The sequence below is a fragment of the Mycobacterium sp. 1245111.1 genome (genome assembly GCF_001673405.1).
Lineage (GTDB): Bacteria > Actinomycetota > Actinomycetes > Mycobacteriales > Mycobacteriaceae > Mycobacterium.
This window is the reverse complement of sequence record NZ_LZLV01000057.1, coordinates 1-49075: the sequence shown is the minus strand read 5'-3', so window position 1 is coordinate 49075 and position 49075 is coordinate 1. Positions and strand designations below refer to the sequence as shown.

Below are 49075 nucleotides of genomic sequence, written 5' to 3'. Positions count from 1 at the left end.
GCGTCGACCAGGTGCAGGTAGGCGCGTGCCCGCATCGCGTGCGGGGCGCCGGCACTGTGATTGGGCTCGAGGTGCACGCTGGGTATCTGGAACGCCGGCATCTTATGCGTGGGCAGCGCGTCCGCGTAGGCGCCGAGCTGCATGACCGTCTCTAGGCTCGGCGCGCCATGTCCGCTCGGTGTTGATAGGTGGCCGGTGTCGGTGAGGCATACCTGGAGCACTCGCTGATACTCCATCGCCAGCACGGCGGCGATCGCTTCGAGGACGGGCCGATCCGGTAGCCGACGAACTCCGTGGCTGCGCCATTCCTGAAGGGTGTGAGGCGCGATCGCGAGCCGCCGAGCAACGTCGGTATCGCTGAGGCCCCACCGGGCCGCGAAGCCGTCGATGAGACCCATCAGGCGCGGGTTGGGCACTGGCGCCGCATCCTCCATAACTGTCCATGGTCGACGTGACTGCAGGTGGCCGTCAATCACGCCACGCGTTTCCCGCGCCTCAAGTCTGTCGGTACGTCAAAGCCATTGCGGTGTATGCCCATTTCGCGTCGGCGTCTGCGTTTTATCCGGCGATACGGGCTGGCGCGGTCAACCGAGCGAGACGGGCCGGCCTAGCGCGGCCAGGAGCTCACCCACGCGCCCCGACAGCTGCGCAGCCTCCGTGCTACCGGCGCTGGCGAAATCGTCTGGGTCGGCCGCGCGCTCGTACTGACGGTGCCAGTGCGCGAGCTCGTCGAGAATCCGCGCGACATCGGGCCGGTCAGACAGCGGCCTCACGCCCGAAGTGTCAGGAGGCACCGCGCACCTCCGAGAAGTGGTCGCGGCCCGAGCGTTCAACGGCGCGGTCCCAGTCGACGCCGACGGCGTCGCAGAGATGGCGCAGGTCACCGAGCAGATCGGAAACACTTGATTGAAGGTCCTCGTTGACCGTCGCGTCGTTGAGGTAAGCGCCGTAAGCCATAAGCGCCTGAGCGCCCCGCGCCGCACGAATATCGTTGTCCCGCTGAATGTCCTGCGATGTCACGCCACACGACAGCGATTTTGTTGTCGTATGCGTGAAATGGCCGGCGAGGTCGCGGATGGACCTCGCTGCGATCCACGGAGCGGGATACGCACCCATGCTGGCCTCCTTGTCGTTTGCCGCACGCTACGTCGCACAGGCGGCCAAGCCGTGGATCTGGTGATGTGTCTGAGCGATTTCTGGCGCCGTGTGTGCGTGTCGGGAAAAAGATGCGGCGACACGGCCGACCTTCGTGCCGACCACTGCGCGTGCCGGGCACGATGCGCGTGACGACCCTCCGCAGGGTCCGCCGCGCTGCCGACAACCAGGAGAAATGAGATGGGCCACGAGCCGGCTTCCCACAGCGCGGACCTCCGTCTGGAAAACGACCTCGCCGCCGTCTTACGGGCCAGCTTCAATGGATCGCTGCGTGCAGAGCCGAACGGGTCCGAATGGATTGACGCCAAGAGCATTTCAGTCCAAGTACCGCAATTGTCGTTCCTGCTGGCGGAGGCCGCGCGCCCTGAAATCGAGACCGACGAGGAATTCGACGAGCTGCCGATCTTCACGGTCTTACGCGATGCGGTCGGCGTGGTCTGCGAACTGCAGGACACGTCCAACGATGAGGACGGCTCCAGCAAGGATTGGTTCGCGGTTGGCGACGGCCAGCCGACCACAGTCGAGTTGCCGGCCCTGCTCCTCTACGCGCCCGTCTCAACTCAGGAACAGGGGTATGAGGATTGATGGAACCGACGGATCACGAGTGGTATCGCGACGCATTGACGACGGCGTATCGGGCGCTGGACGGTGATTCGAATGACGCCGAGCACGACGCCCTGGTTGGCCTCGTTGAGGTTGCCGAGGATGCGTTGAAATCGGCGGGTGTCGCGCTGCCGAGTCGCTAGTGCGCTGGGTTCGCCACAGCGAGCACATTGCCCACTGTGGGAAAGTGGGTTATCGTGGTTGGGGTGAGCGAGCTTGCATTCGTCGAAACCGACAGCCGGAGCCGCGCGGTACTTCCCGGCCGCCCCAACCAGCGCTTCGTTATGCGTGAGAACCCCGACGGCAGCGTCCTGCTACAGCCAGCGGTCGTGGTCACCAACGCCCAGCTCGAATTCGACAGCGATCCCGAGCTTCGCGAGCTGCTGGCGCGCGCCACGGCCTCGCCGACGGTGCGGCGCGCACGTACCCGGCGGACGTGAGCGTGGAAGGCGACTATTCCCAGGTCGCCGACGCGCAGCTCGACGAACTGGAAGCGGGCCCGGATGTGGACCTGTACAACAGTGTCCTGGATACCGTCGAACTCATCTTCCGCATGCCTGGCCAAGCCCAGTCGCTGTCCACGGCGATCACCACTCCTGGCGGAATCCGCATGCGGCTTCCGGTGATCGGGCATCCTCCCTACAAAGTGTTCTGGTCGACGGACGGACCCCGGATCGAGGCGATCTTCCCGCATCCGTAGTCAGCCAATAAGGAGGACGGCACATGCTCTGCTACACAACTGAAGTCGAAGCTCGCGACGCTGGCGAACTCGTCTACCGCTCCCACGACGGATTGCAGGCGTGGTGCTTGTGCCCGGACTGCACAATCACGCACTCCGGGAGACGGAAGCGACGCACCCGACACGATCGCTGGGCACTCGCTCACTGCGACAGCCGCATCCGAGCAGACTTGGCTCGTAGCACCGACGCCGCAGACTCCGAAACGTGAAGAGCCACCGCGTTTTATCCTCCAACAACGACGTCTCCACGCCGTGATGGCTCCGCGCCCCGCCGAAGATGGGGCGGCCGGCGACGCCGCCGAGTTGCAGCGCCTCCAGCACGAGATCCGCGCCGCCATCAAAGAGCGCTCCGACATCGAGCAACGGCTGGCCAACCCGGATGCCCTCCGCGCGGCGACAGCCCGTGCACACCGAGACCGTGACGCGGTCACCAACCCACTGCTCGACGAGGCCCGCGGCAAGGTCTCCGCGGACATCGCGGCCCTCAACGAAGCGTGGCGGCACGTCGACACCGTCACCCGCAGTATCGACCGCCTCAACGACCTGATCGAGCACGCACCCGCGCACATCCGTCGGCACCGAGACGCGATCGCCGAGTCGTTGCCCAATGTTCGTCAGGCCCGCGCCAAAATCGCCGAACGGTTACGGGCGGCTGGGCTGGAAAGCCTGCTGCCCGAGGAGGCGGGCGATGGCGCGCGGTAAGTACAAGACCCGCAAACAGAATCGCGACGCCACCCAGCTCGCCGAGGACCTGGCGGCGGCCCGGGCGCAGCTGGCCGCCGAGCAGGCCCGGCTGTCGGCGATGCGCGAACGTGCCGCCGCCGCTGCCGCGCTGCGCGCCGAGCTCGCTGACGCGGTCGCGGCGCGTGATGCGGTCTGCGCGCCGCAGTTGGAGCGGATCGCCGCTGACCGAGACGTGATCAGGGCGTCGACCCGGCAGCTGGATGAGGCGGTTCGTGAGCTTCGCCGGCATTCGCAGAAGATCACCGACTGGGGCTGGGAGACGTTCGGCCCGGAATCGTTCTACGCCCTCTTGAGTGGGAACCGGGCGACCTTGACCGAGGGTGTGGTGTCGACGCGGCTGGACACTGCTGCGGCCGAACTCATTCAGCGGGCCAGGGGCCTGCGCACCACAGCCTCCGTGGATTTCACGGCGGCGCAGAAGATGGCGCTCGCGACGGCGACAGCGGCCGCGACCGGGGTGGCGCTGCCTGATGGCGTGAGCGACGTCGACGGCCCTGCGTGGGACGCGTATGTCGATGAGGTGCAGAAGGATTCGGCTGCGGTCATCGCGTTCAAGTCGCCGCCGCCCTGGCTGGATATCGGGGCAGATGATGCGCACCCGGTAAGCCAAGCGTTGGGGGCGAACCCGCGGGGTGCGGCAGTGACCGTCGACGCGGCCGCCCCGGTGCCCACAGCGGTTGAGTTGTCGACCGGATCCGCCGCCCTGCGCGACGCCGCGACCGCCGCCGGGGCCGCCGCGGTAGCGGACGCGCTCATCGAGGGTTTGCAGGACAACGTCACCCGGGCGTGCGACTCGCACATCCCAGCCATGGTGGCCAGCGGATCGGCGTACCCGGCGCCGGCCGACGCGGCGGCGCTGCAAGCCTGGTACGCGGTGTCCGCTCTCGGTGCGTGGGGCCGCGTGCGCACCGAAACGAACGGCCGGATCGCGGTGGCCGCCGCGGCCGCCGTCCCGTTTTGGCTGCCGCCCGGCCACACGATCGCCTACCTGGACTCCGAACCGCTCACCGGGGAAGACATCGACGACATGCGGCTGCCGTTCGCTCAGGTGCTGGTGACCTTCGCCGAACCGGCGCGCCTGCCGGCCACCGCACGCGAAGCGCTCGCAGATGATCCGCGGCTGCGCTGGATCGACCATCTCGTCGGGACGGGCAAGAAACTGCCCGACGTCAAAGACATGGTGATCGCCGGCACGGACAGCCTGCAGTCGCCGACGATGTCGCTGTGGGACGCCATCGGTGGCCGCGGCGCTCACGTGGAGGCAGTCTTGCTGCTGGCCGACGCGCACGGGCACCTCGACGACCTGTTCGCCTGGTGCGTGGCGATCCCCTCCTACGTAGCCAGAGGCACGTTGGGCCGCTGGGTCATTCCCGCGTCGCGTAGTGCGACCGGGTATGCGAATCTGGTGGCCAACGCGGCGGCCGCGGCCGCGTGGGCCGACTGGCATCGCCCCGGCCACGGCAGTGCCGCCGCAGACGAGGCAACCAGTCCCGAGGTAGGGGAGCCGACCCGGCAGCAGCGGCCTGAAGACACCGTGCACGTCCTCAACGTGACCGCCACCACCTCGGCAGACGACCAACCCACAGCCACAGGTGAACCGACCGGTCGCACGACCGCGCCGCACCGCCGACGCGGCCACTGGCGTCGCCAACACTTCGGGCCAGGCCGCGCTCAGATCCGCCGCGTCCGGATCGCGCCCGTGATGGTCAACGCGGGCCGTCTCGGCGCAGATCGGCCCCAGATCTATCGCCTGCCGGCGCCCACGACGTGAGGCGCGTCTCAACCAGCGCCCGATGAGTTCGGTTGCGGGACAGTCGATGTCAATTGCGCCCGCTCGGGTTAGTCGCCGAGCGCCGTGACGCCGTCCTGGCCAAGATCTGAACGGTCAAGATAAATCCCACGCCGCCGAAAGGAGGTCGGAGTGCCCCGCAGAGCCTGGGCGCGCGCCGACGGTAATGGCGACACCCACCACGGCGTCGTCAGGAATCGATCAGGGCCCTCAGCCCACTCCGGCGCGGCCACGCCGACACGTGAGGCGAGATGCTCGGCGATCGCGGCCAGCAGGGCGTCGAAGCGTGCGGACCCAGTCGAAGGTGGTTCGCACCCGGCGAGGGCCATCGCGGCGGCGCCGGCTTCGTCAGCGCCTCGGCAGAACTCGAAAAACAACCGCAGCCGCACCTTGTCTGTCGGTGCGGCCGCGATGAGATCTGCTGCCTGGGTGAGTGTTAACGAACCCACCGGCGGTAGAACGTCGAAACCAGCCTCGCGCGGATTCAGCGCCCCGGCCCCGTCGGCGTCTCGATCCTGCGGCCCCGGATTCACAGCCTTCAACGTAAGCGCCAAAATGATGCACAGCACCCCGATAACTGCAGGCAGGCGAGGAGTGAGTCGTGGTTGACGAGCCGACCGCCGGCGACACCACGCCTGGGCTGCGGACAGGGCAGCTGTTCGGGCACTACCGGCTGCGTCGCCTGCTGGGCCGCGGCGGGTTCGGCGAGGTCTATGAAGCCGACGACACCACCATGGACCGAGCCGTCGCCCTCAAGCTGCTCGCGGCCCCGTACTCGCAGAACGACGTCTTCCGGCAACGGCTCTTCCGAGAGGCGCGCAACGCGGGAAAGCTGCACGACCCGCACGTAGTGCCGATCCACCACTGCGGGGAGATCGACGGCCAGCTCTACATCGACATGCGGCTCATCAAGGGCACCGATCTGCAGAAAGTGCTCACCCGGCGCGCGCCGCTGAGCCCCGTTCGCGCAGTGGCGATCGTGCGCCAGATCGCCGCCGCGCTCGACGCCGCCCACAGCGCCGGTATGGTCCACCGCGACATCAAGCCGGCCAACATTCTGCTCGCCGATGACGACTTCGCGTGCCTGGTCGATTTCGGGCTGGCGAACGCGGCCACCGACGCCAATCTGACGAGCACCGGCACCACGATCGGCACCTTCGCCTACATGGCGCCGGAACGATTCAGCAACACCGACGTCGATCTCCGCGCCGACATCTACGCGCTGGCCTGCGTCCTCTACGAATGCCTGACCGGGGCCCCTCCCTACCCGACTGGTGATCTGCCCGCGCTGATCAACGCGCACCTGACCGCGCCGATCCCGCGCCCAAGCCAGCGCCGCCCGGAGATCCCCGCCGCATTCGACGATGTCATCGCCGTCGGCCTCGCGAAAGACCCGAAGAACCGTTTCGAGCACGCCAGCGACCTCGCCAGCGTGGCCCGCCACGCGTTGCGGCCGTCCGGGCAGCGCCAGGCCGACATCATCGCGGCCACCACGCAGGCAGCTCGCCAACCCACACGGCAAGCCGCCGCCGCGCCGGTCGCGTCGCCGGCGGAAACTCCGGCCGCCCGCCGGCCCCGGCGCATCGCACTGGCGGTCTCGATGGCGGCGATCGCTCTGGTTGGCGTGGTCGTCGCTGCGGTGGTCATCCTGTGGCCATCACCGCCGACGACCCCGCCCGCCCGGAACGCCCCGCCGTCGCAGAGCGAACTGCCGTTCGTCGGCCTCAATAGTCCCGAGGGGGTGGCGGTGGATTCCGACGGCGACGTGTACGTCGTCGACGACGTCGGCACCGACAGCCGCGTGTACGAGCTGCCGACGGGATCGACCACCCCGATCACGCTGCCCATCACGGGCGTGAAGTATCCCCGCGCATTGGCGGTGGATGCGAGCCACAACGTCTACGTCGCCAACGCCTACGAAAACGCCCGGATCGTCAAACTGCCGGCCGGCTCAAACACCCCAGTGGTGTTGCCGTTCCGAGGCCTGTTTCAACCGCACGGGCTGGCGGTCGACTCATCGGGCACCGTCTACGTCACCGACACAACCGGACCTCCCGGAGTCACCAGCCGCAACGTCGTGATGAAACTGCCGGCGGGATCGAACACCCCGGTCGATGTGCCGTTCGCCGGCCTGACCGGACCCTGGGGAGTGGCGGTGGATACCACCGGCAACGTCTACGCCCTCGACCAAAGCGGCGCCACCAACCAGGCCGTGCAGAAGCTGCCAAATGGGTGGCGCACCTCGTTCACCCTGCCGTTCACCGGACTCAACGGCCCCGACGGCATCGCGGTCGACGGCGCCGACAACGTCTACGTCGCCGACACATGGGGATACGTCACCACTCTCAACGCCCCCCGCCCGAACACCCGCAACCGGGTGCTCAAACTGAGCACCGGCACCGACTCCGCAGTCGAGCTGCCATTCACCGGACTCGACCGCCCCAGCGGCATCGCCGTGGACAACACCGGCAACGTGTACGTCACCGACAGCGTCACCGACGCCAACAACCAACGACACGGCCGGGTGCTCAAACTTGCCGCTGGGTGACACGCAGAGGGGTGTCGGTCCTTGCCGGTTACCGTCCCGGCGGCTTTCGGCCGACCGAGAGCCGCGTCACCGCCGCCGCCCCTAGATGTTGGCGATGATCCGTTCGAAGAACAGTTCTTGCGCGCCGAAGTGCTTCTGACGGCCGAAGTAGCGCTGCACGACGCTTTCGATGTCGCGTTCGTTCGTATAGCCGAGCAGGCGGCACAACAGTGCGGCGTCTTTGAGGTCCCCATCGGATTGTCGCGACGTCATTGCCTTCATGGCGAGCACATACTCAGGCGAGGCGATCGAGATGGTGAGCGCTGGGCCGATCTTGACCCCGTGAGGATGGTCGTCGTCGCGAGGAGGCATCATTTGCGCGACGCCGTCGCTAAGCCAGCGCGGCCCAACATGCTGCGCGGCCGCGACCGACTGCGCGGCCGCGAGGATCACGTCGCGCGGCTCGAAGGTGCCATCAATGTCTTCGGTGACTCGAGTTGCGTTGTACGCCAACGCCATTGCTGCTCCGCCCACCACGAAGATCGTTCCGCCCACTCCGCGGCGCTGCAACTCCAGGTCGAGCTCGACCAGGAGCTCGTTGATCCGGGCCGCGTCGAATTGCCCCTCAGTCATCAGACCCCCTCAAGATTTCCTGATGCCAGGATCACATTGCGATCTTGTAATTCAATGGGTGTGCGCAGGTAGTCGAGCCAGCGCCACCGGCCCGCGCCGAGCGGGTCAAACAGCTCCTCGGAGTAGCGGATCGGATCATCACACCAGGCCAGGATGTCTGGGTCGCTGACGTTATCTAGCCCGGTCATCATCGCGACACCGGCGATCAGCGCGTCCCACCCGCGGCGGCCTGTGGCGGGCGCGGGTGCGTGGAAGGCGTCGATGTCAGCGGGGGCCACCAGGGTGGCGGCATCAAGCACGGACTCGCGCACCAACCTGACCGCGAACGACGCGTCAGTTTCTGCTGCGATGAGGGCGGAGAGGCGACCGTAGGTGGTGAGGCGATCTCGCAAGATCATGGAGCTGGTGGGGGAGAGCTTTCGCGCTAATTTGATCGCCTGCCCCGCCAGCGCCGGCACAGCGGTAGGGCTGCGGCGTTGCCAACGCGATAGATCGGCCTCTGGCAGTCCAGTTACCCAGGCCAACTCGTCGATCGTCAGCTGGGCGCTCATCATGCAAACATCTCACGAAAGACGCGAAATGCGTCGCCGCAACCAGCAACGACGCCGGAAAAATCGCGACCGTGCTGGCCGCGAATCCGGATACCAAAACGCCACCGCCACGTCGCGGCGACTTCCCTACTCCTGCCTGTAGAGAGCCTGCCCGAACACCAAAGCGCCCAACTCGGACACGCACCAGTCCTTCGGCATCCGGGTGCGGCGCCAACGCCCCGAACCGAGCTCGCCGTCGTAGTTCCTGCGGGATAATTAACGCAGGCGAAACAGGCCCTCTGAGCAGGTTCGTAAGCGTGAAAGTGCCCTACTAGTAGGTCATTTCGCGAAGATGCGCCCCGCCAGCAAACAGCGTATTCAGCCTCCACGCTGCGCGGGCCGGTCCATACTGACCGTATGTCGCTCATTGGTGACGACCCCGATTTGTGGCCCTACGCATTCGGGATGGACGACACCCCAAAGTGGGCAATGCCGTGGGTGAAACCGGGGGCGCTGGCCCAGCGGGTGCTTGCGGTTCTGCCGGCTCCGTTGCGCGCATGCGCGACCGGTTTCACGTTCGACGCCGAAGAGTTCTACGCGACGTGCTACGACGAGGATGAACCTCCTCGCCGGCTCAGCCCCGCGGAGAAATCCATTCGCGGACTCGGGGAGCGGATGGAATGGCGGATCGAGCGGGTCTGGGCACTGGACGACGAGTCCACCTCAGAAGAAATCGCCGCATATGAGAAAGGTTTCACGACTGTCGCTGGGTGCGGTATCAACCCGCGCTGTCTTGATGACTACAGCGTGCGCGCGTGGGAGGTACTCGCGACGATCGGGTATGACGACGATGATCCAGACTGGGAGCTCGGCGCTGACGCCGAATCCCTCGAAGTCCACAGCGCTGCCCTCGAGTGGGCCCAAGCCGGTGTTGTTGTACTTCAGCAGAGCCTTCCGTGGCCGTTCGTGGACGTCTTGCCGTACAGCATTAACGACAACCGGCCTGCGCATCGGGTGCTGTACGCCTACGCCTCGTTACTGGCAATGAAGTCGATGCGTCAAGCGAAGCCGTGGTTTCGGGCAATGCTCTACATGAATCCAAACGACAATCTCGGCATCTCTTATGCGGTCTGAAGTTTCGCTAGACAGCGCTATCCCGACGAGCTGCGGTTCGCACCGGTCGGTGCGGGATAGGTCTCGGTGAGCTGGTCGACGTGCCAGCGTTCGCGTTGTCCAGTCAGCTGGGCGCCGGGTAGTTCAGAACCGTCGGTTCCCCAGTCGACGTATACGAGGTTCGGATCGGTGTCCGAGGTTGCGACGACGCGCCCGTATTGTCTTGCACGCCAATAGTTGTCGCGCCAGGGCGGATCGAGTTGCAGGGCTACAGAGTCGTGAAGTTTCGCCGCGGCCATGGTCATGCGACCTGTTCGGCTTCGATGCTGACGCGCTGCCATCCTTCGCGGCGGGACAGACCGAAGGCGATCTCGCCGATGGTGACGACATCGCCGATGCTGAGGCTGCGGTTACTGCGCTGGCGGTAGTCGATCGCCCATGGCGTGGTCGGGGTGGGCATGTTGAGTTGGTCAAAAACCAGAGCTAGAGCCTGTTTTGGGATGCCGCCGGTGAGTTGTGCGACCAGTTGAGTGTCGAGGTCGAAGGTGGCTGCTCTCGCGAGTGGGTCGCCTTCGGTGTAGCCGACGAAGAAATGGTCGCCGTCGCCCTGGTTGAGGTACACGGTGGTCTGGACTGTGGTGCTCACGATGGTGGTCTGGTGGGGTAGCTATGCGGTCCGCTCGACCGTTGGCATCGCTGCGTAGTGCTGACCAGGCAGGGGTAGTGATTCAGAACTGCCGCTGTGGGTTTCGGCGTAGTCGCGTGCCTCGTGCGCTTCTTCATCGGTGAATGCGCGGGTCTTCGCGGGATGGCCAGGAACGCGCACCAAAATCGTCAACTCGCTGATGGAATCGACGAGAGGCTGGCGGGGTTTGGCGTGAATGGTGTTGCTTACTTTGGCTTTAGCGGTCATGCGCAGAGCCTCAGTTCGTGGTCGAGGATCGCGACGAGGTCGCGGCACGCGCCGATGAGGCTGCTGTGGGAGCCTTGCTGTTCGGCGCGCTGGATTTCGTGGCCGAGGCGTTCGCGCTGGACGCGCAATTCGATGGTGATCGCGGGCCCGGGTAGTGGGCAGTCGGCCAGTAGGCAGTTGTCGACGAGGGTGGCCATGGCGGTGGCTTCCTGGAGCATCGCTGAGTCGAAACCGTCTCGCTCCCAGCGTTGTGCGATGGTGACGACGTTGTCGCGCACGGTTTGGATTGCGTCCCGATCGGTCATGGGCCTACCTGCCGAATCCGGTTGTACCGCAGGGTGTCACAGTGGTTGGTCATGGATGGGTACTTCTTCTGGGGCGCCGAGTGCGGTGACGCTGGGCGGCAGGACCGCGTTGCGGTGCCCGCGGGCTAGTTGCCGGCCGATGAGCCGCCACAGGCGCGCGCCGTGGTCGTATACCGCCGGCGCCAGGTACCAGGTCCAGCCGGTCGGGGTTCCGAGGAATCCGTCGCGCCGCATTTCAGTTGTGCTGTGGCCGGTGTCGGTGTCGATTGTGGTGTGGGGAGTTGCCCACTCGACTGAGACGAGGGCGTAGGTCTCGTCGGGGGAGTGTGCGCCTGGTCGGATGTCGTAGTCGGTCATCAGCGGCTCGGCAGGCGCGCCGGGTTCTGGGTGTCGCGGGAAGCCGTGGACGTAGCCCACCAGGACGATTGGTGGCCCAGCGGTTGGAATGGCCTCGACGTAGCCCTCCATGGTTTTCCTCTCGTAGCTTGGCCTCGTGCCGGCGGCGGTGGCGCGGCGGTCTGGTGCAGCAGTCGGCGTCAGGCTAAGCACGCTGCGCGGGTCGGCTGAATCTCCGACACGATTGGCGGACCTGTATTTGTGCTGTGGGAGTGACATTCCGGGAATGTGGGCGTCTCCGTTTTGAAAACGGTGGGCGACACGCGGCCGGTCGCGCATGGCGCTGCCAGCTGGCGGCACGATGGGCGACTGTTGGCATGTCGAAGGGTCTGTGTTCACGATGATGGTTGCTGCCGCCGGGTGTGTGAAGTATCGGTGCCGGATCCAGTCGACGAGGGTCCGCGGCTGGCAGCCGTGCGTGTTCGCCGCAGACGTGGTGGTGGTCGGCCGGGGCCTGGCCGCCGCCGGATTGGAGAAGTGACCGATGGCTGGATCAGGTACCCGTTTGCGGCTCAGCGCGGATCGCCGCACCATGCAGCTCCGTGGCGGTGACGGCCGGGTCGTCGTCATGCACTCGCAGCGCCCGGGCGGCTTCACCGACGCCGACGTCGATGCCACGCTGCGGGCCCGCCGGAACACGGTCGCCGGCCAAACCAATCGGACCCTGCGGGCCACCGTCGCCGGTCGCGACATCTGGTTGCACATCAACACCGGGCCACCCACGTGGTGGCGGCCGCGCATCATCACCGGCTGGACGGACTGGAAGCGCGAACTAGGGCTGGGATGGTTACGTGGCCTCGTCGTCGTCGCGATCGAACCCGCCTAGACCGCTCCTGGCGAAAAGTGCGTATCGTGAACGCGTTCCCGCTCCAGCGTGGCAGCAATGGCAGCGGCAATCGTGATCACGGGCGCCGTCTTCATTCGCCGGCACTGGAGGGCACGATGAGCGCGGCCGCCTCGCTGGTAACCCACCCCGAGCGCGACAGCGCGGGAACGATCGTGGATCAACCAGACACACCGGCATGGACCCCCGACGAACTGACGGGCGTGCCACCCGCTGCCGGCATGGTGAAAGTCCGGTGGAGCGACAGCGCTGACCCTGCCGCCCTGTTCTGGGAGTACTCCCACGAACTCTGTCCGGCACACGCGAACGACACGATGAAACGCAGTTAGCCACAACGCATTAGGGAGTGATGTCATGGGTATCCGCATCGAATACAGCATCCTCGACGGAGACGACACCACCGAAGAGTGGCGCGAGATCGGCCACGGCACTTCAGGCACTCAACGAAGCACCGAGGACGCCCTCGCCGCCCTCACCACCGATATCCGCAACAGTGCAGTGACACGCAAACACTTCGCCGCCGCTGAATAGCGCACGCTTCCAGACGATTCAGGACAACCAGCGCGCAAACGACCCGCACCACGATGGAGAAAGCGATGCCCGCCAGCAGAGTCGAATACGACCTGAAAATTCAGCGCCACCAGGTCCTCAAAGCCGCGGAAGAACACGGCTGGAGCCGCCGGGCCGCACCGAACTTCGACTACTTCGACCGCGTCGCCGCCGACCAATCGGTGACCGAAGTGCAGGTGTTCTAGTTCGACAACGGCAACGTCAACAGCGCCCGCATCATCGACCACACCAACAACACCAGCGTGCCCGCTGTGCGGCCGACTCTGCTGCCGACAGTGCTGAATTGGCTCACCGCCGGCGGATAAACCCATGGGCGAACAGCTTGACCTGAACCTGTGGCCGCGCCAACACGATCTGCCGCCGCGCTGGGACGGACTACCCGTCGAATGGGAGCCGTGGACACCGGGCACCGCGACGTTCATCTGCCCGCCACCCCGCAAACCGCTCACCTGCCACCGCTGCGGCGACCCCCGCCCACCACAGATCAGTATGGGCCGGATCTGGACCGACCCCGACACCGCGCCACCCGCGATCGGGATCGCCCGACTCCACAATGACCGCCACGTCGTCGCCGTCATCAGCGCGCACCGCTGCCCGAACTGCTCACACGACACCGTCCTGCAAGGCGATCAAGCCTGGGATCTCGACGACACCGACTACACCGACGAGGGCTCATGGAACAACGTGGCCACATGATGGCCGCCAAGCATCGGGGACCGCGGTTGGTCGGCGGCGGTGTTCATGCCGCTTGCCGGGCGGCTTTTCTCGGCGGCGCCGCGGTCGTGGAGATCGTGCCCGTTTAGTTGCGGCGGTCCCGGTGCCGGCCGCTCGGTGTTCGTAAAGTCCAAGCAATGAGGCTCGTGGGGCAGGAGAAATGATGGCGCGCTTCGCCGAAGCGATCAAGCGGCTGGAAGTAACCAGAGACGACCATCAGTCCAAGGCCCGTTTTCATCAAGAGCGAGCCGAGGAGTACCAGCGGGCTATCGACAAGCTCAGCCACGCTGAAGAACACCCGAATACACCGGAGGGCTAGGCCCGGCGCGCCGCGCTGGGACTCCTGTACGCCAGGCGTAGCAGTGGGCGTTGCGGCTGGTCGCCGAAAATAGTGCCCTAATTGTTGCGGCGGTCCCCGGCGCGACCGGGCTGTGTTCGTAAGGTCCGGGCTATGTCGAAGTTGAACCCGACGCGCGAGCAGGCGGCGATCGTCGCCGCAGCCCGGTCCGGGTCGAACCTGGTGATCCAGGCGGGCGCGGGCACCGGTAAGACCAGCACGCTGAAAATGGTGGCGCACGCCCTGGGCCGGCGCCCGACGCTGTACGTCGCGTACAACAAAGCGATCGCCCAAGAGGCCGGACGCGGATTCCCGCCGCATGTCAACTGCCGCACCGCCCACTCACTGGCATTCGGCGCCGTGGGCCGTCGCTTCGCGCACCGATTGAACGGCCCCCGTGAGCTTCCCGCTCGTCGCGCCGAAATCCTGGGAACGGGTTTCCTGGACCTCGGCCATCGGATCACGATCACCCCGGTACAGCTGGCGCGGATCGCGGTGGAGACCGTCACCCGCTTCTGCTACTCCGCCGACGATGACATCACCGCCGCGCACGTTCCACACCAGAACGGCGTACTCGGTGCGGCCCACGACGTGTTGGCCCACGCTGTCGTTCCCTACGCCCTGCGCGCCTGGGCGGACTTCAACGACCCCGACGGACTGCTGAAGTTTCAGCACGACCACTACCTCAAAATGTGGGCGCTGACCCGGCCGACGCTGGCCGCCGACGTCATCATGCTTGATGAAGCGCAAGACTCCAACCCTGTTGTCGCACAACTTGTTCTGCGCCAAAACAGCGCGCAGCAGATCGTCGTCGGCGACTCAAATCAATCTCTGTACGGATGGCGCGGCGCGGTAGACGCCCTAGGGTCATGGCCCGCCGATGCCCGCCTGTATCTGTCGCAGTCCTGGCGGTTCGGCCCAGCGATCGCTGACGAGGCCAATAAGTGGCTCGCCCAACTGGACACGCCGATGCGACTGCACGGCAGCCCCGTAATCCGTTCGCACATCGGTCCTTTAGATGATCCTCGCGCGGTGTTGTGCCGCACGAACGCCGAAGCCGTGACCCGCGTGATGGCTTTGCTCGCCGCCGGCCACAAGGTGGCCTTGGCCGGCGGTGGCGGCGAGATCCGCCGACTCGCCCAGGCAGCGACCGAGCTGAAGAACGGCGGCCGTACCAGCCATCCAGAACTATTCGTGTTCCCAACCTGGGCCGCGTTGCAGGAATACGTCGAAAGCGACGCCGCCGGTCGCGATCTCAAACCGTTCGTCGACCTGATCGACACCCACGGCGCCGACACCATTATCGACGCGATCGACGCGCTCGCCAGCGAGGACTACTGCCAGGTCCTGGTGAGCACATCACATCGAGCAAAGGGTCGGGAATTCGGAACAGTCTGCATTGCAAACGATTTCACCGAGCCGAGCGGACGCAGCGAGATACCGAAAGTCGATGCGATGCTGGCCTACGTCGCCGTGACCCGCGCCCGCAAACACCTCGACCGCGACGGCCTGGCCTGGATCGACAAGTACACCCCACGGCCCGCGGCACCACGCCCGATCGCCAGTTGACGGCCGCCGCTTATGCAATGGACACCACAGAAGGCGCGCAATACAGTCGCGCCGCCATCGCGCGGCGCCGACGCTGAAAAGATCGCTCCACGTGCGTGACGAGGCGGTCGATCTCGATACGCTAACAGCGGTCGTACCGCCGGCCGACGCTGGCCGGGCGGACACGTGCAGCTGCGGGACTCGGCGCACTCTCCTACGGCACTACCTCGTGACGCCGTGCGCGGGCCGCGCGCTAGCCAAGCTGAAGGCCGCGCATCCAGACGAATACGACCGCTATCTAACCGAGCTGCGGGCGGAGGCGATCACAGCGGCTGAGGCGGCCTGGACTCGTCATTGCGCCGGCGATCACAGCTAGAGGAATGACCAATTAACCGTCATCGCGCAGGCCAGGAGCTGCGGACCACCTACCGGGTTCAGGGCGTCGACGACGTTGACGAGTTCCGCGCGCTGTGCGCCCTCCTTGGTCGCCGCCCTCATCAGTTGGTCGCCGAGCTCGTGACCGCCCAATTGACTCAGATGTTCGCCGACGATCCGAGCCTTGCTGACGATGTCGCCCAGTTGGTCGCGGTCACGCGAAACCATCAGCGCGACCGTGAAATCCGCGACCTCAATGCCACGTGGGAAGCCAGCCGAGCATGAGACGCCACGACCACTTGGATACCGATCCGATGCGCGGCAATGGTGTCGTGGACCCCGACAAAGCCATACGGCGCCGGGGCTGCACGGCCCGGGAAACATGAGAATGGTTGGCAGACAGTGTTTATGGACTTTGACGACATCGACCTCAGCGATCCCGCGGCTGTGTATGTGCAAATCACTGAGCGGCGCGCGGTGATCGACCGCCTCGAGGGGGAGGCCGCCGCTCTGGAGCATGCGTACGGTGCGGCCACGGCGCGGCGGCGCGGCGAATGACCGTCGATTGTCGCGACCGCGCCGGCGGCCAGCTCGGCCCGGTGTGTGTTGTGCCGGGCTGCCCTCACAGCGCGCCGCAGGGGAAACCATGCGCCTGCTGCGCCGAGGCATTCGGACCCATGCTGCGCGAAACCACCCGAACTGCAGTCGATGTCGCGGCGGACCCGTCGCCCTTGTCCGCCGCAGCGGAGGCTCTCGCGGCGATCTGTATGCCCCGCAAACCGGTAGAAGCGACGACCGGTGAGAGGCGCCAAAGTCAACTCTGTTGGCTTTGCCAAAGTCGCCGTACCTGCACTAAGCAAGTGAACGGCTGGGAATGTGACGAAAATCTGAAAGTATTGTGATGACAGTGGATTCGTGCTCGCGGCTGTCAGGCACCGATAAGATCGGGAGAATCAAATGAAGCAGGAATCCTGTGCCTTCACCCACCCCGAATACGGGCCGTGCGTGTTCGGCAAGGGCCACCGTTTGAACTATCACGCAGTTGACATCTCCGACGAACCCGAGGACCACGGGACCTACATCCTGCGGCGCGCTCGGTTCAAGCATTTCGATCTAGCCGGCCGCGAAGTTGAACTCGACGAGCACGGGCAGATCGCCCGCTGATCGCCGGTACGAGCTCGATTCACACTGTTTCTGGGACTGAGACGTCGCGGCTGTCGACGTCGCCGCGGAGTCCCTTAAACGATGGGTGGCGCAGCGTGCGTCGGAATTCGCGGTACTCGACGTCTCCGACTAACTCTGGTTTGACCCAGCGTGCATTCGCCGCGGCGTCGGCGGCGAGCCCGATGAACGGAGAGGTTCTGCGCTGCATTGGTTCTAAGGCGTGCAGTAAGTGGCGTCGTTGCGCGGTGTTGAGGCCGGCGCTGACGGATCCGCAGAACTGTAGTTGACCCTCGTTGGTGTAGGCGCCGAGCAGGAGTGCTCCGACGGTGTGGCGGTTGGGGCCGCTGCCGGGTAGCCAGCCGCCGATGATGAATTCGCTGCGCTTGCGCAGAGGTGTCTTGATCCAATCCGGCGATCGCGCACCGGGTGTGTAGATCGACGTGAGGCGTTTGGTCACGATGCCTTCGAGGCCGTGTTCCGCGACCGCGGCGAGCACGGCCGCGGGGTCGGCTCCGGGCCAGCTGCCGGGAACTTGGATAATGGGGCCGGCGTTGCCAGCGAGGTCGCATAGTCGTGCCCGGCGGGCCTCGTAGGGCTCGGTGGTGACATCGACGTTGTTGACACGCAGAATGTCAAAGACCCAGAACTGCACGGGAATTCGGAGCAGCAGTGCGGCGCCGGGCCGACGGTTTTGCGGCCAGCGTTGCTGCAGTCGGCCGAAGTTGGGAATGCCGTGATCGTCGGTCGCGACGATTTCGCCGTCCAGGATGAGGTTGCGCCCGGGCAGTGTTGGTAGGGCCGCTGCTATTTCGGGGAAGGTGCGGGTGATCTCAGCGCCGTTGCGGCTCAATAAGGTCGCTCCGCGGTCGTCGAATACGGCGATCCCGCGTTGACCGTCGTATTTGGCTTCGACCGCGAAGTCGGCGAACCTTGCCGGCGGCTGTCCCAGGGTGGCCAGCATCGGCAGCGGGTAAGAATTCATGACCACCGCCGAGTGTAATCCGGGCGTGGTGGCCGCGGGCGGGGATCAGGTCGCGGCAGGCTCAGATCAGGGCACTGAAAAAGAGATACCCGGTTGCGGGGCCGGGGTTGTCGATGGGTGCTGCGAAGGTGCAGCGGTCAGAGATCGCGAAGCCTGACGGTGAGTGATTAGTCGTGGATCCAACTTCGTCGAGGAAACCACCGGCGGCCCAACATTTCTTCCCGTCGAGAACGATCTGAGTCACCGGCCCCGCCAGTAGCATGCTCACGTAGCATTCGCCGTTGGTCGCCTTGACGAGCAGGGGGTGCGATGCGCTGGCGTCACCGCGGATTGAGGCCCAGCAGGATCGCATTTCATCCTCGAGCACGACGACGCGCAGCGCGTCGTCAAGTGGTGGCGGTGAACCCTGTTGCGTCGCTACGGGTGTGGCCATGGTGTTCTCCTCTAAAGTGCTGCCGATGCTCGGGTGTGGTCTCAGGCGGTTGCCAACTGGGGGAGGCTGCCGCGGGCCCGCGTGATGAGACGCAGGATCGCTTCACTGATCAGATGTGGCCGCTCGAGCTCGAGCATGTGCCCGGCGCGCGGGACGCGGACAAGCTCGGCGTTGGGCAGCTGGGCGGCCAGGTCGAGGGAATGCTGCAGCGGGGTCACGGGGTCGGCTTCGCCGCATGCAACCAGCGCCGGCAGGTGGGCGAATTTAGCGATGGCGCTCATCTGGTTGTGGTGGCGGAACTCCGCGAGTAGCGCTGCGACGGTGAGGATGGGTGTTTCGCTGACCATCTGGCAGCAAACCTGATTGGCGCGAATTACGGGTGAGGCGGCGACGGGAATGCCGAGCGCCGGTGCGACGGCCCGGCGCACAGCGGCCCAGGTATGGCTGGTGATCCATGGGGCGTGTCGCGCCGCGTAGTGCAGCAGTGGAACAGCTGGGGTGTTGAGGGCGCGGCCGATGCCGCACCTGGCGAGTTGGCCTGCGGCAGTGGAGATCAGGCCGACGCCGGCGATGGCCGCAAGTGACTCGGGGTGTTGTGCGGCGAAGGTCATGATCGCCATTCCCCCCATGGAATGGCCAACGAGGACGACCCGCCGGCTTCTGGCGACGGCGGTGATCACAGAGTTCAAGTCGTCTCCGAGCTGGGCAAGGGTGTAGGTGCCCGGGTCGGCAGGGGTGTGGGACTGGCCGTGGCCGCGTTGGTCGTAGAACACCAGTCTGGCGGTGTCACCCAGCTCACCGCTGAGGTGATGGCACTGTGGCAGCCAGGCATCCATGGTGAGGCAGAAGCCGTGGGAGAAAATCACCGTTACGTCTGCATCCAGCGGGCCCACCTGACGGACCGCGAGTTGCGTTCCGTCCGATGCTGCAATCAGCTCGGTGTGAAATTTGTCCACGTCTACCCCCCGGAAGACTGGTCTGCTGCATGCGGGGGATGCTCCCACCGGCCGGGGGCGCGTTAGCTGATGCGGCCGCGTGTCGAGCGACTATTTCGGCGCGGCCCCAGGAGCGGTGAAGTTTCGTCTCGCCAAGAACGCAGATGCCGCGATCCGTCGCCGCATACCGGTATGGTTCGCTGTTCGACCAAGAACAGGGGAGAGAATTGTTGAGCGGGATTCGGGCTGGCGACGCCGCCGACGAAGGCCTGCGCCGGCACACCCTGAGCACGCGCGAGCAGTGGCGAACTGCGATCGCCACGCAGTTGGCGGCCGGGCACGCGCGGCCGTGGGGGGACCTCCCTGATCGCGTGCGCGCTGAGTATCTCGCGGATGCTGATGCGCTGATTGATCAAGGTATGACACCGTTTTGGGCTGACCACGACCCGGGCCCGGCGCCGTCACCGGCGTTGGAAGCTGAGGTGTTTGAGTTCGACCGCTCCATGGAATGGTTCATGTCGTTCCTGGATGCCCGGCACCCGCAGTGGCGACAGACCCGCGTCTACCCGTCCTCACATATCGAAGAGGCCGATCCCGTCGAATGGGACGCCTGGGTGACGATCGCGGTGTCGGTGTCTGAGGAGGCGCGCCGGCTGTGGGCGCAGCGCTACGCCGAACAGACTGGTGAACCCGAAGCCGCTGATCGGGCGCCGCTGACACCGCCGCCGGCGTCAGCCCCGGCAGCCGCCCGCAATGTTGCGCGGATACGGTTCGCGACTGCGGTCGGCGCCGTACTCGCGCACCGGCATCAGCGGCGCTGGCTGGAACTTCCGATCGATGTCAAAGCTGCGTACCTCGCCGACGCGGAATCGCTGATCGGCGCCGAGCTGCTCTTCGTCGGCTAACCGGACGTGCGGCGTCCCCGCGGCCGTCGGCCGGCGCTGACGCGCTGGAACACGTCCTCTATCGATGTTGGCGCGTAGCGGTCTTTTGCGGTTTCAGCGAGCCGGTTCTTGGTGCTGTTCGCGGCCTGGGGAGTGATGAAGGCGTAGCGGGCGATCAGGCTTGGCCCGATACCGAGTTTGAGGGCCTGGCGGAACAGCGAGAGGTACAGACGGTAGGCCTCTCTGCGTAGCGTGGCCGCCTGGCTCAAAGCTTCGAGAAGCGGCAGATGCTCGTCGTCGGGATACATCATGCGAGCCATAAAACCGAGTTTAAGTGAGCCGTTAACGCTTGCCTTGGCGCGCCACGACACATCTCCATCGTCGCTCTGCGACTCGCTGCAACCCGCCGGGGTGCCACGGCGGGTAAGACGGCATTGCAGCGGAGCGCGGCTGAAGTGCAACCCTGCAGCGAAGACGACCAACGTGCCCCGGGGGGGCCGCGATCCAAAGAGGACAAAAACACGGCCGCGACACGCAGCGCAGCGCAGATCGTCACCGGCCGTCATTAAACTGCGCCGTATGACTGCATTCAGTCCCGAGGCGCCGAAGCCGTCGCAGCCACCGCCCGAGCCGACGTCCTCAGGTCCCGGGCCGACGCTGTCACCGCCGGTGGTCTCGGGGCCGATTGCCGCATCGAGCCTGGGTGGCATTCCCTTCATCGCAATCAACGGGCCGGTGCACCACTTCAGCGGGAAGCGGTTGGCTCAGCTGGTGGTCACTGCGCTCGACCAAGTCGGCGTCACCATCGACATCCCCGAATAACGAAACGCCCAGGCCTGCTGAGTAATTCAGCAGCCGACACACCGCAAGACCGCGGAACCCCGTCCATCGCGATTTACGCTGGACAATGCGCAAGTGTGTGCTGTCGTGCGCGATGAAAGGGGAAGATCAATGGCCGCTCTGGAACCAATCGACTTACCGGAAACAGCGCTCATCATCGGTGACAACTTCCCGACCCACGACGAGACGGCCTACGCGCGCGAGGCCGAGAGTCAGCGCGGTTCTGCCTTGAGCGCCGGCGAGGCCGGGGGCACCGCACTGGCGGCCGCCAAGTACACCGATCCGCAGTTTCGGGGACTGGCCGGCTCGGCGCTGGGTGAGGCGCTGTCCGGCCATCATCGGACGTTGTTGGCCGACGAGGGTCGCCACCGCAACGTCGCCGCCTGGATGGATCTCGGTGCCGAGAACATCGCGCAGACCAAAAAGGCGATGAACGGCATCGTCGCCGACTATCACGCGACGTACGAAAACCTCACTCGCGCAGCGCAGGACGAGACCTGGCCGCAGACCCGGCTTCGGCAAGAGAAAGACCGCGCGGTCGCTGAGGCCCAGGCCCGGGTGGCGGCTGCACGAGCGGCCTTCGACGACCGGCACCGTATGGTGAGCGCCGCCGTGGTCAGCGGTGATGACCCTCAATCCGCCGGCGGTGACACCAGTACAGGTAAAGGCAAGCAGTCCCCTCCCGCGAGTGAGCTCGATGCGCGAAAGTGGAAGCCAGGCGACAAACGCCACATGCCCGTCATCGCCGGGCCCAGCGGTCTCGGACCCGCTAATCCGTGGGGAGAACCGGGATGGCTCGAAATTGGTTCGCAGTCAGGTAATTTCGTACGCAAGGACGAACTACCGCACGTCAAAGTCCTCGCGCCTGGGGCGCTCGGCCCGGCCACGGTATCTGATGAGCACGGCAACCTCGACCCCTACATCGAACTCGGGCCCAACACCGGTGTGTGGGCCCCGCAGTCAGACTTTCCTGGCGCCAAGTTCTACGCACCGGGCACCAGCGACAAACCGCCGTTCGGCTGGGACGAATTCCTGCCCGGATCGGGCATCTACCTGTGGCACGGCGACCTGGTGCGCGAGCCGAACTCTCCGCATTCCGCTGACCCGGGAACCTATCCGCAATCAGCGCGCTAGCTGCGGGTGCTGCCGTCGCGTAGCGAGTAACCAGCTCGTGTGGGCGTCTTGCTTTCCGGAGCTGCGCGGGTGGTAAAAATTATGCGCCGCAACACGTCTCGATCCCGGGGAATGTCGGTGCGCCCGCACACAATGGGCCGTGTGAAGGACTCGGCGACCAAGGGGCAGCGTTCATGACCGTGGTGTTTCTCGACTGTGAAACCACCGGCATTCACCGGGGCTATCGGGCGTGGGAGATCGCGATGATCCGGCGCGACCGTGACGGCGCTGAGCAGTCGATCACTATTTTCGTTGACCAAGAAGACCTCGATCTGGACAATGCCGACCCGCAAGCTTTGGCGATCGGGGGCTTCGAGGCTCGCCACCCCGGGTTCGGATGGAGTCTCGACGTCGGGCAGGTGCACATCCGTGAAGCCGGCGCCGCGCAGCTGGTGCAGGACTGGACGGCGGGCGCGAAGGTGTTCGGCGTCAACCCCAGCTACGACACCATCTGCCTGGACGCCATGCTGGCGCGCCACGGTCTTCCCTCGACGTGGTTCTATGTGCCGCAGGATATTTCGGGACTCGCGTACGGGTTCATGTGCGGGCGCGGGATCACAGCGCCGCGGAGTTCAGAGCCGTTGTCGATCGCCTGCGGTGTCGAACCGCCCAGTCCCCAGGAACGGCACACGGCCATGGGTGACGCGCTGTGGGTTCGCCGTTGGTACGACAAGCTGCCCGTGGATGGACAGGTCTGCGCCGCATGACCAGGCGCCATCGTAGCCGCCGATCACTCGGTGCTGTCGCTGTGGCGGTGAGCGTCGCCGCGGGCGGGGCGTTGCTTCATCACCACGCCGCCGCTGACCCCGCTGCCGCCGCTCCTGCCGCCAGCGTGCAGCAGTTCAGTGAGCTGATCGCGAAAGTCACTGTGGTTAAGGATATTACCGCTGTCGCTGGGTACCAGCGCGGCTGCAAGAAAGGTGAAGCCTGCAGCTTCGGGCTTGCCTGGAATGATCCCGAGTCGCACACGGGGTGCGACACCCGCTTCAGGGTTTTGGCCGCCCAGCTGCACGACGTGTCGTTCAAGCCAGGAACCCACAACTGCAAAGTTGCTGGCGGATGGGTCGTCGATCCCTACACCGGCCAGCGAATCACGTTGCAACAGACTCAGATTGACCACGTATACCCACTGCATCGCGCATATAGCGCCGGCGCAGCCCAGTGGCCGCTAGCGCGCCGGCAACAATTCGCCAACGACCCTCGCAACTTGCTCGCGGTCTCTGCTCACGCCAACGAATCGAAGGGCGATGCCGGCCCAGGGAAATGGCTTCCCCCCAACCCCGGTGAACGCTGCCCCTACGTGGTGGGCTACCTGTCGGTCGCCGTCGCCTACGAGCTGCCGATCAGCGCGTCGGACAAAGCCGCCTCGATCGGTGTGTGCGGGTCGAGAGGTCGACCGTGACTGAGCCGATCCCGCCGAGGCCGCGTCACGCGGAGTCCTACTGGCTGGCACCCAGCGGCAGCCTCACCGGGGGCTGCCTGCTGATCGGCGGCATCGGCCTGGTGCTGTTCATGGCCGGCCGACTCGGCCACCCGCACCGACTGGAACTCGCGTCGCTGCTGTGGCTACCGGCCATCGTCGCCACGTCGGTGGGATTGGGGTGGGTGTTCCAGCGACCCGGCCAGCCGGCACGCCCTCAGCCCTCACCGGCCGCGGCCCCAGAGCTAGCGGTGACCGACGGCGCGCTGGCGCCGCAGATCGTGCTCGGCGGCGGCGACATCGACCGAATCCGGCAACTGCTGACGGGCAAGTTCCCCTTTGAGCTGATCGAGACCGCCGTCAACTACGACGACGCGACCGGCCGACTCATGTCCTACGGTCTGCACGCGACGCTGCCGGGCTATCTGGCCGATCGCCGCAACGCCACGATGGTCGCGACCAAGCTGCAGGGCGCCGTCGCCGGCGACTGGCTCGTCGACGTCGACTCGGCGCGCGATCAGGTCACCGTCACACGTAAGAAGCCGTTCCCGCCATGGGTGGCACCGCCGCACCCGGAGCCGATCGTGGCAAGTGTCGAGGAAGCGGTGCAGCGCTACGAAAAATTCGCCATTGGTATCGGTGTCGACGAGCTCGGCGAGCGCCTGGACTACCCGCTCAAGACCTATCACCACTGGCTCATCATCGGTGGAACCGGCTCCGGGAAAAGTGTTTTCGTGCGTGGCATCATCGAACAGCTGCGCGCCGCGGGCATCCCAATCCTGGCCGGAGACGGCAAGGGCACCGACTACACAAGCCTCAACGGTGAGGCGCAGATGGTGATGATCTCCTCGGGCCCCGCCGAGCATCCCCGGCTGGTGCACGCCGCGGTTGAAGAACTCTCGCGACGCCGTCAGACCGCGCAGGAGCGCAAGGCCGCCGGCCATCCCGATCCGATGGCGTTCCCGGCGTGGGTGGTCATCCTCGACGAGTTCGCGACCATGCGTAACGAGGTCGCCGGCCTCTATGAAGACCAGCCGTCCAAAGACAACCCGTTCGTCGACGACCTGCGGATGCTGTTCAAGGTCGGCCGCGAATTCCGGATGCACATGATGCTGTCCACCCAGGACCTCTACGCCCGGACCATTCCCCGCGACATCTTGGGCCAGTGCAAGCTCGTCATCACCCTGGGCCCGCCCAGCGAGATGACACTGCGGCAGGCGTTCACCCAGGAGATGGAGCCTAAGGCTCGCCAAGTCGGTGAACTCATCAGCCCCAAATCCCAAGGCCGAGGTCTGGTCGCGGTCCCCGAGACCGCCAGCGTCAAAGAATTTCAGTCCTACTGGAGTTACACACCCGGCACCGACATCGACGGCCCCAAGGTGCCCGAAGGCATCCGCGAAACCTGGCGGGCATTCCGCGACTCCGTGTCGACGAAGATTCCGAAACTGTTCAGCCGCCAATGGTTTCAGGTGGAAGACGCCGAATTCGCGAAGCTGTCCATGGCTGACCTTTTCGCACTGGAGATGGTGAATCTCGATCTCGAGAGCGGGCCTCCCGACCCGGAGATGTACCAGTTCGACAAGAGCCGCGACGACTACAACGGGCACCTGCTCGGGCGGGCACGCGCCGGCGCGTTACGCGAGCTGAAGTACGGGCCCGCCGCGACCGTTGTCGACGCGACGCCCGATGGCGACGGGGTCGTGTCCGCAGATTCGGAGCAACTTAATGGGTGAGCTGAAGTGCGGAATGTGCGGTGCCACCGGCGATCACAGGCACTACGCCATCGTCGTTTACGAGGGCGGGCAGGAGCTCGGCCGGCTGGCCCCAGACGGGACCACGACCACCGACAAGATCCGCTCAGCGGTGCTGACGAAGTCACGCGCTGCCGGGATCGCCGAGGAGATCAATGCCAGCGCGGCGCTTGCAGCGCAGGTGGTGCCGTTCTAAACGGCCAAAACGGGGGGAGTCGCGCAGCGGTGTGGGAGCGCCGCGCAGCGACACAACAACACAACCAGCAAGGGGGATCTACCAGCATGGAAATTGATTACGGCCTGGCGTTCGACTTCATCGACGATGACGGTGACGGGCGCCCCTACCAACTACGATTCCGCAAAGTGCGCCACGACGGCGACATCGGTCAGCTGATCGCAGTGATCGCCTCGAAGGGCCGCCCCGACAACGGCACCACCATGGCGATCAGCCGGGCCAACGTGTCTTTCGAGGAAACCGAAAGCGCTCTCAAGGACTGGGACCACTGGGCCATGATCAGCCCATACACTGTGTCGCTGAGCATGATTCGTGCTCGCATCAACGAATTCGGCCTGGCCTAAGTGCTCCGGGCTGCGAAGCCTCGTTGCATTTCACCGGGCCAGCAGACCGCAGGTAAGGCTCAAGGAAACGGCTCTGATGCGAAGCAACAATCCGACCGTAGACGAGTTAGTCGCCGAAGGAGTCAACCGCGAGGTTGCGGTGCTGATTCGGCCGTTCCTCAATCGGTGGTCCAGCGAGGTCGGTGACCTGTCGCGAGCTATCCGAGAGGCGCTCGCTGATCAACGTGCGCAGTGACGTGAGCGGCCATGAGGACGGCATGCCCGATGAGATCTATCGGGTGGCCGGTGACTGCCGAAACGGGTGTGGGCAGACCCTGGAAATCATCGAGCACGGCGCAGTCGAGTGTTGTGTGTGTGGTGCGACGCGGCAAGCCGTCATCGCCTGATGTGCAGGGTGGTTCAGTTGTCGGCGGACCAGAATGAGGTCACGCCTTCGGCGTGGCCGAGTCGGTAGTCTTCGGCGTCGGCTCCGGCGAACTGAGCCGGCACCTCGCAGCTGAAGGTGGTCTGCGGGGTGGCGCCTTCGTAGGCCTCGCCGTAGTTCGCGTCGCGCAGGCCCGCGGTCCGGCCGCTCTGATATGCCTCGGCGATCGACCAGACTGACTGGTCGCGAGCGCCTCCGCGGGTATCGCTGTCGGTGTAGACCAGTTCGGCCTGGATGCGGCTTGCCCGCAGGCGCTCGGCGGTGTCGGCGCCGGCCAGCGGCTCGACTCCAATGTGGCTCAACGATTGTGCGGCGTCGCGGACGGCGTAAATCCTCATCAAGTGCGGCCTTTCGGAGTGAAGGTGTGGGCGGTTGTCGCTGTGGGCGCTCAGCCGCAGAGGTCGGCGCCGACGGTCAGGTGCGTCATTCCGGACGCTTCGCACGACGCGAGCGCCGCGGTGACGGCGTACACCGATGGCTGCACGTTGCGTTGCGCGGTGATGGAGCGGCCGTCGCGGGTGCGGCCGAACACCGCCAGCGGCCATGTGCGCCCGACGCTGTCCGCCTGGCCGCTCTGGAAAATCAGTGCCTTGGTGGCCTCGGTGATCTGAGTGCTGATGTCGTAATCCATCACTGTGAACCTTTATTCGGAATGGGCACGGAGGCGGTGGCTAGCCGCAGTCGTATTCGGGGTGGCCGGTGTAGCGGACGGTGATGCAGCCCAGGGCGGGCATGCCGTAGTCGCCGAGGGGGCCGTAGGCCTGGTGCTCCTCGGGCGCGCCGCCGTCCCAGAACAGCGTGCCGGTCACATAGAGAATGCCGTCATCGTCATACATACGAAACTCGTTGCTGGAACGGTAGTTCCGGGCTAACTCGGCTTTGGCTGTCTCGGCTGATCGCAAGGCCTGTGCCGAGACGCGCGCATGGCTCGGCCCGGAGGTCCCGGCGATCGATTCGGGTTTGGCCGGGTTGTAAAACTCGCCGCCGGGCCCGTTGAGGTGGTCGACGTCGATGATCCATGCGTAGTCGCTCATGGCGTGTTCCCTTTCGTGTGCGCCGCGTCAGTGCGCTGGACAGTGGGGATTTTCGCGGTGGCAGCATCGTGATGTGATGCACCGCCAAAGCCCCCCGGGCTGGTGCGTAACCGTTGCAGCGCTGTCATTGTCGAGGCCGCGCCTCGTATGGATCGGGACTGACGCGTTTCAGGCGCTAGTTTCTTGCCGGCGCTCGGTGTCGTCGAGCAGGTCGCGCAGCGTTGTCGGTGTCGACTCGGGACCGTGCGGGATGGAGATGGTGTCCAACACGTTCCACAGTTGGTGGTCGTGGTCCTCGGGGTTGATGCCGGCGATGTCGGAGCGTTGCTGGTGGCAGGCGATCTCGGAAGCCAAGTGGCGCAATTGCTCCCGGTATCTGCGGGCGCTGCTCTTGTCGGCTGCGGCTTCCAGGGTTCGGCGTTCTGCGTTGATCTCGCTGAGTGCGGCCTGGGCGATGCGGGCGAAGTTTTGGGCGCGGTGGCGCCACTGCCGATACGTGGGGTTGTCGCTTCCGGGGTCTTGTCGACGGGCTGCCATGGCGGAGGCATTGCGCTGTACCGCTGCGACCAGTGTGGCGTGGGTGCGGGCAATGCTGTTGGGGGTCAACAACGCCGCCCAGACGTGGGCGTCTCGGTTGCGTGGGGAGATGTTGGCCAGGACGAGTTGCTCGAAGCCGTCGTCGTCGAGTTGAGCGGCGACCCTCGCCTTGTTGATCGCCACCTCATTGCCCTTCCATGGTCTTGGTTGTCGACCGTAGGTGCCGCCCGGAATTATCTGCGGCCCGACACGAGCGCGGCGTCCTGTTCTTGGCCGCCGGCAGCCAAGATCAGAGGTGTGGCGGTGGGCCCGTCGCGCGCAGATGCGAAGGAGTAGAGATGGATTCGGGCGAGCAGCCGGTGCAGAAGCCGACGGTGGAGCTGGATCTTGGCGCCGGCACGGTGGCTACCTGGTTTCTCACCAATGGTGTGGCCGCCGATCGGGTAGACGCAATGTTGACCGAGCTCCTCGGACCGCCGGACAGCCTGCGGTGCTGACCGCGGACATCCCGTGCCGACGAATGCAGCCGCCGCGGCCAACTCAATCTAAAACGAGACGTCGACAGTAGGTTTCGTGCTTTCTGTGGCAGCGGCAAAGAAAGAAGCGCGACACGTCGCGGCGTCCGAAACGGCCTTGCGGGTGCGTGCCAGCATCTGAGTCGTCATCGTCGGGGGAGGGGGTCGCAATGGCGGCAGCAGCGACTCGGGTCATCAGCTCGCAGGAGTATCAGCAGCTGGTGGGCCACGACTATGCCGGCCCGGCCAGCTCGCTGGAACGAGGCACCGTCGAAGCGTTCGCTCGGGGACATTCGGACTGGGATGGCAAGCACTGGATGATGCACGCCGCCGACAACGGCGGCACCACGCTAAGCCCGGTGAACGTCACCGCCGGCGGCGCGCTGGAGCAGCGAGGTCGCTGATGTGCATTGTCCCCAACTGCACCACGGCCGGTCCCGAACCCACACTGCCGTGCGACGAATGTCGCGGTCTGTTTGGAGATTTCATGCAGCCCAGTAGTTTTCCACCGATCAGCTTGGAGCAGGCCCAGGCCAACGAAGCTGCGGTGCGCGAGGTGCTGCGGGCCCGGCGCGACTTCGTCGAATTGGATGAGCGATGAGCTTCACTGGCGACGTGCACACACAGATCGGTGGCTGGCACATCAGCGCCCGCCGTGCGTTTTTCGACGAGGCCGGTCACGCATACGCGTTCTGCACCGAGTTGGCCTCGGGCCGTAAGGAATGGCTTGAGGCGATCGGCTCCGGCGCTGCGCTGCGTGTACCGCATCTCGCCGACACCGACCTTCCGCAAGACGTCACGAACGCTGCGCTAGGGCTGCTGGCCAGTATCACCGGCGCCACCCCGCGGGTCGCCGAGATCGCAGCTGGCGCCGATCGGATCGCCGGATGAGCAGCGACGATAGCGTCACCGAAGAACAAGCGAACCGCGTGGCCACCGCGATCGCCGAACAGTTCGGTGCCGGCATCGGAACTGACCGACCGCAGGTGTATCCGGGCTCGCACGAAGGAAGCGCTGCGCCGTTCGTCGTGTCCTGGGAACAGGGCCCGTTTCAATGGCCCTACCAGCAGGAGGCGCTCTTCGCCATCGGCCAGCAGATCAATGTGTACCTCGAAGCGGTCAATCACTTTGCGCTGGGGGTCTATCCGCAGTGAGTCGTCTCCGTAACGAATATGCAAGGGGGGCAACGTAATGGCCAACCCGAACTCCGCCGCAGGTCCGGCGCCCGCGCGTTTCGAGTTCTTCCGCAACACCAACGTCGCCTACCAGGTGGCCTACACGCGCGGCGAAGTCATCGACTTCCTCGCCGAGGCCGGCGTCGCGGCCAGGGCGGCCCTGACGGACCTGCCCGACGAAGAGCTGCTTCAGACGGCGGCGCGGGCGGCCAACGACCACTCCAACGCCTACGACGTGAGCACCACCCTCGCCAACGACAGCGACGACTCGCGGGAGGTCGCCGACGCAGGCCAGTGGCAGGCCAACCTGCTGGCAGACAACGAAGTCACTGCACACCGATGACCGCCGACACCGGCAACAGGAGCCACCGATGAAGGTCACCGTGATCCCGACCATGTATCGCGACGCGCCAACCTACAAGACAGACGGCGAGATTCACCTGCGAGGGGAGATCAGCGCGCGGCAGATCGAGCAGCTGCGCGGCGCACTGAGCGACGGGAAGCGCTACGTGCCGGCGCAACTGGGCCTTGACCATTACGGGTCCTGGGCCAGCTCGAATTTCCCCAGCGATGACGACGTCGGGTGGCAGGAACTGCTTCTCGACGAGCTGTCGGTCGAGGATCGGGACCCCGATTTCCGCCCGCTCTTTTCCTCACCGACCACTGAAATCGCCGGCTCAGCTGAGGAATTCGTCGCCAAGGTGCTCGCGGCCGCCGAGGCGGGCTGGGATCCGAGCCTGCATGTCGACTGAGGTGCAATCTATCGCGCGGGGACGACGGTGCCGACCCGTCGACGCGCTGTCCGGCAGACATCAAAGGAGTAAGCCATGTTGATTCCCGTTCAGGTCACCGCCGAGCTGTTCAGCGTCCGCGAGCGCACCAGCGTGCGGCTCATCGCCGCCGTCGTATCCCTGAACAGTGAACTTCGCGAGCACTTCTCACGCGGTGCGGAAGTGGTGGGCATCCCTGCAGCCGGGGCGGACAACCTGACCAAGGTTGAGGAGCGCCCGGGTGCATCCGGTGCGACGGTCGTCGTCGCAACCGTGGTGTTCGCGCTGAGAAACTCCACCTCCCAGGACGTGGTTAACACGTTCAGCAGTAACCAATTTCCCCACACTGTCATCAGCGTGGCGTCCGAAGACCAACTGGAACGCTTGCGGGGCTTGAGCGCCTTCGCCGGGGTTGCATCGCTCGCACACGACAGCGCACCCGCGCGAATCAGCGACATCGCTCAGGACTGAACGGAGGTTCGGCCGATGAGCGCAACGAGAACGGGCGCCGCGGTCGCGGCGCTGTGTGCAGCGGCTGGCATCGTCGCGGCTAGCCACGCGGGGATAGCTGTCGCGCAGTCCGACGTCGCCGGCCGGGTCGTCTTCCTCGATCCCGGGCACAACGGCGCCAACGACTCGACGATCACTCGCCAGGTCCCTACCGGCCGGGGCGGAACCAAGGACTGCCAGACCTCCGGGACCTCGAGCGCGGACGGATACCCCGAACACTCCTTCACCTGGGACACCACCCTGCGGGTCCGCGCGGGCCTAACCGACCTCGGCGTGCGTTCCGCCCTCTCGTGCGGCGACGATTCGACGGTCGGCCCGTGTGTCGATGCCCGGGCGGCCCAGGCCAACGACCTGCACCCCGACGCGATCGTCAGCATTCACGCCGACGGCGGACCCCCTGAGGGCCACGGGTTCCACGTCAATTACTCCGACCCGCCACTGAACGATGCACAGCAAGGACCTGCGCTGCTGCTGGCCAAACAGATGCGCGACGAACTTGTCGCAGCCGGCCTCACCCCGGCCAGCTATATCGGCACGCATGGCCTCTACGGCCGCGCCGACCTCGCCGGACTGAATCTGGCGCAGTACCCGGCGGTCCTCGTCGAGTTGGGAAACATGCGCAACAAAGGTGACGCCGGCGACATGGAATCGCCGGCGGGGCGGCAACGCTACGCCCAGGCCGTCATCAACGGCATCGTCGCCTACCTACGGGCCACCGGCTAGATCGCGATCTCGGCTACCTGGCGCGGCCAGGAAGAAAGTCGGTCCGAAAACGCGTCGGACCACGTCGCTGCGACGGGTCCCCGACAAGCTGAGCGGACACCGGAAAGCGTTGGGGAGAAAGCGATATGGACACGATCGAAGCGGAGGTGACCGATCAGTGGATCGGCGAGGTGCGGGCAGAGTTCCCGGAGCTGACGCTGACGGTCACTGCCGGGCAGACGCCACTAAGCGGTCGTGGCCGCAACTATCACCGCCGCATCAGTGCCTCAATCCCCGGTATCAAGCTACTGCAGGACCGGCTCACCATGGCCGGTCTGACATGGACACCAGCGTCGTGATGGCGCCGGTCAGCGAGCTGGTCACAACGCTGGTGGCCCAATACTGCCCGAACAGTAACTCTGCGGCAGAGATTGCCGCGGCCGCCGCCGCCTCCCACATCGCTGTACGCAACATTCGGGCGTGCCGCCGGCGGATGCTGCGGCCTATTCGTCTGCTAGGCAGAGTGATTCGCGGACTCGCGGTCTACGCCGTGGTCATCGCGGCCGGCTGGATCGCACTCACCGCGGGCCTGCCGCACCTGCCGTAACCGTCCCCACAGATCAGCCCTTGCGCGATCTCTTCCGTTGCGGCGCCGCCGGTTTTGTGGGGGTGAGGTCGGTGCGTGCCCCCCGGCCGGGGCGCTGCTTATTCCAGTTGTCGACGGTCTCAGGAAACCAGCCGAAGTAGCGGACTTTGTCGCCGTCGGTCAGTACAGCGTCAGGCTGGGGGAGTCGGCCCTCAACACGGTAGCGGCGCAAAGTCCCCGGCTCCACCTTGACGCGTGCGGCGAATCCGCGCAGCGACAGCAGCTCGATCATCGCGCAACTTTACAACACCTAACGTTACAGCTAGTGTGCTGTAAAGTGATCTTGAAAGCGGAACAAGAGGAGGTGCGACCAGAAATGGATGTGTACGTAATCGTCGACAGCGTCGAACACCCGGCGTTCCGCAGGCCGGGCCGCGTCACCGTGGCTGTCGACGACGCCGAACTTGGTCCTATTCGGACCGTGACGGTGCTCGACCGAGACTCCGGACTGACCTCCACCGCCCGCAACGACGACATCGTCAACTGACGCTCACGAGACACGAAAGGCAGGAGCGACATCGTGGCCGCACCATTGAGCAGCGCACCCCGCGCAGGCGCCCGCCGCCATGCCTACAGCGAAATCGTGGTCGCCGCAGCTGAATACGGATGGACCCCGATCGCGCACAAGATCCACAAGAATGTCTGGGCGCGCGGCGTACAGCGCCTCATCGTCGGCTTCAGCCCCACCGGCCGCGCCGTCGACACTGGCATTTTCGCCCCACTTGGCATGGGGACCGGCTATATCGACGACCCCACCCCCGTGCTCACCGGCCGCTCCGGTACCGATCAACTCGACGAGATCCTCAGTTGGCTCGCATCGCCGCCGCGGTGGGAGCCGTTGCCGTCGACCTTGCTGCTGATCCCGTGTGGTGCGCGCAAGCAGCCCACCGGCGCGCCGGCGGCCGAGCTCTACACCAGCGACCACTTCCGGCTGGCCTTGCGCGCAGCCCACGCCCGGGCAGTCGACGTCGACGCCCGCGTCATGATCCTGTCGGCGAAGTACGGGCTGGTCGGTCTGCGGCGCGTGCTGGCGCCCTACGACGTCACGTTCGACAAGGACGACGAGGCGGTCGAGGCCGAGTTCGTCGCCCGGCAGCTGGCGGTGCAGCACGTCACCACTGTCGAAGCACTCCTGCCGAGCCGCTACCTGACAGTCCTGCGCCAGGCCGCGCAAATCCTGCAACAGCGCGGCATCGACATCGACATCGTCGACTGGTATGCCGGCACTGCCGGCATCGGTTACCAGCGCTCGGTGCTGTCCTCGCTACTCACCACCAACGCCGCCTAGGCGCCACGCCACTCGACCTGAATTCGGTCTTTGACGCTCTGGCAGAACGTGTCCTGGGTCGTCGAGTGCGACAGCGACTGCGGCGTGCTGACAACCGCGACCTGAACGATGTCACCGCTATCTGCCACGACTGCACGTCGGCTCTGGCACAGTAGGGGCACGCCAACGCCCGGCCCACGCTCAGAACAGGAGTGTCAGTCCTTGTCCGACGCCGTCGTCCCGGACCTCTTCAACGGTCAACCCGCACCGTCGCGCGACGAATACGTTCTGGCGCAGGGGTTTCGGCGCAAACCGAGCTACTGCACGAGCATGCTGCCCGACCGGCGGATGTGGCCGGCCGAACTTGATGCTGCGTCGGACTACAGCGGCGACACAGTGTTCATCGACCGCAACCTGGTGTTCGCGGTCGCGCAACGCGTGATCACCGAGCTCGATGATCCGTGGGCGGCGCCCCAGTTGCATGCCGCCCTCGCATTCTGGGGCGCCCCGCCGGGGCAGTCCACCACCCGCGCCGTCAAGCCACTGGCATCTGAGCACGCCTCGGAGCGGCTGACCGCGGCGATCAAGCTGGTGCGCGGCGAAGGCGCGCGCAGCGCTTTCAGGGCGCTGGGCCGGCGTCAGCGGCTGTGGGTCCCAGGGCTGGGGCCCTCGTACTTCACCAAGCTGCTGTATTTCGCCGGGTACGGGGCGAAACCCTATATGCCGCAACCGTTGATCATGGACGACAACGTGATCGACGGACTGACCGCCACAACAGGACGACCGTGGCAGGCGACGGCCGATGACTATCTCGCCTACCTCGACCTCGCCCAGGACTGGGCTGTGGAGCTGAAGACTGAGCCCGACGTCATCGAGCGCCGCCTGTTCGCTCTCGGCTCGTGACGTCGCGCGGCCAACAAGCCGCGCCCCGCTTAGAACAAGACGCCGACGGCACCAGCACCAATACCTGTTAAAGCGAAAGATGTTGCAGGGCACTGGCGCAACGCCGCGGCGCGACATTAGCGAGCACTTACGGCGAGTCGGATAGCTGTGGCCGTGGCCGGGCTTATCGTGCCGGTATGCCGAGCCGCACAGTCCCTTTCCAAGCCGGTGATTACCGCAGCGCTGAAGAAGCCTGGCGAGACGCCGCGAACCGGCTCGCGAACTTCGGCGACGCCGCCAAAATCATCGCTAAAAACGGCGTCATCGAACTGCTGACCCAGCAAGACGGCGTCATCACCTGCAACCAGGTCGCCGTCATCGCGCGCACCGTTGCCAACGCGCTGCAGGGCGAAACCTACGGCGAGTCACTGTCATGACCGCTCAGCAGCCCGTGCTCCGCAGCGCCGTCAACTACTGGCACACCGGCTATAGCGAGCCCTGTGCGCGCGGCCCCGCCACCGCCAGCGACGCGCTGTGCCTTGAGCATGGGCTCCTCGTGGCCGCCGCCGGCACGAACGGCTGGCCCGCCGACCTCAACGAGCTCGGCGATCGCCGTCTGCGCGCCTACACCGCCACGAACTGGTTCGACGTGATCCAGGTGTTGAACTGGCACCCGATATCGGAAGCCTCGTCGCCGCGCCGCGGTGTCGAGTACACCGTCGTGGTGGCCAACGGTGAGCGGACCTTCACGGTCACCACCGACACCGTCGCCATCATCTGACATGGCCGCGCCCCACCCAGCGTCGTCGGCGCTCGTCGAGTTCGGCGCCGTGGGCCTGGGGGATCCGGCCGCGGCGGCGTGGCTGGCCGCGGGTCGGCCCGTCGTCGACGTCGCCGCCGAGACTAAGGGCCGTTGCGGTCGATGCGGAAGCACCGCGTTGACCGTTCCCAGTTCCCAGATCGTGTCGGAGAAATTCGCCAGCTTCGACGGATGGCCGTACGGGCTCGACCGGCTGTGCCTGGCGTGCGCGTGGGCCTACCACCGTGCCCCCAATGCTCAACCGGCGCTGCACATCACCGCCAGCACCCTCACCGAGCACACCGATTCCGCCGAGCTACGCGACGTGCTGTGCGCCGGCGCACTACCGGCCGGTCACGCGGTCATCGTTCCCGCCACCCGCCGCCAGCACATCCTGCCCTCAGCGCAGTGGGGACATCTGGCCACCGACGGATTCCAAGTCCGCTGGGACGCCGCCGCCGCGCAGCGCCTCACCGAGCTCGCCTGGATACGCGGCCTGCTGGCGGTCACGAAGCCGGGCGCCGGCACCTGGACCCCGCTGGGCGCGCCCACACCCCCAACCTGGCTCCTGCGCGCCCAGCCCGCGCAGCAATGGCCCCGGCTGCTGGAGTGCTGGCAGCAGCTGCAGCAGCTGCGATCGCTGCCGCTGATCTGGGCGGCAGCGCGCCGGTTAACTAATCCCCCCGCAACAGCCGCCGGTCCACGAGAAACCGCGACCGCGCCCATACTCTGACCGGCATGGCCACACCCGAAGCGCCGTCGACGCCGACCCGCGCCTGGCAGAGCCTGGTACCTGAACTGCCGCCGTTCGCCCACCCCGGCGACCCAGATGTTGATGACGCGCAAGCAGTCGCCGCCGACACCGCCGAACGTCTCCTGCTGTTGCTGCACTACTCCATCGACTGGCAGAACAGCTGGGTCGCTGACCGCCGAAAAACATATTGGGACAACGAATTCCCCAGCCATGTGCGCGGCGCGGCCAACAGCAACGACTCCCTCGACGGCTGGTGGTCAAATGCCTCACGGCGTCTCACCGCGCTGGCTCCCCGCCAGGCCGACCGCCGCCTCGAGCTCGCGATCCTGCTCCGTGAGCCCGCCGAACCGGTCATCACCATGCTCCTGGACCGGTTGCCCGCCCTGGTCCTGCGTGTCCGGATCATCGCCGAGGCCGTTGCGGCCGCCCGCCCGGAAGCCTCCGCATGAGCCTGCTCAGCGTCGTGTGGGACATCGACATCACCGCGCAGTCCTCGATCATCCACCGCGACGACTACAGCGGGGCCGCAACGATCTTCACGCCGTTTCGCCGCGAAGACGTCATCAGCCCCACCGGCAAACGGGTCCGTGTTCCGATGGTGTCCGGCGGCAGTTTCCGCGGCGTACTGCGCCGAATCGGCGAAGGCCTCACCGCGGCGATCCTCAACTACGAGACCTCGCTACCCACACCGGCGGCGCACCTGCTGACCAACGGCGGTCGCCTGGCCAAAACCACCCGCCCGCTCACCGACGAACAGGAACGACGCCTCACCGACCTGCTGCCGCAAGTCGCGGTGTTCGGCGGCGCCGCCAGCGGGCGCATCCTGTCGGGCCTGCTCGCCGTCGACAAAGTGCGTCCCGAAGTCGCCGAACTCGCCCACCTCTTGAATCGCCGCCCGAAAGGTGAACTGCCCAAGGCGCTTACCGTGTTGGGCGAAGAAACCTTCACCCACCTCAACGACCGTCGCCAGCATGCCGGCTACCCGCCCGCACCCGACTACGACTCCGCCACGAGCCCGCTCGGCCGCTACGCCGTGGAGACGCTGCGCGCCGGCACCCGCCTGCAAACCCAGGCCCGCTTGGACAACGCCACCGCTGCCCAAGTGGCGTTCTTCAGTGACGTCCTGGCCGCCTTCGCCGATCACGGCCACTTGGGCGCGCGCAGCGCCGCCGGCCACGGGCGCATCACCGCCTCCATCACCCGCACCGTGAAGCGCGGAAAACTATCCGCCCGCCGCGTCGACTGGGCCGGCGACCTCGCCGGCCGCCGCGACGACGCCCTCTCCGCGCTTACCGAGCTCGCGTGAGCGCCTCCGCTCTGCCGATAGGCGCGAAACCGGCTTGGGTACAGGCTGTTTCGCTGCGCACCACGGCGCGCAGCGGCCGCCCCCGGAAGGTCTGGCGGTGAGGGTGGAGCCGCTCATCATCACCGCGACCACACCGCACGGCGTTGTGTTATCGCGGCCGTGGGGTATCGCCCTGGACGGCCTGCTGGCCTCAGTGCTGTGGCATCGCGACAAGTGGGCGGCCCGCGCCGCCGGAAACTGGATCACCTATCACCACGACCAGGTGCCCGAGCTGTACGAGTTGCCGCTGGCGCGCTGCGGGGACCCCGACCACGACCCGGACTGGCACTGGCTGGCGACCTTCGCCGACCTGCACCCGCACCTCGGTGCCGACGATCGACCCGACGTCCGGTGGCGCACCGGGCGCACCGATCGCCGTCGACTCCAGCACCTGAGCGCCTCGATCAGCGCCCGCTCGGTGTCCAGCTACAGCGGCCGCTACCAACACCGCACCATCCCGGTCACCGCTCATCCGGCCGCGGCCGCAACCTGGCGTGCCGTCGGCGATCCCGATGCGATCCGCGATCTCCTCGACGAGCTGCCCTCGATCGGGAAACATCGCGGCGTCGGCGAGGGCGTCGTCACCCGATGGGAAGTCACTTCGGCCCCCGGAGTCGACCCCTGGGAGGCCGGCCACACCCACGAGCCCGGGATACTCGGTCGCACCGCCCCTGCGCGATGCCTGGCGCATCACCCCGACATCAGTACCGGGCCAGCGGGCAACGCCGCTATCCGACCGCCCTACCTTCACGCCGAAAGTCGCACGCCCGCATACCATCCGGCGCGGTGAGTACGTTGAGTGCAGATGAAGCGGCCCTGCTAGACCACCAGGCACATCGACAGCAAGGACTGCTATACATGCTAGGCGAGCTATGTATGCGTTAAGTGGGTCGGGCGCAGCGGCGAGCGCCGGCGAGACATCGGCTTCGCACGGTAAGCGGTGTGCAACGAAGCAGCTACGGTCGGCGTCTCGCTTTGTAGCATGGATGCGTAACGCGGGGCGCTCATGGTGAACGGGAGCAACTTGAAGGCTGATGAAGATGCCGCCGGCGCCAAGGTGCCCGGCACATTGGCAGACCGGCTGAACAGGCTCTTCGATCTCGTCAGGAAACCGAACGAGCCACCGATGTCGAATGCCGCTGCCTCGGCCGCCATCAAGGAAAAGACGGGCGTCTCGATCAGCGCTGCCTATCTGTGGCAGCTACGCAATGGAACCAAGGACAACCCCACCGTCGCTCATCTGAGAGCGCTCGCAGAGTTCTTCGGACTGCCGGCGTCCTACCTCGTCGACACAACCCCAGACCCAGGCCTCGAAGCACAACTCAATTTGTTACAAGCCCTGCGCGACCACGGCGTCCGCGGCATCGCGCTGCGGGCATCCGGACTTACCCCTCGCGCCTTGACCAACCTCGCATCAATGATCGACCACGTACGCCGCCTCGAGCGGCTCCCACCGATCGAGCCGGCGCCGCCGCAAGATCCGTAGCCGACCCCAGCACGGCGCGGACGCATCTCGATCGGAGAGAACGTAGCGCCGGCGGACCCCGGGCTTCAGCCCTGGAGGACGTCAACGGTCGCAGTCAACGCACCGAGGTCCCGCTCGTCTGCTCCTGCTCCACCGAGGTGCCGGTGCGCACGGCCGTGGCTGCGTAGGCCGCTGGCCACCACTTCGCAAGCTGTTGCAGCTCCGAGGCATCCTCTTCGAGAGTGGTGGCAGACGACGTTCCGATCAATCCAGGGTCGCCGACGGCGGCCGTGATTCCGGCGACGCTGTTGCGCGCTGCCTGCGCGAGATAGATGGCTGCGGTAGCCGAGGGGAAATGCGTTGGTGCTGCCCCGATCTCGTCGAGAATAAGACGGAGGGCCGCTGGCGCAATTTTTCGACTGAACGGACGCAACTGCAGCATCGCATCGCGAATCTCAACGACGGTGTGGTGCAACCGAACCGACGGCGTCCCCATGGGGCCGCTGTGTTCGAAGTCGAAAGCGCAATCGGGAACCGTCCGGCGCATGTCGCGGCGCAACTCCTGCAGCTGCCGCCAGCTCCGCGTCGCCGAGTCCAGCCCGAACAAGGCGATCAGCTTGTAGACGCACGGAACCGCGCCCAGCAGGGCGGTTGCCGACACGATCCAGAACGTCACCACACCGTGAACGTGTTCGCGGTAATTCGCGGTGTTCGTCCATCCGAGCTGATCGGTGACCTGCAAGCCCACCTCTTGGGCACAGGTCAAGCCAATGGCTACGCCCAACCCGAATGCGCCGAGCGCGACGAGACGTTCCTGGCGTCGGTTGACGGTGCGCAGCGCCCCGATGGACAGCCGTAGCAAGAAAACCGCCAGCACTACAAGCATCGCGACCGCGAAGGCCCATGCCGCTGCGCGGTCCCACCCATCCGCGATCTCCAAGGCCTGGCCGGCGCGTCGCGCGCGCGTTCCGCAGACGAGGTAGGCCGCGGTGAGGGCGACCGCCGGCCACCGGTAGCGCCGGTGGAGCTTCGCGGTGGCGGCGTCAGGGATCGCGGCCCACAGCATGGCGAAACCGATGAACTCTGTGCCGGCAAAGGCGAGTAGGGCGCCGCTGAGCTGCTGGGCCCACGCGGTCGTGATGGAGCTGTGCCGAGAAAGTGCTTGTTGGACAACGGGTTCGCGTAGGAAGTCAGCTAGCAGCAAAAACGTCAGAGTGCCGTTGAAGTACCTGTCGTAGCTGTTGGCCCGAAACCAGCACCAGCGTGCGATGACGACAAGAACGGTGAATGCCAGACCTGGCCAGGCGATCAGACCGGGAATTGTTGACGTCATGACCAGGCCGCCGACCTATGTCGGCGTTGCCTGCTGCCAGCGGTGATGATCTCGGCCTCTACTGCCGGCGGAAGAACACGCTGCGGAACATCGACGTCCGCTCGTTGGCTTCGGCGGCGGCGATCATGATCATGTTGGCGAACACCTCAGCTTCACGTTCCTGCGGGCTGGCGTAGTCCTGCCGGCCGAGCACCCCGAGCACCGATGCAGGGTCAAGGTCGGGCAGGAGTTCGCGGCAGAGCCGGTGGGCGGCGTTCTCGTCAGTGCTGGGCGTGTCCGCGGCGCGGCAATGCCCCAACACCATGTGGCCTATCTCGTGCCGCACGATGTGATCGATGTGGTAATCGGACGTGGCGCTGTGATACAGGATCAGATCGTCGTCGGCACGTGTCAGCCATAAACCGCACAGGCTCCCGTAGGGCACAGCGGTGCTGCGCGGAATGAGCTTGATCGGCCTTCCACGCTTTCGCGCCATATTCGCGATGAATGTCTCGCGGTCCCAGGGCGCGGGAATGGGCAGAGCGCGCGCCATTTCGAGCATGTCGTCAACGGATAAAGCCATGTCCATCACCTTCCGCGCCGTCACAGCTGTGGCGGCTCCCGCGGGCTGTGGAGGAGCCGCCGCTATCACGCGCGCGCCGCCACTATCACCCCTATGCGAGCACGACGTATGCACTAATCCCGCAGAAGCGGGGCGCGGGTCCTAATCGCCCGGCGCTTCGCGCTCAGACAGCTCGCCCAGGCCGTCGTGGACAGCGGTTCGCGTCGGGACGCTGCGACGTCTAAGCGCCCGCCGAATAGCAGGCGATCGCTGTCGCAGCGTTTGCCACCACAGTTCGATGCCCACAACGACCGCGGCTATTCCGAACACAAAGAAAGGAGCAATTAGACGCAGGTGCGTTATATCACCAAGGCTATGCGCGACAACAATTCCCGCCGTGTAGATAATCACGAAGAACCGTTGTCCGATATTGACCTGGTCGGCGATTCTGGCCGCCATAAACGCCAGGAGCAGCCCACCCCCGGACCACACCGCTGCCCACAGCATCCAGGCCCACACGGTGCGGTGATCGGCGTAGTAAAGATGCAGCGATCCGCGCGCCATCGCGCTGGCCGCGATCGCCGCGCACTGCGGGCGCCAGCCGCACCCCGCCAGCAGCAGCAAGGCGACACCGGTGAATACGATCTCCTCCTGGGGCCCGGCCATGAGGTCCAGCAAAAACTTGTAGCTGGGGGCGGCGCCCGCCCCGGTGATCGCTATGCACCACGGATCGGGCAGCGCGAACGACTCACTTGCGGCTCCCGCCAGCGCGTGGACTAAGCACGCGCCGGCAGCCACAAACCAGCCGGCGGGAACTCGGCTAATGCGATCGCCGCGAGGACCCGGGGCGGCAGCAGGCAGGAAAATCGCTGCCAAACACAGGCCCAGCGCCGCCTCAATGAGACGAACCACCAGGGAGCCGGCGCCGGCGCCCACGCCGGCTCCCACCTGGCACGGCGGCAGCCAAATCCACTCGATGACTCCGAAAACCATGTCGGTGCCGAAGACCACGACCAGGCTCGCCACATATCCCGCCAGCCGTCTGCACTCGCCGCCGCCGCCGACGGTGGTGAGCCCCGCCGCGCACCAGAACACGGCGGCCAGCGCAGTGACCTGCCCGCCGACACCGGCGACAGCAAGCGGGTCGGCGTGGGTCAGGACGAGTTGCAGACACCACTGTGCGGCGGCCAAAATCCCGGCGGCCACGAAAGCCAGCCGTCGGCGTCGCACCAAACCCAGCGACCCGGTGGGGTGTGTCGGCATGGCTGCACCGTAAGGCCAACTTGCGACACGAAACGGATCAGCGATCCAACGCGCGATCAGATGGTAGAGGTAGCGCGGCGGACCCCGGGCTTTAGCCGTGGGGGTGAGCGCGTGGAGTTCGCTTGTGTGGGGTGCGGTTTTGGCGAGTCGACACAGTAGATAGCGGATGGCTGTCTGGCGTTGTCGGGCGTGGGTGTTAGGTTGCGGACGAGCGCGAATATCGCGTTACAGTGCGCGTATCACGTGGTGTAACCGGTGGTCACCGGACCCTGTTTAGTAACATGGGTATAGATCGCAAGCAGCCGCATGAAACGAGAGTAAATTGCCCACGGCAGACGGAATTGGCGCCGCACCTTCGGGCAGCAGCACGCTCGCCGAACGACTGAACAGGCTTTTTGAGGTCATGCGCCGGCCGACGGAGCCGCAGCTGTCCAACGCTGCGGCCGCCGAGGCGATCACCAAGCAGACAGGTGTATCGATCAGCGCGGCCTATCTGTGGCAGCTCCGCAACGGCATGAAAGACAACCCGACACTGGCGCATCTGCGTGCGATCGCGCGGTTTTTCGGTCTGCCGCCGTCGTATCTGATCGACGATGACCCTGACCCGAACATCGAGGCGCAACTAACTCTGCTGCAGGCGTTGCGCGACACCGGTGTGCGCGATTTGGCGATGCGGGCTTCAGGCCTGACACCGCAAGCGCTGGACAGTGTCGCGGCGATGATCGACCACGTACGCCAGCTCGAGCAGCTTCCGCCGGTCAAATCGACTCCCGAGGGGTAGAGCGGGCAGGCTATTCGAGGGTGTTCATTCGATGAGCAAGCCACGCTCTGGCGCGTGTGGCCGCGGCGCGGTGCTGCTCGGGTAGCCCAGCAAGTCTGGCGTCGATCACGACCGGGTCTACCAGGCCCGTGTACAGCAGCGCCCCAACGAAGTTTTCGTCTTTCTCGCGCAGAGCGCACAACTTCGCGACGCACAGATCCTCTTTGTCCAGGCACCAGCCGATGTACTGCGGTTGGCCCGCCGGTGCGGCCGTGTTGGCGTTCTGTACCTTGACCAGGCGGTCATGCCAGCCATCGGCGAGTACGGAGGTGTTCAAGTCGACGCCGTCGATCCAGAAGCCGTGCGTCTGGGCGAACGGAGACAGCTCGCCGGCGACACCCTCGATTTCGTCTGCGAGGCGGGCGATCGCGCCGGCGTCGTCGGCGATCGGTAGGACGTCGATTTCTAGCGACCTGGTTGCGAACACCGGTAGCTGGCGTTCGTGGTAGGTGCCCAAGATGGCTTGGGAGCCAACAATAATCACCTCGGTCAGTCCCGAAATTTGGCAGGCGGTGCGGATCGCGTGCTCGAGCTGATCGCGGCGCATCAGCGTTGTGATCGCAACACGCGCTGGCGCTGCTCCTCGGGGAGGAGCCCAGCCATGGGGGAGACCTCGCGCATTTCGATGTCCTCGCGGCGCAACCCGGTCAGTACCCGCTTGAGGCCGGCGGTGTCGCCGTCTTTAATCAGCGTCGCCCAGCGCTCCAGGTTCCGCGCGTGGGGCTGGCCGTTCGTCCCGGCCCGTAGCCGGCCGACGTTGTCGTCGATGACGGGCTGCCACTGCACCAGCGCCTCAGGGGTGACGAGTTTCGCGAGCTCGCGGTGCAACAACCACGATCGCCGCTCAGAGCGCGTCAGCCCGGCCGGCAGCGATTGGCGGGTGACCTCAAGGCGATACCCCATGCAGCCCAACAGCCGTTCCAGCAGCTCGTCGCTGAGATCGACCTTGCCGGACAGGTATTGGCTGATGCTGGGCTGATGAACCCCGCTGAGTCGGGATAACTCGGACTGACTGGTCCGGGTCTCCGACATTACCGATGCCAAGATCGAGCCGCGCCCAGCCATACCCGCAGTATAGCAAAAAATACTATAGTCCAGATTTGAAGATCAGCTCTCCGGCAATCCTCGCCCGCTACCCAAAGCCGCAAAAGAAGGCGTCGACACACCCGGCGTTACTCGGCCCGGCGCCCCGACAGGGCACCATCGGTTCAGGCGAAAGACGTGAGCACCGGCTAGTTGTTGCCACTGCCGTAGAGACGAACTGAAAGAGAGCCATTGATGCCGCGCCGGCCTACCGCTACCGAACGGTGTACGACATGAACGGACTCGGGCGCGTATCTCACCGCATGATCGGCAAGGTGGTTTCGCATAAGCCATCGGGTCGGCTGGGCATGATCGTGAAGGTGTCACCACCGGATGGTGTCTACGTCGATTTCAATGGTGAGACGGAGTTTCTCGACTCGGAAGACTTGAAGGAATGAGCGCTTTTCTGGACTGCGCCAGGCTGTCCCTGCTGGCCGGCATCGCGTTAGGGCTGAGTCATTCAGTCGTCACGTTGCCGGCGCCCTCCGGGCAATGCCTCGCCAGCCGGGTTGCGTGGGGAGGGGAAGCGCCGTGAAGAACGCAGGTGTCCTCGCCGGCGGCCCCGCTGATGGTGCGCTCGTCGACATCGACCCACGAGCTCACCGATGGGTCGTCCTAGACGGGCACTGGTACCTGAGGGACCGTTCGAACGAGCAGATGCTGACCGCCGCCTCGTCGGCCGCCGTCCGTAGAGGTGAACGGTTCGTCTATCGGCACAGCATCACCTGTTGCGTCACAACCTGGAGTAAGGACTGAAATGAGCAAGATCGGTGAGACACAGATGTTCGGCGAATTGGCTGAGTGTGACAGGTTTGGCTGGCCCCGTTTAGTCGCGGAGTGTCAGGTTTGGGTGGCTCCACCGCGACTCGCCGGGCGGGTTGTGTCAGGTTTGAGTGGCCCCACTTCATCGTCGCGGTATGACGACGATGGCAGGAGCCAGAGCGGGGTCCAGGGTGGAATTGTTCGAGCAGATCCGACGAGATTGCCGGGTGGATGGGTTGTCGGTGCGGGCGCTGGCCAAGCGGCACCGGGTGCACCGTCGCACCGTTCGGCAGGCGTTGATCTCGGCGCAGCCACCGGCGCCGGCGCCACGACGGTGGCGATCCCGCAAGATCGACCCGTTCGCCACCGCGATCGATGAGATGTTGCGGGCTGATCGTGATGCCCCCCGTAAGCAGCGCCATACCGCTCGCCGGATTTTGGCCCGGCTGATCGACGAACACGACGCCGCAGATCTGTTGTCGTATTCGACGCTGCGCGATTATGTGGCCCGGCGGCGACCCGAAATCGCCGCCGAGACAGGCGATCAGCTGGTCGAGGCGTTCGTGCCGCAAACCCACGAACCGGGGCGCGAGGCCGAGGTCGATTTCGCTGAACTGTATGTCGATCTGCCCGAGGGGCGCACGAAATGCTTTCTGTTCACGATGCGGCTGTCGATGTCGGGCAAGGCCGTGCACCGGGTTTATGCGACCCAATCCCAGGAGGCGTTCCTGGAAGGCCATCTTGCGGCGTTCGATGAATTCGGCGGCATCCCCACCGGCCACATCCGCTATGACAACTTGAAGTCCGCGGTGACGCGGGTGCTTTTTGGTGATCGCGGCCGGATCGAAAACCAGCGGTGGGTGTTGTTCCGATCCCATCAAGGCTTCGAGGCGTTCTACTGCATCCCCGGGGTCGCCGGAGCCCACGAGAAGGGCGGTGTTGAGGGCGAAGGCGGCCGCTTCCGCCGCAATCACTTGGTCCCGGTCCCACGCGTTGCGTCACTGACGGAGCTGAACCAGCGCCTCGCTCAGGCCGACCGCGTCGACGACGATCGCCGGATCGGGCATCGCATCCGCACAGTCGGTGAAGACTTCGCCATCGAGCAACCCCTGCTGGCGCCGCTGCCGGCCGAGCGGTTCGAACCGGGCCTTATATTGGAGCCCCGGGTGGATCGCCATGGGCGAATCATGGTGCGCAGCAGTCAGTATTCGGTGCCGGCGCGGTTCATCGGCCGTCGGGTGCGGGTGCGGCTGCGCTCCAACGAGCTGTTTGTCTTCGACAGCACCACGCTGATCGCGCACCATCAGCGCTCGATCCGCAAAGGCGCCCAAATCCTCGAGCTGGACCACTATTTAGAGGTGCTGAAGATGAAACCCGGCGCACTGCCGGGGGCCACCGCCTTGGTGCAGGCACGCGCGGCCGGCATCTTCACTGTCACCCATGAAGCGTTCTGGGCCGCAGCGCGTAAAGCGCACGGTGACGCCGCGGGAACCAGGGTGTTGATCGACGTGCTGTTGTTGCACAGACACCTAGGTCACGCCGACGTCATCGCCGGAATGGCCGCGGCTCTGCAGGTGGGGTCGACCAGTGCCGATGTGGTGGCCGTGGAAGCACGCCTGGCCGCGCACGGCGGCGACGCCTCAGACGATCGGGCCCAAACCGACGCTGCCGGCGTCGGCCGGCAGCGTCGCGTGATCAGCTTGACTGAACGACGGCTGACCGACCCCGCGGCGGTCATCGCCGGACTGCCGCCTGATACTCGGCCGTTGCCTTCGCTGGCCGGCTACGACGAGCTGCTGACCCGCCGCACCTTAAAAGCTGACTGGCAACCGTTGCCGGTGACCGGTGGGGTCCGCTGATGGGCGGCCCGAGCCGACGGCGTCGAGGACTGAGCGCTCAGGCCGCTGATGCCGCGGTCGATCAGGCCTGCCGGCAACTACGGCTGCCGTCGGTGCGCACACTATTCGCCGACATGGTTACGACCGCGGAAAAAGAACAACTCACCTACCAAGGCTTCCTGGCCGAGTTACTACTAGCTGAGTGTGATGACCGGGCCCGGCGCCGCTCGGTGCGCCGGGTCAAAGCCGCCGGGTTCCCGCGCGAGAAATGGTTGGGCGACTTCGATTTTGAGGCTAACCCGAACATCAACCCCGCCACCATCCACACCCTGGCCACCAGTGCGTGGGTCCGTGCCGGGCAGCCATTGTGTTTGATCGGAGACTCCGGCACCGGCAAGTCGCACTTGCTGATCGCGTTGGGCACCGCGGCCGCCGAAGCCGGGTTCAGGGTGAAGTACACCCTGGCGACCAAACTGGTCAACGAACTCGTCGAAGCCGCCGACGAGAAGATCCTGGCGAAAACGATCGCCCGTTACGGCAGAGTCGATCTCATCTGCGTTGACGAATTGGGCTATATGGAATTAGACCGCCGCGGGGCCGAGCTATTGTTCCAGGTATTGACCGAGCGTGAAGAAAAGAACAGCGTCGCAATAGCTTCCAACGAGTCGTTCTCAGGATGGACCAAAACATTCACCGACCCACGCCTATGCGCAGCCATCGTGGACCGACTCACGTTCGGCGGCAACATCATCGAAACCGGCACCCACTCCTACCGACTAGCCCACACTAAAGCAGCCCACACTGCCACGACGTGAATGCACACTCGCCTCAGCACGCCAAAATCAGGCCTCAGTCGGCGGTTGCTGAAGCCATCTGTGCGCGTAGCGCGGCATCGGCAGGGCCTGCGAAGGGATCACCAAGGGAGCCGACGAATACCGCGGCTATCTCGCGCGGATCGGCAGCCGCGATCGTGCGCCACGCCGCCAGATTGGGGTGGTCCACATCGGTCGCCGCCTCGGCTGGCTGCAGCGCAGTAATCGCCTGGGCCAAACAGGCTGCCGAGATGGAGATTTCACGCGTCCCGTGGGAGTAGCCGACCACTTCGGCCAAAATCACTGCCGGCAACCCGTGAGTGCCACCCGGACGGTTGACATACGGGAACACCCAGTCCTGGCCGCGACGAAACCCGACTGCGTACGCCATCGGATCCGCCCAACCCTCGATCCGGCCGCTACGAGCGCGGCGAATCTCGTGCAGACCCGCCAGCGTCGACCAATCCTCAACCACGAACCAATTCAACCACTGAGCACCTGCACGCCGGCACGGATGTGGCGGGGCACAATGGGGGCGATGCAGACATTGACGATCCGCGCCGGCGTCCTTGACGTGGCTGTTGAGCGTCACGGTGATCCGGCCGGGTGGCCGGTCGTACTGTTGCATGGATTTCCCTACGACCCCCGCTGCTACGACAAGGTCGCACCCCTACTGGTCGGCGCGGGAGCGATGGTGGTGGTGCCCTACCTGCGCGGCTACGGGCCCACCCGCTTCCTGAGCGCGGCGACGCCGCGCTCAGGGCAACAGACCGCGCTGGCCTCAGACCTGCGCGCCCTGATCGCCGCGCTTGAATTGGCCCCGCCGATCGTTGCCGGTTTCGACTGGGGAGGTCGCGCCGCATGTGTGGCGGCCGCGCTGTGGCCCGACCAGCTACGTGCGCTGGTCACCGCGTCGGGTTACAACGTCCAAACCATCGCCGCCGCGTCGTCACCGGCACCACCAGAAGTCGAGCGCAAGCTCTGGTACCAGTACTACCTTCACGGCGAACGCGGCCGAGTCGGGCTTGACACATACCGGAGCGAGTTCACGCGCCAGTTATGGCATGAGTTCTCACCGCACTGGGACTTCGCCGACGACGAATTCGCCACCTCCGCAGCATCATTCGACAATCCCGACTTCGTCGACGTCGTCGTGCACTCCTACCGACACCGCTACGGCCTAGCCGCCGGTGACCCTGCCTACCAACACTTGGAAGACCAGATCGCAACCCAGCCCCCAATTGCGATCCCGACGGTCGTTGTTGATCCCCAGGCTGACCCTCTCGTACCCCCAGGGTTGCCGCGGGCAGTCCACGAATGGCGCCTTCACGCCGTGCTTGACGTTCGTCACGCCGACGTCGGCCACAACGTGCCCCAAGAAGCACCCGAAATCTTCGCCGAGGCAGTCCTGCACGCCCACATCCACAGCTGAACGGGACAGTCCCCAGTTCCACTGCGGTCTCACGGCTCTCAGCGTGCGCGTTTCTTGTCGTCGGAAACCTAGAAGCCGTTATCCCCAACGTTAGGCAACGGTGGAGCCAAGCCAACTTGCTCTAGTGGGTCCGTCCAAACTTGACATACTCAAATTGGCGGTATTCGTAGCAACGCACTCGTACGACGGCAAGGAGCAACTCCCTGAGAGCCAGTGGCACCCGCGCATCAGCGACGGACGCTTCGGGGAGTGCTATGAAGGCGACTCTGCAGGTGCCCGACAACTCGCATCTGTGAATCGCCCCGGTGAGTTCGGAGACTTTCTGATTTGAGGACTCAGCCGGCGGCTGGTCTCCGTTGGTGAGCGTAAT

84 protein-coding genes (1 of these 84 cut by a window edge) are annotated in these 49075 nt (G+C 65.7%); 55 read left to right on the top strand and 29 right to left on the bottom strand.

Features of this window, described 5'->3' with window-relative positions; genetic code table 11:
* The 3 genes from A5658_RS10490 to A5658_RS27485 all read right to left on the bottom strand — a co-directional run.
* Window positions 1–416: the start of a hypothetical protein gene (locus A5658_RS10490; RefSeq protein WP_156751374.1), read on the bottom strand. The gene continues 916 nt to the left of window position 1, outside the view; only the first 416 of its 1332 coding nucleotides appear in the window; it begins with the start codon at window positions 414–416; its stop codon lies off the left edge, out of view.
* A gap of 168 nt (window positions 417–584) precedes the next feature.
* Window positions 585–773 (bottom strand): hypothetical protein, encoded by a 189-nt coding sequence (locus tag A5658_RS10485; RefSeq protein ID WP_156751373.1) that lies wholly within the window; start codon window positions 771–773, stop codon window positions 585–587.
* 10 nt (window positions 774–783) lie between these two features.
* The gene (locus tag A5658_RS27485; RefSeq protein WP_082993074.1) at window positions 784–1116 is read right to left on the bottom strand and encodes a hypothetical protein; all 333 of its coding nucleotides are present in this window, start codon (window positions 1114–1116) and stop codon (window positions 784–786) included.
* A gap of 219 nt (window positions 1117–1335) precedes the next feature.
* On the opposite strand from A5658_RS27485, the gene A5658_RS10480 reads away from it, so the two are divergent.
* The 6 genes from A5658_RS10480 to A5658_RS10460 all read left to right on the top strand — a co-directional run bounded on the left by A5658_RS10480 (window position 1336) and on the right by A5658_RS10460 (window position 5012).
* Window positions 1336–1740 (top strand): hypothetical protein, encoded by a 405-nt coding sequence (locus A5658_RS10480; RefSeq protein WP_067333741.1) that lies wholly within the window; start codon window positions 1336–1338, stop codon window positions 1738–1740.
* A complete protein-coding gene (locus A5658_RS28040; RefSeq protein WP_156751372.1) occupies window positions 1740–1901 on the top strand; it encodes a hypothetical protein in 162 nt (53 codons plus the stop codon). Before A5658_RS10480 ends, A5658_RS28040 begins: the two co-directional genes overlap by 1 nt.
* 63 nt (window positions 1902–1964) lie before the next feature.
* Window positions 1965–2198: a hypothetical protein gene (locus A5658_RS10475; protein ID WP_067333739.1), complete on the top strand. Its 234-nt coding sequence runs from the start codon at window positions 1965–1967 to the stop codon at window positions 2196–2198.
* The gene (locus A5658_RS10470; protein WP_067333737.1) at window positions 2195–2458 is read left to right on the top strand and encodes a hypothetical protein; all 264 of its coding nucleotides are present in this window, start codon (window positions 2195–2197) and stop codon (window positions 2456–2458) included. Before A5658_RS10475 ends, A5658_RS10470 begins: the two co-directional genes overlap by 4 nt.
* Window positions 2459–2752: 294 nt before the next feature.
* Window positions 2753–3199: a hypothetical protein gene (locus tag A5658_RS10465; RefSeq protein WP_067333734.1), complete on the top strand. Its 447-nt coding sequence runs from the start codon at window positions 2753–2755 to the stop codon at window positions 3197–3199.
* A complete protein-coding gene (locus A5658_RS10460) occupies window positions 3186–5012 on the top strand; it encodes a hypothetical protein (RefSeq protein ID WP_067333731.1) in 1827 nt (608 codons plus the stop codon). Before A5658_RS10465 ends, A5658_RS10460 begins: the two co-directional genes overlap by 14 nt.
* Before the next feature lie 68 nt (window positions 5013–5080).
* Here A5658_RS10460 and A5658_RS10455 read toward each other — a convergent pair whose 3' ends face one another.
* Complete coding sequence (locus tag A5658_RS10455) at window positions 5081–5563, bottom strand: hypothetical protein (protein WP_156751371.1); 483 nt, start codon at window positions 5561–5563, stop codon at window positions 5081–5083.
* A gap of 68 nt (window positions 5564–5631) precedes the next feature.
* Between A5658_RS10455 and A5658_RS10450 the strand changes: the two genes are divergently transcribed.
* The gene (locus A5658_RS10450) at window positions 5632–7578 is read left to right on the top strand and encodes a serine/threonine-protein kinase PknD (protein ID WP_067333725.1); all 1947 of its coding nucleotides are present in this window, start codon (window positions 5632–5634) and stop codon (window positions 7576–7578) included.
* Between the two features lie 81 nt (window positions 7579–7659).
* Here A5658_RS10450 and A5658_RS10445 read toward each other — a convergent pair whose 3' ends face one another.
* Both A5658_RS10445 and A5658_RS10440 read right to left on the bottom strand, forming a co-directional pair.
* On the bottom strand, window positions 7660–8190 hold the full coding sequence (locus A5658_RS10445) for a hypothetical protein (protein WP_067333722.1): 531 nt from the start codon (window positions 8188–8190) through the stop codon (window positions 7660–7662).
* Window positions 8190–8741 carry a hypothetical protein gene (locus A5658_RS10440; RefSeq protein ID WP_231997270.1) on the bottom strand — a complete coding sequence of 184 codons (552 nt, stop codon included), beginning with the start codon at window positions 8739–8741 and terminating at the stop codon, window positions 8190–8192. The genes A5658_RS10445 and A5658_RS10440 overlap by 1 nt, the downstream gene beginning before the upstream one ends.
* A gap of 396 nt (window positions 8742–9137) precedes the next feature.
* On the opposite strand from A5658_RS10440, the gene A5658_RS10435 reads away from it, so the two are divergent.
* A complete protein-coding gene (locus A5658_RS10435; protein WP_067333720.1) occupies window positions 9138–9854 on the top strand; it encodes a hypothetical protein in 717 nt (238 codons plus the stop codon).
* A gap of 17 nt (window positions 9855–9871) precedes the next feature.
* Here A5658_RS10435 and A5658_RS10430 read toward each other — a convergent pair whose 3' ends face one another.
* Genes A5658_RS10430 through A5658_RS10410 form a run of 5 tightly spaced genes read right to left on the bottom strand, consistent with a single transcriptional unit; the run spans window position 9872 to window position 11519 of the window.
* Window positions 9872–10138: a hypothetical protein gene (locus A5658_RS10430; RefSeq protein WP_156751370.1), complete on the bottom strand. Its 267-nt coding sequence runs from the start codon at window positions 10136–10138 to the stop codon at window positions 9872–9874.
* Window positions 10135–10479 carry a hypothetical protein gene (locus tag A5658_RS10425; protein ID WP_082993073.1) on the bottom strand — a complete coding sequence of 115 codons (345 nt, stop codon included), beginning with the start codon at window positions 10477–10479 and terminating at the stop codon, window positions 10135–10137. The genes A5658_RS10430 and A5658_RS10425 overlap by 4 nt, the downstream gene beginning before the upstream one ends.
* 21 nt (window positions 10480–10500) lie before the next feature.
* The gene (locus tag A5658_RS10420; RefSeq protein ID WP_067333713.1) at window positions 10501–10746 is read right to left on the bottom strand and encodes a hypothetical protein; all 246 of its coding nucleotides are present in this window, start codon (window positions 10744–10746) and stop codon (window positions 10501–10503) included.
* On the bottom strand, window positions 10743–11051 hold the full coding sequence (locus A5658_RS10415) for a hypothetical protein (RefSeq protein ID WP_067333711.1): 309 nt from the start codon (window positions 11049–11051) through the stop codon (window positions 10743–10745). The genes A5658_RS10420 and A5658_RS10415 overlap by 4 nt, the downstream gene beginning before the upstream one ends.
* Window positions 11052–11087: 36 nt before the next feature.
* Window positions 11088–11519: a hypothetical protein gene (locus A5658_RS10410; RefSeq protein ID WP_067333709.1), complete on the bottom strand. Its 432-nt coding sequence runs from the start codon at window positions 11517–11519 to the stop codon at window positions 11088–11090.
* A 268-nt stretch (window positions 11520–11787) separates the two neighbouring features.
* Here A5658_RS10410 and A5658_RS10405 point away from each other — a divergent pair, with 268 nt between their 5' ends.
* The 8 genes from A5658_RS10405 (at window position 11788) to A5658_RS10385 (ending at window position 15481) form a co-directional block, all read left to right on the top strand.
* A complete protein-coding gene (locus A5658_RS10405) occupies window positions 11788–11928 on the top strand; it encodes a hypothetical protein (protein WP_156751369.1) in 141 nt (46 codons plus the stop codon).
* A 3-nt stretch (window positions 11929–11931) separates the two neighbouring features.
* Window positions 11932–12273 (top strand): hypothetical protein, encoded by a 342-nt coding sequence (locus A5658_RS10400; protein ID WP_156751368.1) that lies wholly within the window; start codon window positions 11932–11934, stop codon window positions 12271–12273.
* 26 nt (window positions 12274–12299) lie between these two features.
* Window positions 12300–12620, top strand: a complete 321-nt coding sequence (locus A5658_RS10395) for a hypothetical protein (RefSeq protein WP_156751367.1) — start codon at window positions 12300–12302, stop codon at window positions 12618–12620.
* 25 nt (window positions 12621–12645) lie between these two features.
* The gene (locus tag A5658_RS28035) at window positions 12646–12822 is read left to right on the top strand and encodes a hypothetical protein (RefSeq protein WP_156751366.1); all 177 of its coding nucleotides are present in this window, start codon (window positions 12646–12648) and stop codon (window positions 12820–12822) included.
* A 65-nt stretch (window positions 12823–12887) separates the two neighbouring features.
* Window positions 12888–13046, top strand: coding sequence for a hypothetical protein (locus A5658_RS28030; RefSeq protein WP_156751365.1), 159 nt, complete (start codon window positions 12888–12890; stop codon window positions 13044–13046).
* Between the two features lie 124 nt (window positions 13047–13170).
* Window positions 13171–13557: a hypothetical protein gene (locus A5658_RS10390; RefSeq protein ID WP_067333698.1), complete on the top strand. Its 387-nt coding sequence runs from the start codon at window positions 13171–13173 to the stop codon at window positions 13555–13557.
* Window positions 13558–13738: 181 nt separating this feature from the next.
* Entirely contained in the window at window positions 13739–13894 is a 156-nt protein-coding gene (locus A5658_RS28025) for a hypothetical protein (RefSeq protein ID WP_156751364.1), read from the top strand.
* Window positions 13895–14026: 132 nt separating this feature from the next.
* On the top strand, window positions 14027–15481 hold the full coding sequence (locus tag A5658_RS10385) for a UvrD-helicase domain-containing protein (RefSeq protein WP_156751363.1): 1455 nt from the start codon (window positions 14027–14029) through the stop codon (window positions 15479–15481).
* A gap of 351 nt (window positions 15482–15832) precedes the next feature.
* Here the strand turns inward: A5658_RS10385 and A5658_RS10375 are convergent, their stop codons facing one another.
* Window positions 15833–16063: a hypothetical protein gene (locus tag A5658_RS10375; protein ID WP_067333693.1), complete on the bottom strand. Its 231-nt coding sequence runs from the start codon at window positions 16061–16063 to the stop codon at window positions 15833–15835.
* Window positions 16064–16243: 180 nt separating this feature from the next.
* Here A5658_RS10375 and A5658_RS28020 point away from each other — a divergent pair, with 180 nt between their 5' ends.
* Together A5658_RS28020 and A5658_RS10370 are read left to right on the top strand one after the other, a co-directional pair.
* Window positions 16244–16393, top strand: a complete 150-nt coding sequence (locus tag A5658_RS28020; protein ID WP_156751362.1) for a hypothetical protein — start codon at window positions 16244–16246, stop codon at window positions 16391–16393.
* 399 nt (window positions 16394–16792) lie between these two features.
* Window positions 16793–16999, top strand: a complete 207-nt coding sequence (locus A5658_RS10370) for a hypothetical protein (RefSeq protein ID WP_067333691.1) — start codon at window positions 16793–16795, stop codon at window positions 16997–16999.
* Between the two features lie 19 nt (window positions 17000–17018).
* Here the strand turns inward: A5658_RS10370 and ligD are convergent, their stop codons facing one another.
* The 3 genes from ligD to A5658_RS10355 all read right to left on the bottom strand — a co-directional run bounded on the left by ligD (window position 17019) and on the right by A5658_RS10355 (window position 19370).
* The gene (gene ligD, locus A5658_RS10365; protein ID WP_156751361.1) at window positions 17019–17981 is read right to left on the bottom strand and encodes a non-homologous end-joining DNA ligase; all 963 of its coding nucleotides are present in this window, start codon (window positions 17979–17981) and stop codon (window positions 17019–17021) included.
* Window positions 17982–18042: 61 nt separating this feature from the next.
* The gene (locus A5658_RS10360; protein WP_067333689.1) at window positions 18043–18414 is read right to left on the bottom strand and encodes a hypothetical protein; all 372 of its coding nucleotides are present in this window, start codon (window positions 18412–18414) and stop codon (window positions 18043–18045) included.
* Window positions 18415–18455: 41 nt separating this feature from the next.
* Window positions 18456–19370 (bottom strand): alpha/beta fold hydrolase, encoded by a 915-nt coding sequence (locus A5658_RS10355; protein ID WP_067333687.1) that lies wholly within the window; start codon window positions 19368–19370, stop codon window positions 18456–18458.
* 209 nt (window positions 19371–19579) lie between these two features.
* On the opposite strand from A5658_RS10355, the gene A5658_RS10350 reads away from it, so the two are divergent.
* Window positions 19580–20254 (top strand): hypothetical protein, encoded by a 675-nt coding sequence (locus A5658_RS10350; RefSeq protein ID WP_231997269.1) that lies wholly within the window; start codon window positions 19580–19582, stop codon window positions 20252–20254.
* Here A5658_RS10350 and A5658_RS10345 read toward each other — a convergent pair.
* Window positions 20251–20553, bottom strand: coding sequence for a hypothetical protein (locus A5658_RS10345; RefSeq protein ID WP_156751360.1), 303 nt, complete (start codon window positions 20551–20553; stop codon window positions 20251–20253). The two genes, A5658_RS10350 and A5658_RS10345, sit on opposite strands and share 4 nt — an antisense overlap.
* A 259-nt stretch (window positions 20554–20812) precedes the next feature.
* Between A5658_RS10345 and A5658_RS10340 the strand changes: the two genes are divergently transcribed.
* The 3 genes from A5658_RS10340 to A5658_RS10330 all read left to right on the top strand — a co-directional run bounded on the left by A5658_RS10340 (window position 20813) and on the right by A5658_RS10330 (window position 22953).
* Window positions 20813–21055 (top strand): hypothetical protein, encoded by a 243-nt coding sequence (locus A5658_RS10340; protein WP_067333679.1) that lies wholly within the window; start codon window positions 20813–20815, stop codon window positions 21053–21055.
* Between the two features lie 129 nt (window positions 21056–21184).
* Window positions 21185–22207: a hypothetical protein gene (locus A5658_RS10335; protein WP_067333678.1), complete on the top strand. Its 1023-nt coding sequence runs from the start codon at window positions 21185–21187 to the stop codon at window positions 22205–22207.
* 173 nt (window positions 22208–22380) lie between these two features.
* Window positions 22381–22953 carry a hypothetical protein gene (locus A5658_RS10330; RefSeq protein WP_067333675.1) on the top strand — a complete coding sequence of 191 codons (573 nt, stop codon included), beginning with the start codon at window positions 22381–22383 and terminating at the stop codon, window positions 22951–22953.
* 23 nt (window positions 22954–22976) lie between these two features.
* On the opposite strand, the gene A5658_RS28735 is transcribed toward A5658_RS10330, so the two are convergent.
* A complete protein-coding gene (locus tag A5658_RS28735) occupies window positions 22977–23381 on the bottom strand; it encodes a hypothetical protein (RefSeq protein ID WP_231997274.1) in 405 nt (134 codons plus the stop codon).
* Here A5658_RS28735 and A5658_RS28730 point away from each other — a divergent pair.
* The 6 genes from A5658_RS28730 (at window position 23262) to A5658_RS28725 (ending at window position 26382) form a co-directional block, all read left to right on the top strand.
* Entirely contained in the window at window positions 23262–23648 is a 387-nt protein-coding gene (locus A5658_RS28730; RefSeq protein ID WP_231997272.1) for an HNH endonuclease family protein, read from the top strand. The two genes, A5658_RS28735 and A5658_RS28730, sit on opposite strands and share 120 nt — an antisense overlap.
* Window positions 23645–25399, top strand: a complete 1755-nt coding sequence (locus A5658_RS10320) for a type IV secretory system conjugative DNA transfer family protein (RefSeq protein WP_156751359.1) — start codon at window positions 23645–23647, stop codon at window positions 25397–25399. The genes A5658_RS28730 and A5658_RS10320 overlap by 4 nt, the downstream gene beginning before the upstream one ends.
* Window positions 25392–25613: a hypothetical protein gene (locus tag A5658_RS10315; protein ID WP_067333669.1), complete on the top strand. Its 222-nt coding sequence runs from the start codon at window positions 25392–25394 to the stop codon at window positions 25611–25613. Before A5658_RS10320 ends, A5658_RS10315 begins: the two co-directional genes overlap by 8 nt.
* An 86-nt stretch (window positions 25614–25699) precedes the next feature.
* Window positions 25700–25996: a hypothetical protein gene (locus A5658_RS10310; RefSeq protein WP_067333667.1), complete on the top strand. Its 297-nt coding sequence runs from the start codon at window positions 25700–25702 to the stop codon at window positions 25994–25996.
* Between the two features lie 76 nt (window positions 25997–26072).
* Window positions 26073–26231 carry a hypothetical protein gene (locus tag A5658_RS28015; protein ID WP_156751358.1) on the top strand — a complete coding sequence of 53 codons (159 nt, stop codon included), beginning with the start codon at window positions 26073–26075 and terminating at the stop codon, window positions 26229–26231.
* A 1-nt stretch (window position 26232) separates the two neighbouring features.
* On the top strand, window positions 26233–26382 hold the full coding sequence (locus tag A5658_RS28725; RefSeq protein ID WP_156751357.1) for a hypothetical protein: 150 nt from the start codon (window positions 26233–26235) through the stop codon (window positions 26380–26382).
* Window positions 26383–26395: 13 nt separating this feature from the next.
* Here A5658_RS28725 and A5658_RS10305 read toward each other — a convergent pair whose 3' ends face one another.
* The 4 genes from A5658_RS10305 to A5658_RS10290 all read right to left on the bottom strand — a co-directional run bounded on the left by A5658_RS10305 (window position 26396) and on the right by A5658_RS10290 (window position 28174).
* The gene (locus tag A5658_RS10305; RefSeq protein WP_067333665.1) at window positions 26396–26758 is read right to left on the bottom strand and encodes a hypothetical protein; all 363 of its coding nucleotides are present in this window, start codon (window positions 26756–26758) and stop codon (window positions 26396–26398) included.
* A gap of 50 nt (window positions 26759–26808) precedes the next feature.
* Window positions 26809–27051, bottom strand: coding sequence for a hypothetical protein (locus tag A5658_RS10300; protein ID WP_067333663.1), 243 nt, complete (start codon window positions 27049–27051; stop codon window positions 26809–26811).
* Between the two features lie 40 nt (window positions 27052–27091).
* On the bottom strand, window positions 27092–27454 hold the full coding sequence (locus A5658_RS10295) for a hypothetical protein (RefSeq protein WP_067333661.1): 363 nt from the start codon (window positions 27452–27454) through the stop codon (window positions 27092–27094).
* A 168-nt stretch (window positions 27455–27622) separates the two neighbouring features.
* Window positions 27623–28174 carry a hypothetical protein gene (locus tag A5658_RS10290; protein WP_067333658.1) on the bottom strand — a complete coding sequence of 184 codons (552 nt, stop codon included), beginning with the start codon at window positions 28172–28174 and terminating at the stop codon, window positions 27623–27625.
* Between the two features lie 155 nt (window positions 28175–28329).
* On the opposite strand from A5658_RS10290, the gene A5658_RS28005 reads away from it, so the two are divergent.
* The 10 genes from A5658_RS28005 (at window position 28330) to A5658_RS10240 (ending at window position 32270) form a co-directional block, all read left to right on the top strand.
* Window positions 28330–28488 (top strand): hypothetical protein, encoded by a 159-nt coding sequence (locus tag A5658_RS28005; protein ID WP_156751356.1) that lies wholly within the window; start codon window positions 28330–28332, stop codon window positions 28486–28488.
* A gap of 188 nt (window positions 28489–28676) precedes the next feature.
* Window positions 28677–28910, top strand: coding sequence for a hypothetical protein (locus A5658_RS10285; protein ID WP_067333655.1), 234 nt, complete (start codon window positions 28677–28679; stop codon window positions 28908–28910).
* Between the two features lie 193 nt (window positions 28911–29103).
* Window positions 29104–29397 (top strand): hypothetical protein, encoded by a 294-nt coding sequence (locus tag A5658_RS10275; protein ID WP_067333651.1) that lies wholly within the window; start codon window positions 29104–29106, stop codon window positions 29395–29397.
* Window positions 29394–29660: a hypothetical protein gene (locus A5658_RS10270; protein ID WP_067333649.1), complete on the top strand. Its 267-nt coding sequence runs from the start codon at window positions 29394–29396 to the stop codon at window positions 29658–29660. Before A5658_RS10275 ends, A5658_RS10270 begins: the two co-directional genes overlap by 4 nt.
* A gap of 37 nt (window positions 29661–29697) precedes the next feature.
* Entirely contained in the window at window positions 29698–30024 is a 327-nt protein-coding gene (locus A5658_RS10265; protein WP_067333647.1) for a hypothetical protein, read from the top strand.
* A gap of 28 nt (window positions 30025–30052) precedes the next feature.
* The gene (locus A5658_RS10260) at window positions 30053–30433 is read left to right on the top strand and encodes a hypothetical protein (protein WP_067333645.1); all 381 of its coding nucleotides are present in this window, start codon (window positions 30053–30055) and stop codon (window positions 30431–30433) included.
* A gap of 75 nt (window positions 30434–30508) precedes the next feature.
* Complete coding sequence (locus A5658_RS10255; RefSeq protein WP_067333643.1) at window positions 30509–30922, top strand: hypothetical protein; 414 nt, start codon at window positions 30509–30511, stop codon at window positions 30920–30922.
* Window positions 30923–30937: 15 nt separating this feature from the next.
* Window positions 30938–31684 carry an Rv3717 family N-acetylmuramoyl-L-alanine amidase gene (locus A5658_RS10250; RefSeq protein WP_067333641.1) on the top strand — a complete coding sequence of 249 codons (747 nt, stop codon included), beginning with the start codon at window positions 30938–30940 and terminating at the stop codon, window positions 31682–31684.
* Window positions 31685–31809: 125 nt separating this feature from the next.
* Window positions 31810–32022 (top strand): hypothetical protein, encoded by a 213-nt coding sequence (locus A5658_RS10245; RefSeq protein ID WP_067333639.1) that lies wholly within the window; start codon window positions 31810–31812, stop codon window positions 32020–32022.
* Window positions 32004–32270, top strand: coding sequence for a hypothetical protein (locus A5658_RS10240; protein ID WP_067333637.1), 267 nt, complete (start codon window positions 32004–32006; stop codon window positions 32268–32270). Before A5658_RS10245 ends, A5658_RS10240 begins: the two co-directional genes overlap by 19 nt.
* 13 nt (window positions 32271–32283) lie before the next feature.
* Here A5658_RS10240 and A5658_RS10235 read toward each other — a convergent pair whose 3' ends face one another.
* Window positions 32284–32541, bottom strand: coding sequence for a hypothetical protein (locus A5658_RS10235; RefSeq protein WP_067333634.1), 258 nt, complete (start codon window positions 32539–32541; stop codon window positions 32284–32286).
* Window positions 32542–32625: 84 nt separating this feature from the next.
* Between A5658_RS10235 and A5658_RS28000 the strand changes: the two genes are divergently transcribed.
* Both A5658_RS28000 and A5658_RS10230 read left to right on the top strand, forming a co-directional pair.
* Window positions 32626–32796, top strand: a complete 171-nt coding sequence (locus tag A5658_RS28000; protein ID WP_156751355.1) for a hypothetical protein — start codon at window positions 32626–32628, stop codon at window positions 32794–32796.
* A 33-nt stretch (window positions 32797–32829) separates the two neighbouring features.
* Window positions 32830–33597, top strand: a complete 768-nt coding sequence (locus A5658_RS10230; RefSeq protein ID WP_067333632.1) for a DUF6884 domain-containing protein — start codon at window positions 32830–32832, stop codon at window positions 33595–33597.
* Here A5658_RS10230 and A5658_RS29080 read toward each other — a convergent pair.
* The gene (locus A5658_RS29080; protein ID WP_255361324.1) at window positions 33594–33725 is read right to left on the bottom strand and encodes a hypothetical protein; all 132 of its coding nucleotides are present in this window, start codon (window positions 33723–33725) and stop codon (window positions 33594–33596) included. The two genes, A5658_RS10230 and A5658_RS29080, sit on opposite strands and share 4 nt — an antisense overlap.
* 73 nt (window positions 33726–33798) lie before the next feature.
* Between A5658_RS29080 and A5658_RS28720 the strand changes: the two genes are divergently transcribed.
* The 8 genes from A5658_RS28720 to A5658_RS10190 all read left to right on the top strand — a co-directional run bounded on the left by A5658_RS28720 (window position 33799) and on the right by A5658_RS10190 (window position 38842).
* Window positions 33799–34479: a hypothetical protein gene (locus tag A5658_RS28720; protein WP_067333629.1), complete on the top strand. Its 681-nt coding sequence runs from the start codon at window positions 33799–33801 to the stop codon at window positions 34477–34479.
* A gap of 176 nt (window positions 34480–34655) precedes the next feature.
* Window positions 34656–34895, top strand: coding sequence for a hypothetical protein (locus A5658_RS10220; protein ID WP_067333627.1), 240 nt, complete (start codon window positions 34656–34658; stop codon window positions 34893–34895).
* On the top strand, window positions 34892–35239 hold the full coding sequence (locus A5658_RS10215) for a hypothetical protein (protein ID WP_067333625.1): 348 nt from the start codon (window positions 34892–34894) through the stop codon (window positions 35237–35239). Before A5658_RS10220 ends, A5658_RS10215 begins: the two co-directional genes overlap by 4 nt.
* Window position 35240: 1 nt before the next feature.
* A complete protein-coding gene (locus A5658_RS10210) occupies window positions 35241–35990 on the top strand; it encodes a hypothetical protein (protein ID WP_067333623.1) in 750 nt (249 codons plus the stop codon).
* A 5-nt stretch (window positions 35991–35995) separates the two neighbouring features.
* Window positions 35996–36460, top strand: coding sequence for a hypothetical protein (locus A5658_RS10205; protein ID WP_067333621.1), 465 nt, complete (start codon window positions 35996–35998; stop codon window positions 36458–36460).
* Window positions 36457–37317: an RAMP superfamily CRISPR-associated protein gene (locus tag A5658_RS10200; protein ID WP_067333619.1), complete on the top strand. Its 861-nt coding sequence runs from the start codon at window positions 36457–36459 to the stop codon at window positions 37315–37317. Before A5658_RS10205 ends, A5658_RS10200 begins: the two co-directional genes overlap by 4 nt.
* Before the next feature lie 103 nt (window positions 37318–37420).
* Entirely contained in the window at window positions 37421–38146 is a 726-nt protein-coding gene (locus tag A5658_RS10195; RefSeq protein WP_067333617.1) for a hypothetical protein, read from the top strand.
* Window positions 38147–38380: 234 nt separating this feature from the next.
* Window positions 38381–38842 (top strand): helix-turn-helix transcriptional regulator, encoded by a 462-nt coding sequence (locus A5658_RS10190; RefSeq protein WP_197503091.1) that lies wholly within the window; start codon window positions 38381–38383, stop codon window positions 38840–38842.
* Window positions 38843–38936: 94 nt separating this feature from the next.
* On the opposite strand, the gene A5658_RS10185 is transcribed toward A5658_RS10190, so the two are convergent.
* The 3 genes from A5658_RS10185 to A5658_RS10175 all read right to left on the bottom strand — a co-directional run bounded on the left by A5658_RS10185 (window position 38937) and on the right by A5658_RS10175 (window position 41958).
* Window positions 38937–40154: a DUF6545 domain-containing protein gene (locus A5658_RS10185; protein ID WP_067333613.1), complete on the bottom strand. Its 1218-nt coding sequence runs from the start codon at window positions 40152–40154 to the stop codon at window positions 38937–38939.
* 58 nt (window positions 40155–40212) lie between these two features.
* On the bottom strand, window positions 40213–40716 hold the full coding sequence (locus tag A5658_RS10180; RefSeq protein ID WP_082993077.1) for a hypothetical protein: 504 nt from the start codon (window positions 40714–40716) through the stop codon (window positions 40213–40215).
* 141 nt (window positions 40717–40857) lie between these two features.
* Window positions 40858–41958 (bottom strand): hypothetical protein, encoded by a 1101-nt coding sequence (locus A5658_RS10175; protein WP_067333611.1) that lies wholly within the window; start codon window positions 41956–41958, stop codon window positions 40858–40860.
* Window positions 41959–42280: 322 nt separating this feature from the next.
* Here A5658_RS10175 and A5658_RS10170 point away from each other — a divergent pair, with 322 nt between their 5' ends.
* Window positions 42281–42739 (top strand): helix-turn-helix domain-containing protein, encoded by a 459-nt coding sequence (locus A5658_RS10170; protein ID WP_067333609.1) that lies wholly within the window; start codon window positions 42281–42283, stop codon window positions 42737–42739.
* A 10-nt stretch (window positions 42740–42749) separates the two neighbouring features.
* Here A5658_RS10170 and A5658_RS10165 read toward each other — a convergent pair whose 3' ends face one another.
* Together A5658_RS10165 and A5658_RS10160 are read right to left on the bottom strand one after the other, a co-directional pair.
* Window positions 42750–43325, bottom strand: coding sequence for a DUF6036 family nucleotidyltransferase (locus tag A5658_RS10165; protein ID WP_067333607.1), 576 nt, complete (start codon window positions 43323–43325; stop codon window positions 42750–42752).
* Window positions 43325–43843, bottom strand: a complete 519-nt coding sequence (locus A5658_RS10160) for a helix-turn-helix transcriptional regulator (protein WP_231997268.1) — start codon at window positions 43841–43843, stop codon at window positions 43325–43327. Before A5658_RS10160 ends, A5658_RS10165 begins: the two co-directional genes overlap by 1 nt.
* Window positions 43844–44094: 251 nt before the next feature.
* On the opposite strand from A5658_RS10160, the gene A5658_RS27995 reads away from it, so the two are divergent.
* From A5658_RS27995 to istB, 5 genes are all read left to right on the top strand, one after another.
* Window positions 44095–44259: a hypothetical protein gene (locus tag A5658_RS27995; protein WP_156751354.1), complete on the top strand. Its 165-nt coding sequence runs from the start codon at window positions 44095–44097 to the stop codon at window positions 44257–44259.
* The gene (locus A5658_RS27990; protein ID WP_156751353.1) at window positions 44256–44396 is read left to right on the top strand and encodes a hypothetical protein; all 141 of its coding nucleotides are present in this window, start codon (window positions 44256–44258) and stop codon (window positions 44394–44396) included. The genes A5658_RS27995 and A5658_RS27990 overlap by 4 nt, the downstream gene beginning before the upstream one ends.
* A complete protein-coding gene (locus A5658_RS27985; protein WP_156751352.1) occupies window positions 44393–44617 on the top strand; it encodes a hypothetical protein in 225 nt (74 codons plus the stop codon). The genes A5658_RS27990 and A5658_RS27985 overlap by 4 nt, the downstream gene beginning before the upstream one ends.
* Before the next feature lie 170 nt (window positions 44618–44787).
* Window positions 44788–46482, top strand: a complete 1695-nt coding sequence (gene istA / locus A5658_RS10155) for an IS21 family transposase (protein WP_067333768.1) — start codon at window positions 44788–44790, stop codon at window positions 46480–46482.
* Entirely contained in the window at window positions 46482–47276 is a 795-nt protein-coding gene (gene istB / locus A5658_RS10150; RefSeq protein WP_067333602.1) for an IS21-like element helper ATPase IstB, read from the top strand. The genes istA and istB overlap by 1 nt, the downstream gene beginning before the upstream one ends.
* Window positions 47277–47310: 34 nt before the next feature.
* Here the strand turns inward: istB and A5658_RS10145 are convergent, their stop codons facing one another.
* On the bottom strand, window positions 47311–47748 hold the full coding sequence (locus tag A5658_RS10145) for a hypothetical protein (protein ID WP_067333600.1): 438 nt from the start codon (window positions 47746–47748) through the stop codon (window positions 47311–47313).
* Between the two features lie 63 nt (window positions 47749–47811).
* Between A5658_RS10145 and A5658_RS10140 the strand changes: the two genes are divergently transcribed.
* Window positions 47812–48705, top strand: coding sequence for an alpha/beta fold hydrolase (locus A5658_RS10140; protein WP_067333766.1), 894 nt, complete (start codon window positions 47812–47814; stop codon window positions 48703–48705).
* The last annotated feature ends 370 nt before the right edge of the window (window positions 48706–49075 follow it).

What these genes read in the sequence shown, in the direction of transcription:
- A5658_RS10440 (WP_231997270.1), bottom strand. Translation starts at nt 8,741, where the DNA reads ATGAGCGCCCAGCTGACGATCGACGAGTTGGCCTGGGTAACTGGACTG.
- A5658_RS10370 (WP_067333691.1), top strand. Translation starts at nt 16,793, where the DNA reads ATGAAGCAGGAATCCTGTGCCTTCACCCACCCCGAATACGGGCCGTGC.
- A5658_RS10360 (WP_067333689.1), bottom strand. Translation starts at nt 18,414, where the DNA reads ATGGCCACACCCGTAGCGACGCAACAGGGTTCACCGCCACCACTTGAC.
- istB (WP_067333602.1), top strand. Translation starts at nt 46,482, where the DNA reads ATGGGCGGCCCGAGCCGACGGCGTCGAGGACTGAGCGCTCAGGCCGCT.
- A5658_RS10285 (WP_067333655.1), top strand. Translation starts at nt 28,677, where the DNA reads ATGGCGGCAGCAGCGACTCGGGTCATCAGCTCGCAGGAGTATCAGCAG.
- A5658_RS10300 (WP_067333663.1), bottom strand. Translation starts at nt 27,051, where the DNA reads ATGGATTACGACATCAGCACTCAGATCACCGAGGCCACCAAGGCACTG.
- A5658_RS10315 (WP_067333669.1), top strand. Translation starts at nt 25,392, where the DNA reads ATGGGTGAGCTGAAGTGCGGAATGTGCGGTGCCACCGGCGATCACAGG.
- A5658_RS10345 (WP_156751360.1), bottom strand. Translation starts at nt 20,553, where the DNA reads ATGGCTCGCATGATGTATCCCGACGACGAGCATCTGCCGCTTCTCGAA.
- A5658_RS10385 (WP_156751363.1), top strand. Translation starts at nt 14,027, where the DNA reads ATGTCGAAGTTGAACCCGACGCGCGAGCAGGCGGCGATCGTCGCCGCA.
- A5658_RS10460 (WP_067333731.1), top strand. Translation starts at nt 3,186, where the DNA reads ATGGCGCGCGGTAAGTACAAGACCCGCAAACAGAATCGCGACGCCACC.
- A5658_RS28030 (WP_156751365.1), top strand. Translation starts at nt 12,888, where the DNA reads ATGCCCGCCAGCAGAGTCGAATACGACCTGAAAATTCAGCGCCACCAG.
- A5658_RS10375 (WP_067333693.1), bottom strand. Translation starts at nt 16,063, where the DNA reads ATGGTTTCGCGTGACCGCGACCAACTGGGCGACATCGTCAGCAAGGCT.
- A5658_RS28015 (WP_156751358.1), top strand. Translation starts at nt 26,073, where the DNA reads ATGCGAAGCAACAATCCGACCGTAGACGAGTTAGTCGCCGAAGGAGTC.
- A5658_RS10220 (WP_067333627.1), top strand. Translation starts at nt 34,656, where the DNA reads ATGCCGAGCCGCACAGTCCCTTTCCAAGCCGGTGATTACCGCAGCGCT.
- A5658_RS28035 (WP_156751366.1), top strand. Translation starts at nt 12,646, where the DNA reads ATGGGTATCCGCATCGAATACAGCATCCTCGACGGAGACGACACCACC.
- ligD (WP_156751361.1), bottom strand. Translation starts at nt 17,981, where the DNA reads ATGAATTCTTACCCGCTGCCGATGCTGGCCACCCTGGGACAGCCGCCG.
- A5658_RS10305 (WP_067333665.1), bottom strand. Translation starts at nt 26,758, where the DNA reads ATGAGGATTTACGCCGTCCGCGACGCCGCACAATCGTTGAGCCACATT.
- A5658_RS10140 (WP_067333766.1), top strand. Translation starts at nt 47,812, where the DNA reads ATGCAGACATTGACGATCCGCGCCGGCGTCCTTGACGTGGCTGTTGAG.
- A5658_RS10185 (WP_067333613.1), bottom strand. Translation starts at nt 40,154, where the DNA reads ATGACGTCAACAATTCCCGGTCTGATCGCCTGGCCAGGTCTGGCATTC.
- A5658_RS10160 (WP_231997268.1), bottom strand. Translation starts at nt 43,843, where the DNA reads ATGGCTGGGCGCGGCTCGATCTTGGCATCGGTAATGTCGGAGACCCGG.
- A5658_RS10250 (WP_067333641.1), top strand. Translation starts at nt 30,938, where the DNA reads ATGAGCGCAACGAGAACGGGCGCCGCGGTCGCGGCGCTGTGTGCAGCG.
- A5658_RS10430 (WP_156751370.1), bottom strand. Translation starts at nt 10,138, where the DNA reads ATGACCATGGCCGCGGCGAAACTTCACGACTCTGTAGCCCTGCAACTC.
- A5658_RS10205 (WP_067333621.1), top strand. Translation starts at nt 35,996, where the DNA reads ATGGCCACACCCGAAGCGCCGTCGACGCCGACCCGCGCCTGGCAGAGC.
- A5658_RS28020 (WP_156751362.1), top strand. Translation starts at nt 16,244, where the DNA reads ATGGACTTTGACGACATCGACCTCAGCGATCCCGCGGCTGTGTATGTG.
- A5658_RS10275 (WP_067333651.1), top strand. Translation starts at nt 29,104, where the DNA reads ATGAGCTTCACTGGCGACGTGCACACACAGATCGGTGGCTGGCACATC.
- A5658_RS10175 (WP_067333611.1), bottom strand. Translation starts at nt 41,958, where the DNA reads ATGCCGACACACCCCACCGGGTCGCTGGGTTTGGTGCGACGCCGACGG.
- A5658_RS10165 (WP_067333607.1), bottom strand. Translation starts at nt 43,325, where the DNA reads ATGCGCCGCGATCAGCTCGAGCACGCGATCCGCACCGCCTGCCAAATT.
- A5658_RS10200 (WP_067333619.1), top strand. Translation starts at nt 36,457, where the DNA reads ATGAGCCTGCTCAGCGTCGTGTGGGACATCGACATCACCGCGCAGTCC.
- istA (WP_067333768.1), top strand. Translation starts at nt 44,788, where the DNA reads ATGGCAGGAGCCAGAGCGGGGTCCAGGGTGGAATTGTTCGAGCAGATC.
- A5658_RS10390 (WP_067333698.1), top strand. Translation starts at nt 13,171, where the DNA reads ATGGGCGAACAGCTTGACCTGAACCTGTGGCCGCGCCAACACGATCTG.
- A5658_RS10340 (WP_067333679.1), top strand. Translation starts at nt 20,813, where the DNA reads ATGACTGCATTCAGTCCCGAGGCGCCGAAGCCGTCGCAGCCACCGCCC.
- A5658_RS28025 (WP_156751364.1), top strand. Translation starts at nt 13,739, where the DNA reads ATGGCGCGCTTCGCCGAAGCGATCAAGCGGCTGGAAGTAACCAGAGAC.
- A5658_RS10410 (WP_067333709.1), bottom strand. Translation starts at nt 11,519, where the DNA reads ATGGAGGGCTACGTCGAGGCCATTCCAACCGCTGGGCCACCAATCGTC.
- A5658_RS10420 (WP_067333713.1), bottom strand. Translation starts at nt 10,746, where the DNA reads ATGACCGCTAAAGCCAAAGTAAGCAACACCATTCACGCCAAACCCCGC.
- A5658_RS10265 (WP_067333647.1), top strand. Translation starts at nt 29,698, where the DNA reads ATGGCCAACCCGAACTCCGCCGCAGGTCCGGCGCCCGCGCGTTTCGAG.
- A5658_RS10180 (WP_082993077.1), bottom strand. Translation starts at nt 40,716, where the DNA reads ATGGCTTTATCCGTTGACGACATGCTCGAAATGGCGCGCGCTCTGCCC.
- A5658_RS28000 (WP_156751355.1), top strand. Translation starts at nt 32,626, where the DNA reads ATGGATGTGTACGTAATCGTCGACAGCGTCGAACACCCGGCGTTCCGC.
- A5658_RS28005 (WP_156751356.1), top strand. Translation starts at nt 28,330, where the DNA reads ATGGATTCGGGCGAGCAGCCGGTGCAGAAGCCGACGGTGGAGCTGGAT.
- A5658_RS10255 (WP_067333643.1), top strand. Translation starts at nt 30,509, where the DNA reads ATGTTGATTCCCGTTCAGGTCACCGCCGAGCTGTTCAGCGTCCGCGAG.
- A5658_RS10400 (WP_156751368.1), top strand. Translation starts at nt 11,932, where the DNA reads ATGGCTGGATCAGGTACCCGTTTGCGGCTCAGCGCGGATCGCCGCACC.
- A5658_RS10465 (WP_067333734.1), top strand. Translation starts at nt 2,753, where the DNA reads ATGGCTCCGCGCCCCGCCGAAGATGGGGCGGCCGGCGACGCCGCCGAG.
- A5658_RS10335 (WP_067333678.1), top strand. Translation starts at nt 21,185, where the DNA reads ATGGCCGCTCTGGAACCAATCGACTTACCGGAAACAGCGCTCATCATC.
- A5658_RS10415 (WP_067333711.1), bottom strand. Translation starts at nt 11,051, where the DNA reads ATGACCGATCGGGACGCAATCCAAACCGTGCGCGACAACGTCGTCACC.
- A5658_RS10245 (WP_067333639.1), top strand. Translation starts at nt 31,810, where the DNA reads ATGGACACGATCGAAGCGGAGGTGACCGATCAGTGGATCGGCGAGGTG.
- A5658_RS10310 (WP_067333667.1), top strand. Translation starts at nt 25,700, where the DNA reads ATGGAAATTGATTACGGCCTGGCGTTCGACTTCATCGACGATGACGGT.
- A5658_RS10240 (WP_067333637.1), top strand. Translation starts at nt 32,004, where the DNA reads ATGGACACCAGCGTCGTGATGGCGCCGGTCAGCGAGCTGGTCACAACG.
- A5658_RS10235 (WP_067333634.1), bottom strand. Translation starts at nt 32,541, where the DNA reads ATGATCGAGCTGCTGTCGCTGCGCGGATTCGCCGCACGCGTCAAGGTG.
- A5658_RS27485 (WP_082993074.1), bottom strand. Translation starts at nt 1,116, where the DNA reads ATGGGTGCGTATCCCGCTCCGTGGATCGCAGCGAGGTCCATCCGCGAC.
- A5658_RS10260 (WP_067333645.1), top strand. Translation starts at nt 30,053, where the DNA reads ATGAAGGTCACCGTGATCCCGACCATGTATCGCGACGCGCCAACCTAC.
- A5658_RS10405 (WP_156751369.1), top strand. Translation starts at nt 11,788, where the DNA reads ATGATGGTTGCTGCCGCCGGGTGTGTGAAGTATCGGTGCCGGATCCAG.
- A5658_RS10480 (WP_067333741.1), top strand. Translation starts at nt 1,336, where the DNA reads ATGGGCCACGAGCCGGCTTCCCACAGCGCGGACCTCCGTCTGGAAAAC.
- A5658_RS27995 (WP_156751354.1), top strand. Translation starts at nt 44,095, where the DNA reads ATGAACGGACTCGGGCGCGTATCTCACCGCATGATCGGCAAGGTGGTT.
- A5658_RS10435 (WP_067333720.1), top strand. Translation starts at nt 9,138, where the DNA reads ATGTCGCTCATTGGTGACGACCCCGATTTGTGGCCCTACGCATTCGGG.
- A5658_RS28735 (WP_231997274.1), bottom strand. Translation starts at nt 23,381, where the DNA reads ATGCAGTGGGTATACGTGGTCAATCTGAGTCTGTTGCAACGTGATTCG.
- A5658_RS10215 (WP_067333625.1), top strand. Translation starts at nt 34,892, where the DNA reads ATGACCGCTCAGCAGCCCGTGCTCCGCAGCGCCGTCAACTACTGGCAC.
- A5658_RS28040 (WP_156751372.1), top strand. Translation starts at nt 1,740, where the DNA reads ATGGAACCGACGGATCACGAGTGGTATCGCGACGCATTGACGACGGCG.
- A5658_RS10210 (WP_067333623.1), top strand. Translation starts at nt 35,241, where the DNA reads ATGGCCGCGCCCCACCCAGCGTCGTCGGCGCTCGTCGAGTTCGGCGCC.
- A5658_RS27990 (WP_156751353.1), top strand. Translation starts at nt 44,256, where the DNA reads ATGAGCGCTTTTCTGGACTGCGCCAGGCTGTCCCTGCTGGCCGGCATC.
- A5658_RS10330 (WP_067333675.1), top strand. Translation starts at nt 22,381, where the DNA reads ATGACCGTGGTGTTTCTCGACTGTGAAACCACCGGCATTCACCGGGGC.
- A5658_RS10295 (WP_067333661.1), bottom strand. Translation starts at nt 27,454, where the DNA reads ATGAGCGACTACGCATGGATCATCGACGTCGACCACCTCAACGGGCCC.
- A5658_RS10270 (WP_067333649.1), top strand. Translation starts at nt 29,394, where the DNA reads ATGAGCAGCGACGATAGCGTCACCGAAGAACAAGCGAACCGCGTGGCC.
- A5658_RS10445 (WP_067333722.1), bottom strand. Translation starts at nt 8,190, where the DNA reads ATGACTGAGGGGCAATTCGACGCGGCCCGGATCAACGAGCTCCTGGTC.